Below are 54590 nucleotides of genomic sequence, written 5' to 3'. Positions count from 1 at the left end.
CCGCGGCCTCGGGCCTCGGCCTGCGCGTGTCACAGCGCCGCTGGCAGGTACTGGCGGTCTCGGTGCTGCTCACCGGCCTGGCGGTTTCCGTGGCAGGCCCGGTGGGGCTGGTAGGCCTGATCGGCCCGGAAATCGCCCGTTCGCTCTCCTCGCCACGCGGGGTGCCGGTCATGGCCTCGGCGCTGGCGGGGGCGCTGGTGATGGTGCTGGCCGACCTGGCGGGAAGGGTGCTGCTCTCGCCCATCGAGATCCCGGTGGGCATCGTCACCGCCGTGGTCGGCGGCCCCTGGCTGCTGTGGATACTGCTGCGACCGGCCTCGAGGAATCTGGCATGACCCGACATGAACTCGCCACCCGCGACCTGACACTGCGCTACGGCCGTACCACCATCATCGACGCGCTGGCACTGTCGCTGCCGGCGGGCCGGGTCACCGCCATCGTCGGCCCCAACGGCTGCGGCAAGTCGACCCTGCTGGCCGGCCTGGCACGCTTGCACGCGCCCAGCCAGGGCGCGGTGGTGCTCGACGGTCAGGACATCCAGCAGCTCCCGGCCAGGGAACTGGCCCGGCGCCTGGCGCTGCTGCCCCAGGAAGCCACCGCCCCGGAGGGGCTGACCGTGGCCGAACTGGTGCGCTTCGGCCGCCAGCCGCACCAGGGCTGGCTGCGCCAGTGGTCGGCGGAGGATCAGCAAGTGGTACACGAGGCGCTGGCCGCGGCCGATGTGGACGAACTGGCGGATCGACCCCTCGATACCCTCTCCGGCGGCCAGCGCCAGCGCGCCTGGATCGCCATGACCATCGCCCAGCAGACCCCGCTGCTGCTGCTCGACGAGCCCACCTCGGCGCTCGATCTCGGCCACCAGATCGAGGTCTTCGAGCTGGTACGCCGGCTGGCCGCCCACGGCCGTACCGTGGTCATGGTGTTGCACGACCTCGCCAGTGCCTGCCGCTACGCCGACCACCTTCTCGCCCTGCGCCATGGCCAGCTGGTGGCCGCCGGCCCGCCAGGCGAAGTGGTCACCACCGAGCTGGTACGCCAGCTCTACGACATCGACTGCACCCTGATCCCCGACCCCGCCACCGGCAGCCTGCTGCTGGCCAACGTGCGGCGGGCGCCGCGATTCAATATTCACCCATCCTGAAAAACCACGACGCCAGCGCTCGAAAAGAGCGCTGGCGTCGTGGTGCGAACCGTCGCCCCCGCCCGGCGAGCCGGCGGGTGGGGGCGCGGGGCTAGCCGATCAAGACTCGATCGGGGCGCGCCAGTCGTCGGAACCGGAGGTGCCGGCGACGGTGTGTTCCCAGTCGATCTTGCGGTAGGCCAGGGACACGTCCATCAGCTGAGTGAACTCAGACTTGGTGGAGTCCTGGGCGTGCGGCATGCGCAGGTTGATGTCGACGATGGTGGCGTCGGTCAGGGTGGTGGTGAAGAAGTGCTCCTGCTTGCCCTCGACGGAGGTGCGGTACCACTTCAGCTCCACGTTCGGCAGCATTTCGCCGGAAGCCAGGGCGTTGTACATCAGCGGCACGGCCTTGTTCAGGGCCACGGTGAAGACGAACGGCTTGTGCGCGCGCTGGCCGGAGGGCTGGCCGGACTGCGGGTCGGTGGGCACGGTCACGACGTGCTTGAACTCCTGGACCAGCATCTCGTCTTCGTGGCCTTCCACGTAGATGTTACCCACGGAATCCGGAGTGAAGGCACCGGCGGTGATGTTGCCCTGGGTCTGGCCCTGGATGCTGATATAGCAGGGAGTCGGCATGGTCTGCTCCTTGACGATGTGAATGAAATGTCCCGATGGACAGCCTGATATACGCAGTATGTGTGCCAGTACCTTTAAATTCTTTTAAATACATATGGTTATAGTTTTTCGGTGCAAGCGATTCTAATTTTACTTAGGCAACTTCTTGCCCGGGTCGGGCAAGAAGTTGCCCAGCGGGCAAGAAATTGCCTGGAATTCGAGGACTGGATCACAAGCCGTCTTGGCGTAGAGGGCTTGCCATGGGAAATAGTATTGTTATGTTATAACGTATATTTCAGAAGAGGATGCCCATGTCGGCCTATCCCGAGGTGCAGCGACTGCTGGCCATGCCCGAAGAGGCATACATGAACGATGAGCAGCTGGCGTTTTTCCGGCGCCGGCTGGCTGCCGAGCGGGCCGAAGTGGAGGCGCACCTTGAGGAGGTGCGCAGCGCCATCGCCGACAACGAGCGCAGCGGCGACGAGCTCGATCGTGCCGCCGTGGAGGAGGAGTTGCGGCTGTTGTTACGCCAGGCCGATCGCGAGACACGGCTGCTGCGCAAGATTCATCAGGCACTGCGGCGTATCGAAGAGGGCGACTACGGCTATTGCGCCGAAACCGGTCAGCCCATCGGCTTGCCCCGACTGTTGCTCAGGCCGACCGCCGAACTGTGCCTGGAGGCCAAGGAGCGGCAGGAGAAACGCGAACACCACTACAGCAAGCAGCGAGGAGACGCGTGATGTCCCACAAGCCCCTGCCGGTTACCGTGCTTTCCGGCTTTCTTGGAGCGGGAAAGACCACCCTGCTCAACCATATCCTGGCCAATCGCGATGGGCGCCGCGTGGCGGTGATCGTCAATGACATGAGCGAGGTCAACATCGATGCCGCCCTGGTGCGAGGCGCTCCGGGCAGTGGCGATGACGAGGTGACGCTCAACCGGGCCGAGGAGCGGCTGGTCGAGATGAGCAATGGCTGCATCTGCTGCACGCTGCGTGAGGACCTGCTGGTGGAGGTGAGCCGGCTGGCGTGGGAAGGCCGCTTCGATCATCTGGTGATCGAGTCCACCGGAATCTCCGAGCCGCTACCGGTGGCGGAGACCTTCACCTTCGAGGACGAGCAGGGCCAGAGTCTCTCCAGCATCGCTCGACTCGACACCCTGGTGACGGTGGTCGACGGTGCCAATTTCCTGGCTCAGTACCGGGAGGCGAAATCCCTCGCCGAGGCGGGCGAGAGCCTGGACGAGGAGGACGAGCGCAACGTCGCCGACCTGCTGATGGACCAGATCGAGTTCTGCGACGTGTTGCTGATCAGCAAGACCGACCTGATCGACGAGGCGCAACTGGCGGAGTTGAAGGCGGTGCTGCGCTCGCTCAATCCCGACGCCGAGCTGGTACCCATGGCCCACGGCCAGGTGCCGCTCGACAAGGTGCTCGATACCGGCCGCTTCAGCTTCGAACGGGCCAGGCTCGCCCCGGGCTGGCTCAAGGAGCTGCGCGGTGAGCACGTGCCCGAAACCCAGGAGTACGGCATCTCGAGCTTCGTCTATCGCGCCCGGCGGCCTTTCCATCCCGAGAAGTTTCACGCCCTGTTGCATGGCGATTGGTTCGGCGGCAAGCTGCTGCGTTCGAAGGGCTTCTTCTGGCTCGCTACGCGACCCCAGTACGCCGGCCAGTGGAGTCAGGCGGGCGGCATCGCCCATTATGGCTTTGCCGGCATGTTCTGGAAGGCCGTGCCCGAGTCGCGCTGGCCCAAGGATCCGGAGTCGCGTGGCTACATCATGGAGCAGTGGGAAGAGCCGTTCGGCGACATGCGTCAGGAACTGGTATTCATCGGCCAGAACCTCGACGAAGCGCGTATCCGTCAGGCCCTGGACGAGTGCCTGCTGAGCGACGCCGTATTGGCAGACGGTCATCGGGCGTGGGCCGGCTTGCCCGACCCTTTCCCCGCATGGGAGTAGCGGGTCTGCAACGCAGGGGTAACGGGCTGTTATTCCAGTTGATTAATAAACGGAAGTTTGATGGAAGCAGCCGGTATATATGCAAAAAAACTCGCTATTCCGGCTGTTAAGCGCTTCGTTATGCGGCCATACTGAGCCAAGGTCCGCTTTAGAAACGGACCACGGGGAATCAAAAGGGAACCAGAGGTGTTCGTCATGCGCTCCTACAACCGACCTTACCTCGGTGTGGCCATTTTCTTTTTTCTTTTTCTTCAGTTGTTGACGATCGGCTCGGCGCAGGCCAACCCCCGCTATGCGGCCATCGTGATCGATGTCGAGAGCGGCGACGTACTGCATCAGGCCAACGCCGATGCGACGCGCTATCCCGCCTCGCTGACCAAGATGATGACGCTCTACATGCTGTTCGAGGCCCTCGAGAACGGCACCATGCGCTTGAACCAGCCGTTACCGGTATCGGCCCATGCCGCTTCGATGCCCGCTTCCAAGCTGTGGCTCGCGGCGGGTAGCACGATCACGGTGGAAGAGGCCATCAAGGCGCTGGTGGTGCGCTCGGCCAACGACGTTGCCGTGGTGGTCGCCGAGGCGCTGGGCAATACCGAGTCCGGTTTCGCCCGTATGATGACCCAGCGCGCCAACGAGCTGGGCATGACCAGCACCGTGTTCCGTAACGCTTCCGGGCTGCCCGACAATGCTCAGGTCACCACGGCCCGCGACATGGCCACGCTGTCGATCCGCGTGATGCAGGACTTCCCCCAGTACTACCACTACTTCTCCACCCAGAGTTTCACCTACCGCGGCACCACCCATACCAGCCACAACCGGCTGCTGCGCAATTATGCCGGCGCCGATGGCCTCAAGACCGGCTTCATTCGTGCCTCCGGGTTCAATGTGGCGACTTCGGCGATCCGTAACGACCGGCGTATCGTCTCCGTGGTGATGGGCGGTTTCACCGCCGCCTCGCGCGACACGCACATGGCCGACCTGCTCGATCGCGGCTTTGCCAGGCTCTCCATGCTGCAGCGCGGCGACTGGATTGCCCAGGCCGATGTGTTGGGCGATCGCATGGACCTGCCGGAGAGTCCATCCGCTTCCGCCCAGCAGCTGGCTGCCGCACCCGAGGCCGTCGAGCCCGCCTCGAGCGGCGAGCGTCAGTTCTCCTTCCAGTCGGAGATGGGGGTCGAGATGGGCTCCGCCGACGACCCGATTCGTGCCCTGATCGCCCAGGCCGACACACCGCGTACCACCTATCAGACCGACATGCCGCGTGCCAGCAGTGGAGGCAACTGGGCGGTCCAGGTCGGTGCCTTCAACGACCCGGATCAGGCCCGCCACCTGGCGACCCGAGCCGCCGACCAGCTTTCCGACTTCATGCGCGACGTGCGGGTGTCGGTAGCGGAGTCGGAGGGCGAGCGGCGGGTGTTCCGCGCACGCCTGGTCGACCTGCAGGAGAGCGATGCCCACTCCGCCTGCAACAGCCTGCGCGCACAGGGGATGGACTGCATGGTGGTGGCGCACTACTGACGCCTGCCACCCCGCTCCCTGCATCTCTGTTCCCACATCGCCCCGCTCATGCGGGGCGATGTCGTTGGGTACCCGTTCAGACAAGCACCGGGGCCGGATAGAGTGCCTGCCCGGCCGCGCTCACCTGCTCGTCACCGAGGACGATGCGGCGGTCGCAGATATGCTCGATCAACACCGGGTCGTGGCTCACCAGCATTACGCCGCAGCGGCGTTCGCGGGCCAGCTCCACCAGCAGCGCCAGGGTCCGGCGCTGGGTGATGGGATCGAGGCGCGAGGTCGGCTCGTCGGCAAACAGGAAGCACGGCTCCAGCAGCAGCACCCGCAGGATGGCGAAGCGCTGCAGCTCGCCGCCGGAGATCTCGCCGGGGCGGCGCTCCAGCAGGTGCTCGTCGAGCCCAAGGCGCGCCATCAGCGGGGGGATGGCGCTGCGTTCCAGGCGGTGGCGGCGCATCAGGTCGTCGAGCAGGCGTGAGAGTTGCCAGTGGGGCGAGAAGGCCGCCGGTGGGTCCTGATAGAGCTTCTGGAAACCGAGTGGATGCCCTGGTGCGCGCAGGATCCCGCCGCCGTCGGCGCGTGTCACGCCGAGCAGCATGTCGCCCAGCGTACTCTTGCCGCAGCCGGAAGGACCGACCACGCCGACGATCTCACCGGGGCGCACCGTGAGGGAGAGTTCGCGGAACAGCTCGCGCCCGCCGCGGGTCTTGGCCAGGTCGGTGGCGGTCACCACCGGCGGCTGGGTCGTTTCGCCGAGCGGTGCCGGGCGTGGCCAGCGGCTGGGCTCGGCGTTCAGCAACTCCTGGCCGTACTCGCTTTGGGGGTGAGTAAGCACTTGCTGGGCCGGTCCGCGCTCGACCACTTGTCCCTGGCGCAGAATCACCACTTCGCCGCCCAGGCGGCGGGCGACGTCGATGTCGTGGGTGATGGTGAGCAGCACACCGCCGCCCTCGGGCGTACGCGCCAGCAGCTCGACCACGGCATCGCGGCGCGGCGCATCGAGCCCCTTGGTCGGCTCGTCGGCGATGACGATGGGCGCGCCGCCGGCACTGGCGGCGGCAAAGGCCACCCGCTGCGCCATGCCGCCGGAGAGTTCGCCGGGCAGCTTGCCGCCGGCCTCGGCCAGACCCAGCTCGGCCAGATCGGCCCAGGCCGCTTGTTGAGCATGGCGTCGATCACGCCCGGCCACGTGGCGGTGGCTTTCGGCCACCTGCGATACGGCTCGCATGGTCGGGTCCAGCGCGTGCCAAGGCTCCTGGGGCAGCAGCGCCAGGCGTCGGCCCCACAGGGCGCGGCGCGACTTGTCATCGGCGGCATCGAAGGTCTCGCCGTCGATGACGAGTCGCCCCCGCGCGCTCAGGCCGCGGGGCAGCGTGCCCATGATGGCCTGAGCGAGCAGACTCTTGCCCGAGCCGGTCTCGCCGAGCAGGGTCAGCCGGCTACCGGCTTCGAGCGCACAGGAGAAGGGCGCGATGGTGACGCCCTCGCCCTGGATCGTGACGTCTTCCGCCTGAAGTAAGTACGCACTCATCGTGGATCCCTTCCCGCCAGCAGGTTGAGACTCAGCACCAGAACGAACAGCACCAGGATCGGCTGGGCCATGGCCCAGGGCGCCTCGTGGTAGTAGGGCAGCAGCTCGATCATCATCAGCCCCAGCTCGGCGGTGGGCGGACGCAGCCCGACGCTGACGAAACCCAGCGCGGCCATGGCGAGGATGGCACTGGCGGCGCCGAAGGCGGCCAGGGTCAGCACCTGCGGCGCCAGCTCGGGCCACAGGTGGCGACGGAACAGGTAGAACGGGCCGAAGCCGAGCAGGCGGCTTGCCTCGAGCTGGGGCGAGGCGACCAGGATTCGGGTGCGGGCGCGCACGACGCGGAAGTACTCGATCCACAGCACCAGCGAGATACCGACGTAGAGCGCCCAGAAGTTGCCCGGGGCGATGGCCACCAGCAGCAGCACCAGCAGCAGACCGGGCAGCGCCAGGCAGGCATCGGCCAGGGTGCCCAGCACGCGGTCGAGCCAGCCGCCGCGCCAGCCGGCGATCACGCCGAGTATCACGCCCGGCACGGCGGCGCTGGTCACGCTGAGCAGGGCCATGCCCAGCGACAGGCGTACGGCGCTGGCCAGTCGCGCCAGCAGGCTGCGTCCCAGGTGGTCGGTGCCGAGCGGCTCGGCCAGCGTCGGCAGTTGCAGGATACGGGTGAGCTGCTGGCGCGCCGGGTCGGCCTCGAACAGCCAGGGCACCAGCCAGGCGAAGGCGAGCAGCAGCGCCAGCAGCGTGGCTCCGAGACGCTGGCGGCCGTTCAGCGTCGGCAGGACAAGGCGGCGGGAAGGCGTCAGGGTAGAGCCGTTCATGCGCTGCGCCTCCTGGGGTCGAGCCAGTAGCAGAGCAGGTCCACCACGGTATTGAGGGCAACGAACATCAGCCCCATCACCAGCGCGGTGCCCTGGATCATCGGCACGTCGCGGGCGACGATGGCGTGCACCAGGGCGTGGCCGATGCCAGGCCAGGCGAACAGGGTCTCTACCACCACCACGCCCTCGATCAGGTAGACGAACTGCACGCCGAGGTAGGCCACCACCGGCACCGCGGCGTTGCGCAGGCCGTGGCGCAGGAAGCTCAGGCGCTCGCCCAGCCCCTTGGTGCGCGAGAAGGCGTAGTAGGCCGACTGCGAAACGTCGGCCATGGCGTTGCGTGCCACCCGGCTGGAAATCGCGGCCAGTGCCAACGCCAGGGTCAGTGCCGGCAGCACGCCGTGTGCGCTGCGGCCATGGCCGGCGGCAGGCAGCCAGCCGAGGGTGACCGAGAAGATCAGGATCAGGATCAGGCCCACGGCGAAGGGCGGCAGGGCGCGCAGCACGCTGGCCGCCACTTCGCTTACGCGATCGAGCATGCCGTTGGGCTTGAGCCCGGCGAGCAGGCCCAGCGGTGGACCCAGCAGCAGCGAGAGCAGAACGGCCAGGGCGGCCAGGCCGAGCGAGTGACCGAGCTGATGCCACAGTTCGGCCACCACCGGCTCGCCGCTGACCAGTGAGCGACCCAGGTCGAGTTGAATCAGATCCCACAGCCAGCCGAAGTAGGCGCCGAGCGCCGGCTGGTCCAGTGCCAGCTCGGCACGCACCGCCTCGGCGGCAGTGGTGTTGACCATGTCGTGCCCGTAGCGTCCGGCGGCGATGCGGTAGGCCATGTCGCCGGGCAGCGAACGGGTCAGCACGAAGGTCAGGGTGCCGACCATCCATGCCACCAGCCCGGCCTGGAACAGGCGCTGCAGCAGCAGGCCACCAAGGCCTGTCGTCCGGTGAGAGGTCCAGCGGGAAGCCCGGCGCGACGTCGCGCGCGCAGCCTGGTTTTCGCTCATTCTCCCCACCTCAGTTCGTCGATGCGATAGCTGAGCTCCAACGGATCGATGGAGAAGCCCTCCAGCTCGGCGTTCACCGCGGCCGTTTGCTGATACCAGGCCACGGGCACGACCGGCATCGCCTCGTTCAGCCGGCGTGCCACCTGCCCGGCCAGTTCGGCGCGAGCATCCATGTCGGCCTCCTGGCGCAGGGTGTCGAGCCAGGCCGCCACGTCCGCGTCGCGCCAGCCCATGGCGCCCCAGTCGCCGCCCATCGTTTCCGGGTCGGTGCCGAAGTCGTCGAGCAGGGTGCCGAGCGGGTCGGGCACCAGGCCGTAGTTGCGCGCCATCAGGCCCAGCTCCAGGCTGCCGTCGCGGTGCCCGGAAGGGATCTCGCTGGCGTTGCCCACGGCGACCTCCAGTGCCACGCCGATTTCGCGCCACTGATCCTGCAGCGCCGTCGCCACCAGCGGCAGCTCGGGGCGGTCGGAGAAGGTGCGCAGGGTCAGCTGGAAGGGCTGGCCGTCGCGCTCCAGCATGCCGCGACCGTTGGCTTCCCAGCCCAGTTGGGTGAGCAGCTCGCGGGCCCGCTCCACGTCCTGGGCTTCGTCCGCAGCGAGGCCCAGATGCCAGGGGCCGAGACTGGCCGGGAACAGTTCGGCCGCGGCGGCTTCGGGATGGCGCAGCAGACCGGCGGCTATGCCGACCCGGTCGACGGCCAGGCTCAGTGCCTGGCGGGCGCGCTCGTCCTCGAGGAAGGGGTGTTCGGCATTGAGCTTGAACACGATGGTGCGCGGCAGCGGCTCGGCATGCAGTGCCAGACGATCATGGCGTGCCAGCCGTGCGCGGCTGGCCGGGTCCAGGGTGAACACCACGTCGGCGTCGCCGCTCTCGGCCATCAGCGCGCGGGTTTCGCCGCGCCCCACCGCCAGATAGCTGGCGCTGCCGATGGCAGGGGTCTCGCCCCAATAGCCATCGAAGCGCTCCACCGTCAGGCGCTGAGGCGGTGCGACCGATGCGACGCGATAGGGACCGGTGCCGATCATCTGGGTGGCCCGCCCCTCGTCGTCGAAGGCGTCCACGGCCAGGATCAGCGTGGTGGAGTGGGCCAGCAGGGCCGGCAGCGGCGCGAAGGGGCTGTCGAGATGCACCACGACGTCGGCGTCTTCGGCTTCGATGGCGACGATGGGCGCCGAGTCGAGTATGCCCGGCTTGGCCAGGGCATGCTCGAGACTCAACGCTGCGGCTTGTGCCGTCAGCGGGCTGTCGTCGTGGAAGGTCACACCCTCACGCAGGGTGAAACGCCAGGTCAGGCCGTCATCGGAGACCTGCCAGCCGCTGGCCAGCCCAGGGGCCGGCTGACCGTCGGCATCGGTATCGATCAGGGTCTCGGCAACGCGCATGCGGGCGAAGACATAGCCCGAGGTCGAGGGATCGAGGCCGGTGATTTCCCAGGGGGCCACGACCGCCAGCGGGCGGTCGGCCTGTGCTGCCAGGGGCATCAGCACCAGGCCGAACAGGAGGGGGCGAAGGCATGGAGTCATTGCCGGGCTTCCTCAGGTGGAAAGAACGGATTGCTCAGGTGGAAAGAACGGATTGCTCAGGTGGAAAGAACAGGTTGCGTAACGGCGGAGCGGTGTCAGCCCGGGTCCAGCGCCAGCAGCAGGCGACGTTCGCCCGCAGCCGGCTGCGGGCTGCGGTGGACCAGGCCGCGCTCCTCGTTACTGACCCAGCCACAGCCCTTGAGCAGGGCCAGATCGCCCACGGCGAGCTGTCGAATGGCATCGGGATCGGCGACGATATCGGGCTTGTCGGGATGGGGAGCGCCCAGTCCGGCGCGGTTGACGGCGTGCTCAGGCAGCCATTCGCTGGCTGGGCCGGCATAGGTGGTCACGAGACGCACCGGCAGGTTGTCGACGTGGAAGCGCGGGCACATGGCGCCCTCCAGCGTGCGCAGACGAATGCCGATGGCTTCGGTGGAGAAGAGGTAGGCCATGGCCTCGGCGATATGACCGACGTCCTCCACCAGCGCAGCGCCGGCCTCGGGGGCGGGGAGCCGACGCTCGAGGTCCTCCTTCATTGCCTGGCCGGGGGCGCCGCGCCAGTGCCAGTCGAGAGAGCGGGTGCTGTTGAGCTGAGCGCGCACGGCCAGGGCAAGGGCCGGGTCGAGCCGTCGCTGCATGACGGCCAGGGTGATGTCGTCGTCAAAAATGCGCGGCAACACCTCGATCTCCTGGCCGAACGCCCAGTGCGCCGGAGTATCGAGGGAGGGACGGGGCTGCATGGCACCTCCTTATGAAACCCTATAACATATCATTCATGCTGCGAGACCCGCCCGGCGCGAAGCCTCGGGAGCCGGCTCAAGGCGCTCGCCTACGCCAAGCGCTCGAACGCTGAGAATGAATTGTTATAACATAACGATTATAGCGTGACCATGCCCCACAGACCTCGCGTCATTCTGGGTTCGACCTCCGCCCTACCCAATGCGCCATCTTGGGGCATGGCACTTGCCGCCATGCGTCCCACCCGTTAGGTTGTTAACCAACAAGCCCCGCCGTCCATCCCGGTCGGCGGGGTGGTTTTTTCCTGTCGGGGGAGGGGCCATGTCGCCGTCATTGAAGGGCATTCTGTTCATGTGTGCCGGCGTACTCTGCCTGGCCATCGGCGATGCCATTGCCAAGTGGCTGGGCGAGGTGCACTCGCCGCTGCAGATCATCTTCTTCCGTACCCTGGTCTCGCTGCCGTTGATCGCCGTGCTGGCGCACTACGGCGGCGGCTTGACCAAGCTACGCACTCGTCGCCCCGGGGTCCACCTGGTGCGCGGCTTGATCTATACCGGCACCATGGGCTTCTTCGTGCTGGGGTTGACCATGCTGCCGCTGGCCGAAGCGACGGCCATTGCCTTTGCTGCACCGCTGTTCGTCACTCTGCTGTCGGTGCCGCTGCTCGGTGAACGGGTCGACTACCAGGTCGTGGCGGCTTCGCTGTTGGGCTTTATCGGTGTGATGGTGGTGGTGCGGCCGGGGGGCGAGGGGTTCCATCCCGGTGCGTTGATCATGCTGGCCGCGGCGGTTTTCTATGCGCTGCTGATGATCACCTCGCGCCGCTACGGGGCCACCGAGCACCTTTGGGCCATGGTGTTTTACATCACCCTGGTGCCGCTGGTGCTGAGCGCCGCGACTCTGCCCTGGGTATGGCAGGATCCGCACCCCTGGCATTGGCTGGGGTTCCTCGGCGCCGGCGTGATAGGGGTGGGAGCGACGGCCTGCATCACCATGGCCTTTCGCTTCGCTCCGGCGGCCATTGCCGCCCCCTTCGATTACACCGCCATGCTGTGGGCGGTGCTGCTGGGATGGTGGTTCTGGGGGGAAATGCCCGACCTCTGGGTCTTCCTGGGTAGCACGCTGATCATCGGCAGTGGCCTGGCGATCGCCTATCATGATCGCCGGACCACGCTCAAACGCCGCCCCACCTCCTAATTCCGATTTAGCTAAACCCGATTCAGGCGCCAGCGCCGCCACTGGCGCGCCACCAGGCCGTGCTTGGGGGCCGCCAGCAGGGCGACGAGGAACAGGCCGGAAGCCACCAGTACGATGGCGCCGCCCGAGGCGACGTCCAGCGACACTGAAAGCACCAGCCCCACCACGGCGGAGATGACGCCGACGGCGACCGAGATCGCCAGCATCAGCGGGAAGCGGTCGGTCAGCAGGTGGGCCGTGGCGCCCGGGGTGATCAGCATCGCCACCACCAGGATGATGCCCACGGTCTCCAGGCTGGCGACGATGGTCAGGGTCAGCAGCAGGATCAGGCCGTAGTGGATGAAGCTGGTATTGAAGCCCAGCGCCTGGGCCTGCTGCGGATCGAAGGTGTAGAGCAGCAGCGGGCGATAGGCGAGCCAGATGGTCAGCACGGTCACCAGGCTTGCCGCCAGCGTCAGCATCAGCGCGGTGGTCTGCACGCCCAGCACGTTGCCGAACAGAATGTGCATCAGGTGGGTGCTGGTGGCGATCTTGCTGATGATCACGATGCCCAAGGCAAAGGCAGCGGTGAACATCAGGCCCATGGCCGCATCCGCCTTGATCCGGGTATGGCGCTCCAGCGCGCCGATGCCCAGCGAGGTCAGCGCGCCGGTGACGAAGGCGCCGATGAAGAACGGCCAACCCAGCAGGTAGGCGATGGCCACCCCGGGCAGCACCGCATGGGAGATGGCATCGCCCAGCAGCGACCAGCGCTTGAGCACCACGTAGCAGGAGAGCAGGCCGCAGATCGCTCCCACCAGCACCGAGGTGAGCAGGGCGCGCTGCATGAAACGGTACTCGAAGGGCGCGGCCAGCGGCTCGGGCAGCAGGTTCACCACCAGCATCAGCAGGGCGATCAGGCCATCGATCACCTGGGCCAACGTCTCAAGCTGCGGCACGTGCACCCCCGTAGGCAGAGCCGGAGGCCGCTCCTACCGCCAAGCGGGCCAGCATGGCGTCGCTGAGCATCTCTTCCGGTGTACCCATGCCGACGACCTGACGATTGATCAGCAGCACGCGGTCGGCATGGCGACGTGCGCTGGGCATGTCATGGGTGACCATGATGACGGTGCGGCCCGCGTCGCGCTGACGCTCCAGAGTGGCGAGAATCAGCGCCTCGCTGGGCGGATCGACCCCGGCCAGCGGCTCGTCGAGCAGCAGGATGCTGGCCTGCTGTGCCAGCGCGCGGGCCAGCAGCACGCGCTTCTTCTGGCCGCCGGACAGCTCGCCGATGGGGCGCTCGGCATGCTCGGCCATGTCGACGGCATCCAGCGCGGCTTCCACGGCCTGGCGGTGGCTGGGGTTGGCCCAGTGGCGCGGCAGCAGGCGCTGCCACAGTGGGTCCTGGCGCATCAGGCCGTAGCGGCCGGTCAGCACCGTCTCGCGTACCGAAATGGGAAACTCCCACTCCATGTGCTCCTGCTGCGCCATGTAGGCGATATGGCCGGCCCTGCGCTGCACCGCTGGGCTCTCGCCAAGGATACGCAGCTCGCCGCGCAGCGGCGTGAGGCCGCCGATCACCAGCTTGAGCAGGCTCGACTTGCCCGCCCCGTTGGGCCCCACGATGGCGGTCCACTCGCCCTGCGGCAGTGCCAGGGTGACGTCTTCCAGCACGGGGTGCTGGTGATAGGCCGCGCTGAGGCGGCGTGCCTCGAGCGCCGGTGCCGTGTCACTCATGAGTGCCTCCCAGGGCCTCGCGCAGCAGCCCGACGTTGTGGCGCAGCATGCCGGCGTAGTTGGGTGCTGCGCCGTCCGGCTCGCTGAGGGAATCGACGTAGAGTGGGCCGGCGATTTCTACCTCGGTCTCGTCGGCCACGCTGCGCACGTGGCGGTCGGAAATGGTGCTCTCCCAAAAGATGGCGGCTGGCCGCTTCTCCTCGATCAGATCGACGATGCGCATGATCTGGCGCGGCGAGCCCTCTTCCTCGGCGTTGGTGCCCCAGATGCCGTCGTGCTCGAAGCCGAAGGCATCGGCGAAGTAGACGAAGGCCGCTTCGCTGGTGATCAGCAGGCGCCGTTCCTCGGGAATGTCTGCCAGCGTCTCCAGCAGCTCCTCGTGCAACGCATGCAGCGACTCCTGCAGGGCCTCGGCGCGCGCCTGGAAGGCGTCGGCGGCGTCGGGTCGGGCCTCGGCAAGCGTATCGGCGATCACGCCCACGTATGCCGCCGCGGCGCGTGGGTCCATCCACATGTGCGGGTCGACCTCGCCGGCGTATTCGCCGGTGGCGATCGGCTGAGTGGTATAGCCGCTCTCCTCGGCCAAGGCGACCACCGGCACGCCGCTGCCGACCGTGGCGTTGATCTGAGAGAGCCACTGCTCCAGGCCGTAACCGTTGTAGAACACCACCTCGGCCTCTTCGAGCGCGATGAAGTTGCTCGGAATCAGCTCCCACTCGTGGACCTCCGCCCCTACCGGTGTGAGCACCGTGACATCGGCGTCGTCACCCGCCACGTCGCGCACCAGGTCGCCGATCACGGAAAAAGTAGCCGCCACCTTCAGGGGCGGCTCTTCGGCCTGGGCCGAGGTCGACATGGCGAAGGCAAACGCAAACGCGCTGAGCAGCAGGAAGCCCTTGGGGGTCGGCATCGGTCACTCTCCTCTGTGGCCAGGCGTTGAAAGGCAGTTGTTACGTTCTGGTGAATTTGTAAGCGCATAGACAGTATTTTAGCCAAGGTTAACTTGTAGAGTAGTAGGAAATCTCTATCGAGGTCTTGTTGCTGCCCTATGAGCACTTTGGCTATATTGGCGCGATGACCGACTCGCCGAACGACGTGACCCCGGATCGCCTGTGCAAGGCGGATGCCCTGCCGCCCAGCGACCAGCATGCGCAGCAGTACGCCGCCGTGCGCAACGCCCACGAAACCGAACTTCTCGAAGACTACGTGGAATTGATCGCCGATCTGCTCGAGCATCAGGGCGAGGCGCGCTCGACGGATATCGCCGCTCGCATGGGGGTCAGTCAGGCCACGGTGTCGAAGACCGTCACCCGGCTCAAGTCGTTGGGACTGGTATCCAGCAAGCCCTACCGTTCGCTGTTCCTGACCGAGAAGGGCGAGGCGATGGCGGCCATGTCGCATCAGCGCCATGCCATCGTGCTGCAGTTCCTGCGCGCCCTCGGCGTCAGCGACCGCACCGCGCGCATCGATGCCGAAGGTATGGAGCATCACGTCAGCCAGGAAACCCTGGAGATCATGCAGCGTTACACCCGCGAACAGGGGCGCCGTGACGCCTGAGGCTCACTCGCCTCAGGCTGCCACTTGCTGTTTTCCTCGCACGCTTTTCTCTAGGCTTTGGCGAAGAACGCCCTGGCGGCGGCCTCGGCGTCCGGTTGTCCGCAGATTGCCGATACCACCGCCGGCCCTTTGGCTCCCGCGGCACGCACCGCGGCGGCATGCTTCGCCTTGAGGCCGCCGATGGCCACGGCCGGCAGCGGGCTTGCCGCCACCAGGGCGGCCAGGCCGTCGAAGCCGAGCGGGGTGGCGTGGTTGCGCTTGGTCGAGGTGGCGAACACCGGGCCGAAGCCGAGGTAGTCGAGGGCGGCCGGGTCGAGGCGCGAAAGCTGCTCATGGTTCTGCACCGAGAGCCCGAGGATGGCGTGCTCACCCAGCGCGGCGCGGGCTGCCGCCACGTCGCCATCGTCCTGACCCATGTGCAGGCCATCGGCCCCGCTTTCCAGCGCCACCCTCAGCCGGTCGTTGACGATCAGCGGCACGCCGCTGCCGGCCAGGGCCGCCTTGAGACGGCGCGCCTGATCGATCATCTCGTCGTCGGAGGCGTGCTTGTCGCGCAGCTGTACCACGGTGACGCCGCCACGCACCGCAGCCACCACGGTCTCCACCAGCCCGTGGCGGGCGCAGAGCTCGGGGTCGGTTACCAGATAGAGGGAAAGATCGAGCGGCATGGCATCACCAATGCGATTGGAAAGCTACTCATCTTACCAGAGCGATGAGGCTACGCTTTGTCTGAAAACTGTCTGCGCTCGGTCATACGGCGTTAAAACTCGGCTCAAAGTACTCATTTACACCGCGTAAACTCCGTCTTTTCACCGATTTTTGCCTTGTCTGACCGTCGCTCGACGACTTTTCGGACAAAGCTTAGGGGGCTGGGCCGGCGGCACCCAGAAACCGTTGCTGCCAGTAGTCGATGTGCAACGGCACGCTGGTGACCTCGCGCCCGCTGCCCGGGGCGTGAATCATCTGGCCGTTGCCGCGGTAGATGCCCACATGAGTTGCCTTGCGGCGGTCGCCGAAGAACAGCAGGTCGCCTGGCTGGGCCTGACGCACCGCCGGCAGGGCACGAAACTGCTCGTCGGCGGTGCGCGGCACCTGAATGCCTGCCGCCCGGTAGGCCATCTCCACCAGGCCCGAGCAGTCGAGGCCTTCAGGGGTATTGCCACCGAAGCGATAAGGGGTGCCCAGCGCATTCTTGGCCGTGGCCAGGATCAGCGCCCGCTCGATGGAGAGAGCGTCCGGGCCGCGGCTCGGATCGTGAGTGGCGATATCGCGGCTGGCGCAGCCGGCCAGCAGGGTCAGTGCCAGCAGCCAGGTCAGATGGCGCAGCAAATGCCCGACGGCACTGTGAAAGGCCCCTGGCGCTACCTGTTCTAGCCTGGATGAGGTCGGCATGGGCGGTCGCTCTTCATGGCGGTGCTTTTCCTACTTTAGCGCGATCCGAAGGGCATGACAGCTGCCGACGGCTGGAAAAACGTCGTAACGATCCGCATCATCCTGATGACGAGCAAGATGACAGCGACACCAAAGGAGAAACGCATGAGCTTCAAGGGAGAGCAGCACCCCGGTGTGCAGACACCGACGGCCGATTCGCAGGGCTTTCGTCTCAATCACACCATGCTGCGGGTGAAAGACCCGGAAAAGGCGCTGGCCTTCTACACGCGGGTGTTCGGCATGCGAGTCATGCGCCGGCTCGACTTCGAGGAGATGAGCTTCTCGCTCTACTTCCTGGCCAGGCTGGATGACGGCGAGCAGGTGCCGGAGGACCAGGGCGAGCGCACGGTCTGGACCTTCAGCCAGACGGGGCTGCTGGAGCTGACCCACAACTGGGGCACCGAGAGCCAGGACGACTTCGCCTATCACGACGGCAATGCCCAGCCCCAGGGCTTCGGCCACATCTGCTTTTCGGTGCCCGATCTCGATGCCGCCGAGGCGTGGTTCGATGCCAACGACGTCACTTTCGTCAAGCGCTCGGACCAGGGCAAGATGAAGGACGTCATCTTCGTCAAGGACGTGGACGGCTACTGGATCGAGGTGATCCAGGCCGACCGCCTGGGTGCGCTGGGCGACTGAACTCGCCACCCAAGTCTCCTGTCCATGCCAACCGCCCATGCAAACAGCGACGCCGCCCCGTAGGGCGGCGTCGGCGTTCGAGCGGCCCTGTCACGACAGGGCCATGGCGAGGATCACTCTTCGCCGGGCAGGCCGCCGAGCTCTTCGATCAGCGCCTGGTAGCCTTCCACCTGATCGCGCAGGGTCTGGGTGACCTCGTCTTCCGCAATGTAGGTCACCGGCATCAGGATGCGCTCCTCGGTGATCTCGATGAAGCGCGGATCCTGGGTGGCTGCTTCCAGCGCCTCGGCCAGACGCTCGACGTGGGCGTCGGGGGTGTTCTTCGGCACCATGGCCACGCGGATCTCGGCGGCATTGATGTCGTAGCCGGCTTCCGGCAGGGTCGGCGCATCCGGGAACGCCACCAGACGATCTTCGGCCAGGCTCAGCAGCACCGGCATCTCGCCGGTCTCGGCGTAGCCGGAGTGGGTGCCGCCGCTGTAGGCGAAGTCGACGTCGCCGGAGAGGATCAGCGGTGCCATGCCGGCGCCGCCGGAGGTGGGTACGATGCGCAGCTCGAGACCTTCCTGCTGGGCGATGTACTCGATGATCATGCGATCCAGCGCGGTCTGGGTGGCATAGCTCATGCCCGGGTTCTCGCGGGCGTACTCCACCAGCTCTTCCCAGCTGTCGCCGAAGGGGCGATCCTCGCCGGTAACGATGGCCGACTGGCCGAGGGTCACGCCGGCCACGTAGCGGAAGTCGTCCAGCTCGTAGGTGGTTTCGCTGGAGAGCGGGCCGAAGGTGATGGTCATCGAGGTGCCGAAGACAAAGGTGTAGCCCTCGTCACGGCTGTTGGCCAGGCGGGCCAGGGCCACGCCGCCGCCGGCGCCCGGCTGGTTGACCACGTTGACCGGCTGACCGAGCTCCTCGGAGAGGATGTCGGCCAGCACGCGGCCCTGGATGTCGGTGCTGCCGCCGGCACCCCAGCCGATCACCATGGTCACCGGCTTGGTCGGGAAGTCGTCGGCCTGGGCCATGCCGGCTGCGCCGAAGGCCATGGCGGAAGAGAGGATGGCAGTACCCAGCAGTTTCATTTTCATGAGTTGGAACCTCGTGGTTGCGCTTGTTGTGTTGTGGTGTGGTGATGCCGGTCGCTGCCGGCTGTGGTTCAGTTACCCGACGCCTTGAGGCGCTTCTGGCGCCACTGGCGATAACCGCTCCAGCCCAGGTGCAGCGCCATCAGCGCGGTGAAGACGACGAAGGCCAGAGCGATGGGGCGGTTGAGCAGGATGGCGATGTCGCCGCCGGAGAGAATCACCGCCTGGCGCAGGTTCATCTCCAGCATCGGCGTGACGATGAAGGCCACCAGGAAGGTCACGAAGGAGTAGTCGAACTTTTTGAGGAAGTAGCCGAAGATGGCGAAGGCGAACACCGTGACCAGGCCGAAGGTGCCGTAGCCCTGCACCTGGATGCCCGCCAGGCACAGGAAGATCACCACCGGGATCACGATGTGCGGCGGCACGCTGGTGACCTTGGCGAAGATGCGCAGGCCGTACCAGCCCACCGCCAGCATCAACAGGCTCGCCACGATCATCCCCGAGAACAGCGTGAACAGCATCTCGGGATGGTCGCGCAGCATCAGCGGCCCCACCTGGATGCCGTGGATCATGAACGCCCCCACCAGCAGCGCGGCGGAGACGCTGCCCGGAATGCCCAGGCCGAACAGCGGAATGTAGCTGGCCGGGATCACCGCATTGTCCGCCGCCTCGGCGGCCGCGATACCGTTGGGATTGCCCTTGCCGAAACTGTCCGGATCCTTGGCGCTGCGCTTGGCCAGGCCATAGGCCATGAATGCCCCCACCGACGGCCCTAGCCCCGGCAGTGCCCCCACGAACGCCCCTATCCCGGTGCTCTTGAACACCGTCGGTAGCGTGGCCTTGAACTCCTTGAACGACAGATCGTCCGCCTTGTCATGGCTCAGCTTGATCACGCTGGCGCCCTTGTTGCGGCGATACTCATCCAACTGCACGAACATCTCGGCTAGCGCCAGCGTGCCGATCACCAGCGGCAGGATCGGCACCCCCTCCATCAGCTCGGCATAACCGAAGGTCAAGCGCGCCGCCCCGGTCTCCGGATCGAGCCCCACGGTGCCCAGGATCACTCCCATGCCGCCGGCCGCCAGCCCCTTGAGGAACGAGCCCCCCGCCATGCCGGCGATGAACACCAAGGCAAAGATCAGAATCGCCGCCAGCTCGTACGGGCCGAACTTCAGCGCCACCGAAGCAAACGGAATCGCCACCGCAATCAACAGCAGTGTCGCCAGCAGATCGCCCACCACCGACGCCAGCAAGCCCACCTTCAGCGCCTTGCGCGGCTTGCCCGCCCGCGCCATGGGAAAACCGTCCAGACAGGTCGCCGCCGACGACGGCTCCCCCGGTGTATTGAGCAGAATCGCCGACACCGCACTGCCCGCTGCGGTGCCCTTGGACAACCCGATCAGAAAGGCGATGGCCGCATAGGCCGACATGTAGAACGTCAGCGGAATGGCGATGGCGATCGCCACCGCCCGGTTCAGCCCCGGGATCACCCCCACGATATAGCCCAGCAGCACCCCGCCGAGAATGATCGCGATCGACTCATAGTGCAGCGCCGCGGCGAAGGACGACAGAATGGCATCGAACCCGATCATCTCACACCACCCCGATGCGCATCAGATGCGCCGTCAGCCCATACAGCCCGATAGCGGGAATCACCGCCGTCAGCAGCACCACGTGCCAGCGGCGCTCGCCCAGCAACAGCAGCAGCGACCCGATCATGAACGGTGCCACCCAGGTCAGCGGGAAGCGATCCACCAGCACGATGAAACCCAGCACGAAGAGAAACGGCCAGGTCTGATGCCATAGATGCCCGAGCTCGGGCAGGCGAAAGAACGGCTGGCGCCGGCGGATCAGCGCAATGGCGCTGAGCAGCGCCAGGGCCAGGGCACAGGCCAGCATGACCCAGGCGCCGAGGGTGGCCAGGGTACGGGGATGCATGCCGACGGCGAAGCCGCGGCCGCCGTAGGTGGGCACGACCCAGGTGAGCAGCAGCAGCGCGAGGGCGGCGACGCCCAGGGCGGACCAGAAGTTCATGCGTAACGATATGGGATTCTCGGACATATTGTTGTTAAGGCGCCGATTCGGTAACGGGAGGTTGAGTAGCCGTAAAAGCCATGTAGAGATTTCAACGAGTGTCGATTGAAACAACTGTGAGCTGTGGTGGGATTTGGCGCTGCGTTGCACTCTAGTGCACTTTCTGCGAAAGTAAGTGCGCCAGAGTGCATCACCCTGCCTGGCGCACCGGGAGCCCCCATGCACGACGACTTCGTCGCCAACCTTCGGCTGTTGTGCAGCTATTACCCTTCCATTGCCGAGGTATGCCGTCGGCTGGAGATCAATCGCGCCCAGTTCAACCGCTATCTGAGCGGACGCTACCGCCCCCGACATGCCGCCATGCGGCGTCTGTGTGCATTCTTCGGCGTGGAAGAGCACGAACTCTACCTGCCGCACGAGAACTTCGTCTCACTGGTGCAGGCGGGGCGGCTGCCGGTCGAGTCGTCACGTCAGGGGGGAGTCGAGTGGCCGGACGCCCTGCTGCAGCGCGGCCGTGAGGACATGGCTCGCTACCTGGGGCGCTATTTCGAGTACTACCACTCGATGGCCCAGCCCGGGCACATCATTCGCACGCTGGTGTGTCTGGAGGAGCGGGAGAGCGGCATCGTCTATCAGCGCACCGAACGCATGCAGGGAGCGAATCAGGTTCGGCCCTGTCACAACCGCTATACAGGGGTTGCGGTCAAGCTCGCCGACCGCATCTTCCTGACCGACTACGAAACCCTGAACGGCTACGAAGTGACCCATACCATCCTGTTTCCGACCTTCCAGAGCCAGGTGACCCGGCTGACCGGGCTCCGGCTCGGCGTGGCGGACAATAGCGAGCGCATGCCCTGCTGCGTGCGGGTGCTGTTCGAGCGGATCGACGAGCAGGTGGGGCTGCGTCGGGCCCTGTCGCAGTGCGGCCTGCTCGCCCTCGACGACCCCAGTCTGGACGCCGCGCTGCTGGCCGCGGTACGCAACGACGTGGCGCCCGGCGAGCCGCATTTCCGGGCCCGCCACCAGCGGGAGTTCTAGGCGAAGGCGTAGACATCCATGGCCAGCACTCCGTGCTCCACGCTGTGGTGCAGCCGGCTGGCCTCGCCGCCCGCGCCCAGCGCTACCAGCAGCGGCTGGAAGTGCTCCGGCGTGGGGTGATTGCGACGCGCCTGGGGGGCGGTTTCCCACGCCAGCAGGGCTTCGCGCTCACCGTTCGTCAATCTCTCGTGCACCCAGTCGGCGAACTCGCCAACCCAGGCCGGCGTCGGTGCGCCCTGCACCTGCATCTCGCTGAGGTTATGGGTCAGGCTGCCCGAGCCGACTACCAGCACGCCCTCTTCACGCAGCGCCGCCAGCTTCTCGCCCAGCGCCATCAGGGCCTGGTTCGACCAGGTCACCGGCAGCGACAGCGATACCACCGGCACCTCGGCGGCGGGAAACATCAGCGACAGCGGCACCCAGGCGCCGTGATCCAGGCCCCGCTCCACCGGCACGGCGTTGAGCGTGCGGGCCAGGCGCAGTGCCAGCTCGGGGTCGCCCGGCACCGGGTACTGGCACTCGTAGAGCGCGCGGGGAAAGCCGCCGAAGTCGTGGATGGTCTCGGGTCGCTGGCTGACGCTCACCAGCAGGCGCTCGCTGGCCCAGTGGGCCGAAACCACCACGATGGCCTTGGGCGAAAGCCCGGCGCCGAGCTCGCGCAGGAAGTCGTGGGCCGGCCCCGGGGTGAGGGCCAGCATGGGCGAGCCGTGGGAAATGAACAGGCTGGGCAACATGGCATAGCTCCTTGAAAAAGCTCCTTGAAAAAGCTCGTTGGCAAAGCGCCTCGATGCCTGGCGCCGCGGGGCGGCGCCAGGCAGTGGGCCAGTTCAGGCAGAGAGGTCAGGCGAAGCGGCGGCTGACGACGAAGCTGCCGCTGCCGAGGCCGGCCTGGACCAGCAGGGCGATGGCCCAGAATACCGGGTACTCCCAGCCGCCGCCCGGGTTGGAGAATACCCAGCCGTTGCCGGCATGCGCCCAGGCGGCGCCGAGCAGGATGGGCACCAGGGCCAGGCTCACCCAGCGAGTGTAGATGCCGAGCACCAGCGCCAGGCCGCCGCCGACTTCGGCCAGAATGGTCAGGTAGGCGATGAAGGGGGGCAGGCCGAGCGACTCGAAGAAGCCTACGGTGCCGGGCACGGTGAAGACGAACACCTTGAGCAGGCCGTGGGCCAGGGCCATGATGCCGAGCGACACACGCAGCAGGGCGGTGGCATGGGCCTGGTTTTGAGCCTGGATCTGAGCTTGAGCAGGTGCAGCGGCAAGCGGGGTAGCGGTGGTTTGCATGGGAAAGAACTCCGTTGTTGTCAGGGATGCCTTCACTCTACGCCGCACTTGACTCGGGATAATCCTCTCCAGGTGAACAACTTTATTGCGCAATGGGCGACAAACCCATCTCGCGCTCCCACTCGGGGGGATCGCCCCAGGCCTCGGCGAGGTAGTCGAGCAGCCGCTCGACCTTGGCCGGCAGGTGGCGTCGCGCCGGGTAGACGCCGTAGATCCCCAGGGTGATCGGCTCCTCGTTTTGCAGCAGCGGTACCAGGCGCCCCTGGCAAATGCTCTCGGTGATCAGAAAGCTCGGCTGATGGGCGATGCCCAGCCCGGCTTCGGCGGCATGGGTCAGCACATCGCCGTTGTTGCTCTCCAGCGGCCCGTGAACCGTGAGGCGCTGCCCGCCGAACTGCCACTCGCTGCCGCCGGTGGTGCGATAGCGCAGGCAGCGGTGCTCGGTCAGCTCCGCCAGGCTGCGCGGCTCGCCGTAGCGGGCCAGGTACTCGGGCGAGGCGCACGCTATCATGCGGCAGCGCGCCAGCCGCTGTGCCACCAGAGTGGAGTCGGGCAGGCTGCCGATGCGGATGGCCAGGTCGTAGCCCTCTTCCAGCAGATCCACCCGGCGGTCGTTGAGGTCGAGGCGTACCTCCAGCGCAGGATGCTCGACCATGAAGCGCGTGATCAGCGGCGAGAGAAAGCGCATGCCGAAGGACATCGGGCCGTTGACCCGCAGCCGGCCGCACACCTCGGTGCTGCCGGCGCCCAGCTCGGCCTCGGCCTCTTCCAGCGCCTGCAGGATGCCCTGGGCGCTGGCCAGGTAGCTCTCGCCGGCCTCGGTGAGGTGTAGGCGCCGGGTGGTTCGCTGCAACAGGCGCACGCCCAGGTGGCTCTCGAGTTCCATGATCAGGCGCGAGATGCGCGTGCGCGACAGGTCCAGCGTTTCCGCAGCGCGGGTGTAGCTGCCGAGTTCGGCGACTCGCACGAAGGCTGTCATGGCATCCAGCAGGTTCATGGGATCTCCTCGCGCAGCCTCAATAGCCGGTCATTTCCAGATAGCCGATACCCAGATTGTCGCCGCTCTCGGCGTCGCGGGCGATCATCTCGCCCTCCCAGTAGGCCACGCTGGTGTCCATCCAGCGCTCGGCGTGAGGCGCCTCTACGATCATATCCAGCCCGGCGCGGGGAATCTCCAGGCGCCAGCGGGTCGGCACCTCGCGCCCTGCCACGCGCTGGGTGGCCAGCGGTGTCATGCCGATCTCGTCCGGGGCCAGCGCGGTGGGCTCGCCTTCGGGGTCGATCCAGGTACCCGAGCGGTAGTCGCCGCCGTCGGCGCCGCCACCGCGCAGTTGGAAGGCCATCAGCTTGTGGCCGCTCTCCAGGTGCAGCGAGAACCAGTCCCAGCCCTGCTGCTCGGGGCCCAGCAGTTGGCTGCTCCACTCGCGGTCGAGCCAGCCGCGCCCGCTCACCGCGCGGGTTTCGCCGTCCAGGGTGACCTCGCCTTCCACGCGCCAGAACGGCTGGCTGTAGTACATGGAACCAGAGGACATGGAACCTTGGCCGTCAGCGGATTTCTGGCTGAAGCCCCCCACGCCGTGCAGCACCAGCGGCCCCTCGGCGGCCAGAGCCAGGTCATAGCCGAAGCCGCCGTACTCGTCGTCCTGCCGGGCTGTCAGCTGTAGCTCGGTGAAGGTGTCGCCCGGCTCGTCTGAGGTATCGACGCGAGTGGCCAGCTGCCAGTGATCGATCCAGGCGCGGAAGGGCTCGGCCACCGCGCCCGCCTGGCCGTCGTCCTGCCCGGAATGGCTGCGGGCGAAGCGCTCCGCCACCCGGTGGGTCTCACCGCGGGAGACCGCCATGTGTGCCATCCACAGTTGGTCGGCGGCCCAGGGAGCGGGTTCGGGGCGTTCGTCCGGAGGAGTGAGCGCCTGGCGGAACAGGGTCCACTGCAGGCCCAGCGGCTCGCCGCGTTCGTCCTCGAGGTTGGCGGTGAGGTACCACCACTCGATGCGGTAGTCCGGGTGGGCGGCGTGGTCCTCGGGGAAACTCAGGCGAATGCCCTCGTGGGCCTGGGCGAACTCGCCGGCTTCCTGGCCCAGCCCGGCGAAGCCGGCGGTCTCGCCGGGTGGCGCTTCCTCGGCGCAGCCCGCCAGCCAGAGCGCCGCCAGCAGCGCGGCCAAGATGGCGATACGCATCATGTGGCCTCCTCCGCCAGCAGGGCGCGGGGCGGCGCGCGCCACAGCTTCGTTGCCGGCAGCGCGGCGGCAGCCAGCGCCACGCCTACCGCGGTGGCCAGCGTGAGGGCCATCTCACCGGGGAATACATGCAACGGCAGGCGCCAGCCGAAGGCCGCCACGTTGATCACCGCCACCAGCCCCAGCGCCAGCAGCGTGCCCAGCGGCAGCGCCAGGGCGCCGACCACGAAGGCCGCGCCGCCGAGCTGGGCCAGCTGCACCGTCACCAGCCGCTGGCGCGGTACCCCCAGCGCCCACAGCGGCGCCAGCTGAAGGCGGCGTTCGCGGGCCTGGGCCAGCAGGCTCGCCAGCAGCGCCAGGGCGGCCACTGCCAGCGTCAGCGCGGAGAGTGCCCGGGTGATGGTGAAGGTGCGCTCGAAGATGCCGGTGGCGATCCGCTTCACCTCGCGCTGATCCACCAGCTCGTCGCCGCCGATGGCGAAGTGTTGGCGCAAGCCCGTTCTCAGCGCGGCCCCGTCGCCGCCCGGCGCCAGCACGATGCCGATGGAGCCCGGCGGGGCGGCGAAGCGGCGGGCGAGCTCCGGCGTGGCCAGCAGCACCTCGCCGCGGGTGTTGCCGTAGTCGGGGTAGACGGCGGCAATTGGCAGAACCGTTTCTCCGCCCGGCGCCGTCAGGCCAATGCGGTCGCCCGGGGCGAGCCCCTCGGCGATGGCGAGCTGCTCGTTGATGAAGGCCGCTTCACCCGCGGCGAAGGCCTGCCAGGCTTCGTCGCGGCCGGCCCGGGTCGCCAGCAGCGGCCAGCTCGGCAACAGCGCCGTGCCGGGGGTGATGCCATAGACGCCCACCGGCAGGGCCAGTTCGCGCGTGTCAGTGTCGCGCTCCACGGCAACCAAGGTGCCCTCGCTGCGGCGGGTGGGCAGCAGCTCGGCGACCTCGTCGTGCTCGGCCAGCCAGGCGTGGATGTCGTCGTGCTGCTCGACGGGCGGGCGCAGGTAGAAGTCCGCCACCAGGCGCTGGTCGAGCCAGTCGAGAAAGGTCAGGCGAAAGCCGCCGACCATGCTACTCACGCCCAGGTTGGCGGAGAGCGCGATCAGCAGCGCCATCATCGCCAGGGCCAGTCGCGGCAGCTGCAGCTGCAGATCGGCCAGCGCCCACTGGGCCAAGGGGCGTCGGCGCAGCAGGCGGCCGAGCCCGGCCAGCAGCAGGGCGATCAGGGGCGGCAGCCACAGCGCGCTGGCCAGCAGCAGCGCGGCGACCAGGCCGAAGCCGGCCAGCAGTCCCTCGCCCGGCGGCTGCCAGGCGAGCCACAGCCACAGGGCCAGACCGCCCAGGGCCACGGCGGCGCCCGCCGCACTCATCAGCTTGAGCTGACGCTGAAAGCCGCTGCGCCAGGCCTGGGCCTGGCCCAGCCCCAGTACGCTCAAGCGGGCCGCCCGCCACAGTACGCCGCTGCCGGCCAGCAGCAGCCCGCCCAGGGTCACGGCGAGCCCGCCTAGCCAGTAGTGCCAAGGGAGATTGAGCGTGACCGCCACGTCGGCGCCGTAGAGGCTGCCCAGGGTGGCCGCCACGTCGGGCTGCAGCACCCGGGCCAGCCACACGCCGCTGACGATGCCGGCCAGGGCACCGATGATACCCAGCAGCAACAGCTCCAGGGCGAGCAGCCCGACCAACCCGCGCCCCGACACACCCAGCGCCCGTAGCGTTCGCAAGAGCCCCAGGCGCTGCTCCAGGGCCAAGCCCAGCGCCGCCTGCACGATGAACAGCCCCACTGCCAGGGCCAGCAGCGCCATGGCGGTGAGATTGAGATGGAAGCTCTCGGTCAACTGGCCGGGCGATACCAGCGTGGCCGCCCGGGTCAGTACCAGCCCTTCCGGGGCCTGTTCGAGCGCGTCGGGGGCGGTGACCAGGCGGGTGATGCGCTCGCCGCTGTCGAGCAGCGTCGCGGCGGCGGCGATGTCCATCACCAGGGTGTCGGGCGGCAGCCTGGGGGCCAGGATCAGCGGTGGCAGCCGGGCCTCAGCCAGGCGCGGCTCGGCGCCGGGGGCCTCGCGGTGGCTCATGCCCAGCGCCGGCAGGGTATCCGGGGCGACGCGGGTCTGCCACGGCGGAGTGAGAAACGCAGTGAGCTCTCCGGCTGTGCCCGCCGCGGCGAAGTCGCTGTCGCCGGGCAGGGTGAAGGGCTCGATGCCGATCACCGTCAGTTGGGTGCCATCGGGGGCTTCGATGCTGCCCTCCAGCAGCGGCGAGACGGGCAGGCCGGCGCGGCGCAGGCGCAGATAGTCGTCGCGGGTCAGCGGCTCGCCGTCGCGGCGCTCCAGGCGGTCGAGTCCGGTGGTGAACAGCGCCTCGGCGCGGGCGTAGCTGTCGCGGGCCGAGGCGTTGATCGCCTGCACGCCGCTCCACAGCGCGCTGGCCACCCACAGCCCCAGCAGCAGCATGGCGAGCTGGCCGGGGTGGCGCTTGTAGTGGGAGAGCAGGGTGGCGAAGGCGGTCAGCATCAGCGGCGGCTCGGCTCCGGTTGTGTGAGCCCTGGTTCCATGAGCCCCGATTCCGTGAGAGCGCCCAGCCGGCCGTGGGTGAGGCGCAGGCAGCGGTCCAGCGGTGCCGCCACCTGGGCGCTGTGGGTCACCATCAGCAGGGCGCTGCCGGCCTCGCGTACCAGTTCCAGCAGCAGGGCCAGCACCTCGCCGGCGGTAGTCTCGTCGAGGTTGCCGGTGGGCTCGTCGGCCAGCAGCAGGGCGGGGCGGGGCGCCAACGCCCGGCCGATGGCCAGGCGCTGCTGCTGGCCGCCGGAGAGCTGCTCGGGGTAGCGCCGTTCCAGGCCGGCAAGGCCCAGTCGCTGCATCAGATGCGTCGACCACTCGGCATTGTCGCGCCCGGCCAGCCGTGCCTGCAGGCGCAGGTTGTCGAGCACGTTCAGGCTCGGCACCAGGTGGAACTGCTGGAACACCAGGCCCAGGGTGTCGCGGCGCAGGCGGGCGCGGGCCGGTTCGTCCAGCGCGGAGATCGAGCGGTCGGCAAGGAGCACCTCGCCGCTGTCCGGCAGGTCGAGCCCCGCCGCCAGGTGCAGCAGGGTCGACTTGCCGCTGCCGGACTCGCCCATCAGCGCCAGACTCTCGCCGCCGCGCAGCTCGAGGTCGACGCCCTCCAGCACCGCAAGCGGACCCTGGGGCGTGGCGTAGGTCTTGTAAACCTGGCGAAATTCGAGCATGGCGGCTCCCGTCGACGTTGCGGCGATGAAGCCATGGTTGCAGAGTATCCAACCAAGGCAGCGAGTAACTTACCATGAGCTCGCAACCCGATGTCGCCAGGCCGAAGCAGGAGGGAGGCGAGCGTGACCGTCACGGTATCCATGCATTTCGTCAACGAGCTGTTCCGCGGGGTGCCCGAAAGCGAGGCGGACCGCGAGGGCTATCTAGTTCGCGCGGGCATCTCGCCGTTCCTGCTCAGCGCGCCCCACGGGCGGGTGACGGTGGAGCAGTTCGCCACGCTCTACCGGCTGCTGGTCAATGCGTGCGACGACGAGACGCCTGGCTTCTTCGCCCGGCCGCTGCGCAGCGGCACGCTCAAGCTGCTGTGCCTGAGCGTGCTGGAGGCGCCCACGCTGAAGGTGGCGCTGCATCGCTACACGCTGTTCTTCCGCATCGTGCTGGACGACTTCGGGTATGAGTATCGCGTCGAGGACGGGTTGGCGCGGGTGGCGCTGGTGGAGCATCGGCCGCCGGCGGGCAGCCGTATCCTGGTGCACGAGCTGATGCTCAAGCTATTCCACGGCATCTGTTCGTGGCTGATTGCAAGCAAGATCCCGCCGGTGATGATGGAGTGCGCCTACGCCCAGCCGCCGCACAGCGCCGACTATCTCTACTTCTATCCGGGCAAGGTGAGCTTCGAGCGCGAGCAGACCGCCATCTACTTCGACGCCGCCCTGCTCGAGCAGCCAATCCGCCAGACCAAGAAGCACCTGGGCGCCTTCCTGCGCCGGGCGCCGGCCGACTGGTTCTACGTCTCCTTCGAGGACCGAGTGGTGTCGCATCGGGTGCGTGAGCACCTGGCGCGTCATCTGGCCACCTCGGGCTCGGTGCATGACGTGGCCCGGGCGCTGCACATGTCGGTGCGCACGCTGTCGCGGCGGCTGGCCGCCGAGGGCACTCACTTCCAGGCAGTGAAGGACGAGTTTCGGCGCGACTTCGCCATCCAGGCTCTGACGCGTAGCGAGCGGCCGCTGCTGGCCATCGCCGACGAGCTGGGCTTTCAGGATCTGGCCTGCTTCAGCCGTGCCTTCAAGGGTTGGACGGGCAACTCGCCCGCCGCCTACCGGCGGGCGAGTACGATGCTGCCCCAGAGCGCCTGAATCCGCGCCGTCAGGCCGGTTCGACCTTGGCCTGATCGCGTGCCAGCTCCTCATGCCGGGTCATGCGGCGGTAGAAGAGCGTGGCAATGGTGGAGTTGATGACGATGAACAGCGAGTACATCACCGGCATCAGCAGGATCAGCTGCTGGGTTTCGTCGGCGAAGGTCATGATCACGATCAGCGCCGCCAGCGGGCCGTTCTGGATGCCGGTTTCCAGCGACACCGTCCTGGCCTTCTGCGGGTTCAGCCGCAGCGCGCGGGAGAACAGGTAGCCGAAGGCGAAGCCGATCAGGCCCACCAGAATGACCGCGGCATAGACCTCCCAGCCGGTCTCCACCAGCAGACGCCAGTTCCTGGGCACCCAGGTGACCACCAGGAAGAGGATGACGATGGCGCCGAGGATGCCCCCCATCAGCTCGATGACGGCGCCGACGTTGGAGTTCCGGCGCCGCAGCCACATGCCGATGAGGGTGGGAATCAGCAGCACGAAGAGCAGTCGGGCGATCTGATCCGGCGGAATGCGGAAGGCGTCGTCGATGCCCTGGGTGTAGAGCTCCATCAGCAGCGGCACCATGATGAAACCGGCCAGGGTGGAGCAGATGGTCATCATGATGCTCAGGCTGAGCAGGCTTTTCGAGAAGTAGGCGAAGATGTTCGAGGTGGTGCCGCCCGGCATGCAGCCCACCAGCACCAGGCCCACCGTCTGCTCGGGGGTCAGGTTCAGCACCCGCGACAGCGTGAAGGCGATCAACGGCATCAGCATGTACTGGGAGGCGAACCCCACACCGACGGCCTGCGGGTGGCGCAGGGCCAGCCTGAAGTCCTTGAAGGTCAGCGACGACCCCATGCCGAACATGATGATCACCATCATGAGGGAGAGCAGGGTCTCTTCCAATGGGCTCAGCATTCGTTATGCTCCAGCGTCTCGTTGTTATTGAATGGTCATTGAGTCGTTGTTGTCGAAACCGCTACGCGACCGATGAGGGGCTACCGCCTGTGGCTGCGGCTCGCACTTCCTTGCGCAGTACCTTGCCGACGGGGGTCTTGGGCAGCTCGTCCCAGAACACCACCTTTTTCGGCACCTTGTAGCCGGCCAGTTCCTGCTTGCAGTGGGCGATGACATCCTTCTCGCTGATGCCTTCTTCGCGCAGCACCACATAGGCATGCACGGCTTCTCCGGTCTGGGCGTCGGCGACTCCGATCACCGCCGACTCCTGCACCTGAGGGATACGCGCGATGCAGTCTTCGACCTCGTTGGGGTAGACGTTGAAGCCACTGACCAGAATCATGTCCTTCTTGCGGTCGACGATGCGGAAGTGGCCGTCCTCGCTCATCACGGCGATGTCACCGGTGTAGAACCAGCCATCCTCGAGGGCGTTGGCGGTCTCCTCGGGGCGGTTCCAGTAGCCCTTCATCACCTGCGGCCCGCGCACGATGATCTCGCCCGGCTCACCCACCGCTACCGGCTGGCCCTGCTCATCGACGATGCGCACGTCGGTTTCCGGCGCGGGGATGCCGATGGAGTCGGTACGCTCCTTGCCGATGGGGTTGAAACAGATCACGGGGGAGGTTTCCGTCAGGCCGTAGCCCTCGGTAATGGGGCTGCCCACCACGTTGCGCCAACGCTCGGCCACCGACTTGTGCAGTGAGGTACCGCCGGCCAATGCCACCTTCATGGAGCGGGGCGGGTAGACGGTGAACCACTCCTCGTTGAGCAGGGCGTTGTAGAGCGTGTTGACCCCCGAGATCCAGGAGATGTCGTAGTTGTCGAAGGCGCGCTGGCAGTTCTGGATCGGCCGCGGGCTGGGCACCAATACGTTGTGGGCGCCCTTGTGGTAGAAGGCCAGCAGGTTAACGGTGAAGGCGAAGATGTGGTAGATCGGCAGCGCCGTCAGGATGCACTCCTTGCCCGGCTCGATGTGGTCGCCGGCCACCGAATCGACCTGTTCCAGGTTGCTGATCAGGTTGCCGTGGGTCAGCTCGGCGCCCTTGCTGACCCCGGTGGTGCCGCCCGTGTACTGCAGCAGGGCGGTATCCGTGCGGGTCAGGTGCTGCCAGTACTGGCGCGTGTCGATACCGTTAGCGGCCTTCGCCTGCCGCCCTTTCGCCAGGGTCTGGTCGATGGTGTGGACGTCCAGCCGGTGCTTGGGAATCACCCGATTCCAGTACTTGAGCACCAGTTGCAGAACCCCCTTCACCACAGGCGGGAACCACTGGGCAACGGAGGTGACCACCACCTGCTTGATCCCCGTCCGGTCGATGATCGCCTCGAGCTTGTCGACGAACATGTCGACGATCACCAGCACCTGGGCGCCGCTGTCGTTGAACTGGTGCTCCATTTCCCGCTTGGTGTAGAGCGGGTTGACGTTCACCAGGATGCAGCCGGCCTTGAGAATGCCGAAGGCCACCACCGGTAGCGTCAGGCAGTTGGGCATCTGCACGGCCACACGGGCGCCGGCTTCCAACTGGAGAGATTCGCGCAGGTAGACGGCGAAGGCATCCGACATCTCTTCCACTTCGGCATAGGTCAGGCGGCCGTTCATGCCGTTGGGCATGCAGGTGGTGAAGGCGAGCTGCTGGCTGTAGGTCTGCCCGGCCGCCTGGATCAGCGCCGGCAGGCTGTCGTGAAGGTGGTGGCTGGCGGTGGCTTCACCGGTTGCAGGTCGGACGGCAAGGTAATGGCTCATCCAGGGTTTGTTATCGTAATACTGAACGTTCGACATGAATGGCCTCTCGTGAGCGGCCTGGCTGCTGCGCAAGCGTTACGCCGGTGCAGCGAGCCAGGCCCTTTCTTATTACTTTCTTTGCAATCTACTTTCTTTGCAGTCTACTTTCTTACAGTCTAGTTGCTGACAGTAACCAGCTCTGCTGTTGAACGACAGTATTCACACCTCCTGACGAATGCGCTTCTTGTCGAGCTTGCCCACGCTGGTCTTGGGAATCTCATCGACGAAGCGAACGAACGACGGAATCGCCCAACGGTTGAGGCGGCCCTCGTCGACGAAGCGCTGCAGGAAGGCCTGGACCTCCTCCGCCTGGGGTGGGCTGTTGGGATCGCTGGGTACTGCCAGCGCTGCGGGGCGCTCGCCCCACTTCTCGTCGGGTACGCCGATCACCGCCACCTCAGTGATACCCGGGCACTGGCCGATCAGGTTCTCCAGCTCCAGCGAGGAAATCCACTCACCGCCGGTCTTGATCACGTCCTTGATGCGGTCGCAGATCTGCAGGAAACCGCGCTCGTCGAGTACCGCCACATCGCCGGTATGCAGCCAGCCGTCGCGCCACAGCTCCTCGCTGCGGGTCTCCTCCTTGTAGTAGCCCTGGGTCAGCCAGGGGGCGCGCACGCGCACCTCGCCCACGCTCTCGCCATCGTGGGGCAGTGGGGTGCCGCTCTCGTCGACCACCTGGAGATGCACCAAGGGTACGGGCACGCCGGCCTTGCAGCGCCACGGCAGTTGGGTGGCGAAATCGGCCTCGTTGATGTCCCGGGGCAGGATGTCGGCGGTGAGCAGCGGACAGGTTTCGGACATGCCATAGGCGCTGCGAGTATCGATGCCCAGCTCCCAGGCTTTCTGCGCCAGCGGCTGAGTCAGGGCGCTGCCGCCCACCAGTACCTTCCAGCCGGAGAGATCGACCTTGCCCGAAGCGATCGCCTCGGCGCCGACCACCATGTTGAGCAGGGTCGGCACGCAGTGGGAGAAGTCGACCTTCTCGCCCACCAGCAGCTTGACCAGCATTTCCGGCTCGTAGCGCCCGGGGTAGACCTGGGTGGCACCCATCAGCGTGGCGGTGTAGGGCACGCCCCACGCATGCACGTGGAACATCGGCGTGATCGGCATGTACACCTTGTCGCGGTTGAGCAGCTCGAAGCCCGGGGTCTGGAAGGCGTTGGCCTCGCCCAGGGTGTGCAGGACCAACTGGCGATGAGTGAAGAACACCCCCTTCGGGTTGCCGGTGGTGCCGGTGGTGTAGAACAGCGTGGCCACCGCGTTCTCGTCGAAGGTGGGGAAATCGTAATGGCTAGGCTGTGTGGCCAGCAGCGCCTCGTATTCGCCCACCAGGTTCAACGAACTCTGCACCTCGGCTGGCGCGTCCTGGCACAGCAGGTAGCCGCGGATTCGCGGCAGACGCGTTGCCAAGGGCTCGAGCAGCGGCACGAAGTCCTCATGCACCAGTACGAAATCGTCCTCGGCGTGCTCCATGGTGTAGAGAATCTGCTCCGGCGACAGACGCACGTTCACGGTGTGCAGCACTGCACCCAGCATGGGGATGGCGAAGAACGCCTCCAGGTAGCGATGGCTGTCCCAGTCGAGCACCGCTACTACGTCACCGGCCTTGATGCCCTGGGCGCTGAGCGTGTGGGCGAGCTGATGGACCCGCTCGCGGAAGCGTCGGTAGTCGTGGCGGCTCAGGTCGCGGTAGACGATCTGGTTGTCGCCGGCCATGCGCACGCCAGAGTCGAGCAGCTCGCCGATCAGCAGCGGCGGATTGGTGGCGGAGGGCGTGGCAGGCAGAATCTTCGGCGTGACGGTGTTCATCTACGTCTCCTTGTATTTGTTTTCACTCTGCGGCAGGTTGCGCCTCGATCAGGCGCAGCGTTCGATGAGCAGCGCGGTGCCCTGGCCGCCGCCGATGCACAGCGTGATCAGCCCGTAGCGGCCGCCGATGCGCTCCAGTTCGGCCAGCGCCTTGATGGTCAGAATGGCGCCTGTGGCGCCGACCGGGTGCCCCAGCCCCACGGCACCGCCGTTGGGGTTGAGTCGCTCGGCGGGGAAGTCGAGTTCCTGCGCCACCGCCATGGCCTGGGCGGCGAAGGCCTCGTTGGACTCGATCACATCGATATCGGCGATGGTGAGGCCCGCCTCGTCGAGGCAGCGGCGCACGGCAGGAATCGGCCCCAGGCCCATCAGGCCGGGTTCGACCCCGGCGGTGCTGGCACAGATCAGCCGCGCACGCGGCGCAAGACCGCGCCTGCTGGCCTCGTCGGCATGGGCCAGCACCAGGCTGGCGGCACCGTCGTTGATGCCCGAGGCGTTGCCGGCGGTGACCACCCCCCCCTTGGCGAAGGCGGGCTTGAGCCGGGCGAGATCCTCGAGCGTGACGCCGTCGCGCACGTGCTCGTCACGCGCGAACTGGCGCTCGTTCTTACCCTCGCGCACCGTGACCGGCACGATCTGCTCCTCGAAGCGGCCCTCGGCGATGGCACGGGCGGCCTTGTGGTGACTCTCCAGGGCGAAGCGGTCGATGGCCTCGCGCTCGAGCCCGCAGCGCTTGGCGATGTTCTCGGCGGTCACGCCCATGTGGCCGCTGCCGAAGGGGTCGCTGAGCACGCCCAGGGTCAGGTCGGTGACGCTGGCGTGGCCCATGCGCAGGCCGTTGCGTGCTTGGGGCGGCAGCAGGTAGGCGCCGCGGCTCATCGACTCGGCGCCGCCGGCCAGTGCCAGGCGGCTGTCGCCGAGCACGATCTGCTGGGCAGCGGAGAGAATCGCCTGCACGCCGGAGCCGCACAGACGATTGACGTTGAACGCCGCCGCGCCCTCGGGCACGCCGGCATCTAGGGCGATGTGGCGCGCCAGGTAGGCGTCCTGGGGCCCGGTGGTGATGATGTGGCCGTAGACGGCATGGTCGATGGCCCCGGCTTCGACGCCGGCGCGGGCCAGCGCCTCACGGGCGGTGACGGTGCCCAGCTCATGGGGAGCGAGCCCGGCCAGGCTGCCGCCGAAGCTGCCGATGGCGGTGCGGGCGCTGCCGAGAATGACGACGGAATCGAGCCGCATGAGATTCTCCTGTCTTGGATCTTGTGAGCGATCAGGCCGCGTCGCTCTTGCCGAGCAGCGAACGGGCGATCACTTCCTTCATGATTTCCGAGGTACCGGCGTAGAGGGTCTGCACGCGGGCATCCAGGTAGAAGCGTGAAATCGGGTACTCCCGGGTATAACCGTAGCCGCCGAACAGCTGCAGGCAGGCATCGATGGTGCGGCACTGCATCTCGCTGAGCTGGAGCTTGAGGATGGCGGCGTCGGTGCCGTTCATCTCTCCCTGGCGGTACTTGGCCACGCACTGCTCGAAGTAGGCGCGGCCCATGTCGATCTGGGCGCGCACCTCGGCCAGGGTGAAGCGGGTGTTCTGGAACTCGCCCACGGCGCGACCGAAGGCGCGGCGCTCGCGCACGTAGTCGAGGGTCAGCGCCAGCGCCCCCTCCATGGCGCCCAAGGCCTGAGCCGCCACGCCGAGGCGCTCGCGGGGCAGCTCCTGCATCAGATAGGCGAAGCCGGCGCCCGCCTCGCCGAGCAGGGCCTCTTCCGGCAGACGCAGGTCGTCGAAGAACAGCTCGGCGGTGTCGCTGGCGTGCTGGCCGATCTTCTTGATCGGCTGGCCGCGGGAGAAGCCGGCAAGCGTAGTGTCGACCAGGAACAGCGAGACGCCGCGGGCGCCGGCGGATGGATCGGTCTTGGCGCAGACGATCACCAGGTCGGCCAGCTGGCCGTTGGTGATGAACAGCTTGCTGCCGTCGAGCCGCCAGCCCGATTCGGTGCGGCTGGCGCGGGTCTTCATCGCCGCCAGATCGCTGCCCGCCCCGGGCTCGGTCATGGCGATGGCACCGATGGTCTCGCCGCTGGCCATGGCCGGCAGCCAGCGCTCGCGCTGGGCCGGCGTGCCGATGTGCAGCAGGTAGGGCATGACGATGTTGGCGTGGATGTTATAGGCGCTGGCCAGCCCGCCGAAGCCCTGCCGCGAGATCTCCTCCAGCGCCAGCTGAACGATGGCGAAGTCGGCGCCGCTGCCGCCCAGCGCCTCCGGCAGGTCGATGCCCAGCAGGCCGGCTTCGCCGAGCTGCTGCCACAGCGAGCGCGGCATCTCGCCGGCTTCTTCCCACGCTTCGTAGTGGGGCGCCACTTCCTGCTCGAGGAAGCGGCGGATGGTGTCGTGGAACAATGGCGTCAGGTCGTCTTGCGGTGCGCTCATGGGTCAGCCGAGCTCCTTGCGCAGGTGGCGTTTGAGAATCTTGCCGGCGGTGCTCTTGGGCAGGGCCTCGGCAAAGAGGATGCGCTTGGGCACCTTGTAGGGCGCCATGTGGGCCTTGGCGTGGGCGATCAGCTCCTCTTCGCTGACCGCCATGCCCTCCTTGGGCACCACCACGGCAGTGATCGCCTCGATCCACTTGGCGTCGGGCAGGCCGATCACGGCGACCTCGGAGACGGCAGGGTGCTTGAACAGCCCCTCTTCCACCTCGCGGCTGGCCACCACCACGCCGCCGGTGTTGATCACGTCCTTAATGCGGTCGACGACGTAGAGGTAGCCCGCCTCGTCGAAGTAGCCCACGTCGCCGGAGTGGAACCAGCCACCGGCGAAGGCTTCCTCGCTCATCTCGGGCTTGTCCCAGTAGCCGGTGAGCAACTGCGGCGAGCGATGCACGATCTCGCCGTGCTCCCCGGGTGGCACGTCGTTCATCTCCAGGTCGACCACGCGCGTTTCCACGGTGAGGATGGGGCGGCCCGCGGATGCCGGGCGCTCGGCGTGCTCCTCGGGGCGAAGCACGGTGGCCAGCGGGGCGATCTCGCTCTGGCCGTAACAGTTGTAGAGCCCTACTCCGGGCAGGCGCTGCTGCAACTCCTCGAGCACCGGCACCGGCATGATCGAGGCGCCGTAGTAGGCCTTCTTCAGCGTCGTGAGATCGAATTTGTCGAAGCCGGGATGACGCAGCAGGCTGATCCACACTGTAGGCGGGGCGAAGAACGAAGCGATGCCTTCGCCGGCGATCTGCGCCAGGCAGTCGTCGGGCAGCGGCGCCATGCGCAGGTGCACCGGGGCGCCGAGCAGCAGCGCCGGCATCAGGAACACGTGCATCTGCGCCGAGTGATAGAGCGGCAGGGCGGCCAGCATCGGCTCGTCGCCCTTGATGTCGAGCTCCACCATGCAGGCCATGTACTCGGCGAGCAGCGCCTGGTGAGTCATCATCGCCGCCTTGGGTGCCGCCGTGGTGCCCGAGGTGTAGAGCAGTTGGGCCAGGCTGGCGCTGTCGATCGCGACATCCGGCTCGCTAGCGTCGCCGCTCTCCTTGTCGAGGGCTACCTGCAGCACGTCGAAGCCCGTCTCGCCCTCGGCGTGCAGGGTACCGGAAAGCGAAAGGCCGAGCCCTTCGCTCGCCCTGGCCACGTTGTCGGCCAGGCTCAGGTCGCTGAGCAGCGCACTCGCGCCGGATTGCTCGAGAATGTAGCGCAGCTCATCGGCGCTCAGCGCGAAGTTGATCGGCACGTGCACCAGGCCGGCGCGGGTGGCGGCCAGCCAGGCGATCACGTAGGCATCGGAGTTCTTGCCGTAGGCGGCCAGGCGGTCGCCCGGCGCCAGGCCCGATGCCAGCAGGCGGTTGGCGACCCGGTTCACCGCCCGATTCAGCTCGGCGTAACTCCAGCGCCGGCTCTCGAAGGCCAGCGCCAGCTTGTCGCCGTGCTTGCGTGCGCTGCGACTCAGCGCGGCGCCGATGGTGTTCTGCTGAATTCTGCTGGGTGTGGATGCTGTCTGGTTCATCATTACCTGGACCTCTCAGTCATTGTTGGCCGCAATGCCACGCTGTCGCTGGCGTGTCGCCCCCGCCGTGACGATGGGGGCATGGCCGCGCTTCCCTGCTAGGCGGCGGGTGCTTGCCTCGCGGCCCGTCTGCCTGTCTGCAGATTCAGCCGCAGGCAGGCCCGGCTCGTCGGGGCAGAGCACCCACAGCAAAGAGGCATTGACCGTTGCCGGTGCGGTGGGGGGCACATGGTTCATGGCATGGTCCTCCTGGCTCAGGCACCGTTGGCGACCAGTCGGCACTGGCTCTCCGATAGCGGACGGAAAGCCTCTTCGGCCGGAATGGTGCGCACCACGCGGAACAGGTCGTCCTCGTTCTGGGACTCTTCCGGTGTCTTCACTTCCACCAGATACATGTCATGCACCATACGCCCGTCCTCGCGGATGTAACCGCCGGTGGCGAAGATGTCGTTGATTGGCGTATCCGCCATCTGTTGGCGAACGGCCTGAGCCTCGTCGGTGCCGATGGCGTCGATGGCCTGCAGGTAGTGCAGCGTGCTGGAGTAGAGCCCCGCGTGAACCATGGTCGGCATGCTGCCGGTACGCTCGCGGAAACGCTCGGCCCAGGCGCGGGTTTCGTCGTTGAGGTCGTAATACCAGGCCTTGGTGAACTGCAGCCCCTGGGCGGCATCGAGGCCGATGCTGCGCACGTCGGTGCTGAACAGCACCATGCCTGCCAGCACCTGACCTGCCTGGGTGATGCCGAATTCGCCAGCCGTGGTGATGGCGTTGATGGTGTCGGAACCGGCGTTGTTGAGGGCGATCACGTCGGCACCGGAGGCCTGGGCCTGCAGCAGGAACGAGGAGAAATCGTTGCTGGGGAAGGGGTGGCGCGCCTTGCCCACGATGGTGCCGCCATTCTCCAGCACCACTCGCTCGACGTCGCCTTCCAGCGCGTGGCCGAAGGAATAATCGGCGCTGAGCAGGTACCAGTTGTGGTGGCCTTCCTGAGTGATCGCCTTGGCGGTGCCGTTGGACATGGCCCAGGTGTCGTAGACCCAGTGGATGTGGTTGGGCGAACAGCTCTCGTTGGTGACGCCGGAAGAGACGGCGCCGTTGACCAGGCCCAGGCGATTCTCTTCCTCCAGCAGCCGAACGGCGGCCAGGGTGACGGAAGAGGCCACCAGGCCGGTGACCATGTCGACGTTGCGCTCGTCGATCCACTCGCGAACGATGCTCGAGCCCACGTCGGGACTGTTACGGTCGTCGGCGCTGAAGACCACGATGTTGGCGCCGGCAACGCTGCCGCCGACATCCTCAATGGCCATCTGGATGGCATCCAGCCCCAAGGGGCCGATGGGGTCGCGATAGGGGCCCGACATGTCGGCCAGGTAGCCGATGCGGATCTCGTTGTCGGTAATCTCGGCGTGTGCTGTCTGGCCGGCGAGCATGATGGAGGCGGCAAGCGCTCCCAGGGTGAAGCGGCGTGTCGTTGTCATTGTCTGCCCTTGTGGTTGTTGTGAGAGGCGTTGGGTCGTTACGACGGGTTGTGGATAAGCCTGTGCATAATTTGGTGAACCTTTGTGCAAAGGGTGTGAGTTGGCTCAAAAGCGGTTACTCGCTCCCAGGCACGCTGGATCATGGTAGGAGGAAAGTGATTCGCTGGGTTTACGCATCGAGCCACACTTTTTGCAATTCGTGCCATCTGTGTGAGGTAAATGAGAGGATTAAGACTTTGGTCTAGGGGTGAGGAGACAGAACGTGCCAATCGGGTGTCTTGCGGTACTGGATCGAATGAAAGCCAGAGAGGTGTGAAGGAAGGCGGGAGCGAGAGACGAAAAAAGGGGCGCCGTCGGCGCCCCCCTGTGGACAGTACTGGGGTTTACCTCAGTGGCTATGGTCGTGGCCGTTATCGCCATGGTCATGGCTGTGCCCGTGGTCATGACCGTGATCGTCGTGACCCGGCTCGGCCAGGGCGTCGTGCAGCACCTGGGCGTTGTGACGCATCATGCCCAGATAGGTGCTGGCCTCGCCTTCTGCTGCCAGCGCATCGGCATAGAGCGTGCCGGCAATGGGCAGGCCGGTTTCCTCGGCGAGCTGATTGATCACCGCCGGGCTGGTCATGTTCTCGTGGAACAGAGCGCGCACGTCCTGCTCGCGAATCACGTCGATCAGTCTGGCCATGTCGGCGGCGCTGGGCTCGGCCTCGGTGGAGAGCCCCACCGGCGAGAGGAAGCGAATGCCGTAAGCGTTTGAGAAGTAGCCGAAGGAGTCATGCCCGGTGATCACGCTGGTGGAAGATGGAATCTCGCCCAGCAGCTCGCGGATTTCGGCGTCGGTGGCCGCCAGCTCGTTGATGTAACGCTCGGCATTCTCGCGATAGGCGGCTTCGTTGTCCGGGTCCGCCTCGATCAGGCCGTCGCGGATGTTGCCCACGTACACCTTGCCCATGGCCAGATCCTGCCAGGCGTGCGGGTCGTAATCGCCATGCGCATGATCGTGCCCGTGGCCATGGTCATCATGGCCGTGGTCGTCATGATCGTGGTCGTGGTCGTGGTCGTGGCCATGGTCATCATGGCCGTGGTCATCATGCTCGTGCTCGTGGCCATTGTCATGATCGTGGTCATGGCCATGCGCTTCCTCATGGTCATGACCGTGATAGTCCAGCCTGTCGATGCCGTCGGTGGTGGTCACCAGCGGGCCGCTGTAGTCGCTGGAGTCGATCAGCCGCTCCATCCAGCCTTCGAACAGCAGGCCGTTGAACACCACCAGATCGGCATCGGCCAGGGCACGGGCGTCGCGCGGCGTGGGGGAGTAGACATGGGCGTCGCTGTCGGGGCCGACCAGCGAAATGACCTCCACATGCTCGCCGCCCACGTTCTGCACCATGTCGGCCAGAATACTGAAGCTGGTGACGACCTGAATACGTTCGGCGGCGATGGCGGCCGGCAGCGCCAGCATGGCCGAAGTGCCCAGGATCAGGGCCGCAGGTGTGGCGTGTCGCATGGTAAGCCTCCTCGTAGCTTGGTGTTTTTCGTCTAGGGTCAGTGCGGCTCGGGTGAGCCGAGTGGCGTGGCGTGCCGGCGCAGCTTGGCCAGCAGGCTGTGATGACGGCCGAACAGAGCCGAGAGTGCATAGCCCACCCCGGCCAGCAGAATGATCGCCGGACCGGAAGGAATACTGAGGTGATACGACAGCAGCAGTCCGCCGGTGCTGGCCACCAAGGCCAACAGCACGGCGATACCGATCAGCCCTTCCAGGCGCTTGCTCCAGAAGCGCGCAGTGGTGGCCGGCAGCATCATCAGACCCACCGCCATCAGCGTGCCCAGGGTCTGGAAGCCGGCGGTGAGGTTGAGCACCACCAGACCGAGGAAGACGCCATGTACCAGCCCGCCCTGCATGCCCTGGCCGCGCAGGAACAGCGGATCGAGACACTCCACCACCAGGGCACGGAAGATCAGCGCCAGGGTCAAGACGATCACGCTGCTGATTGCCGCGATCAGCAGCAGCGCGGTGGTGTTCACCGCCAGAATCGAGCCGAACAGCACGTGGGTGAGATCGACGCTGCTACCCCCCAGCGAGACCAGCATCACCCCCGCCGCCAGCGAGATCAGAAAGAAGCTGGCCATGGCCGAGTCTTCCCGATGGCCGGTCATCTGCGACACGCTGCCCGCCAGCATCGCCACCAGCAGCCCCGAGAGCACGCCGCCCAGGCTCATGGCCGGCAGCGAGAAGCCGGCAAGCAGAAAGCCCAGCGCTACGCCGGGCAGAATGGCATGGGCCATGGCATCGCCGATCAGGCTCATGCCGCGCAGCATCAGGAACACGCCCATGGGCGGTGCCGCCAGCGAGAGGGCCAGGCCGGCCACCGCGGCGCGCCGCATGAAGCCGTAATCGAAGGGCGCAATCAGCCACTCGTGAAGCAGTTCGATCATGCCCCCACCCCCGGGATGCCAAGGGCGAGGCGCGCCGATTCGGCAGCGGTGGGGCGGCTGTGGACGATCTCCCGGGCCGTGGTCCACTGGGCGTGGCCGTGGTTCAGTACCACCACCTCGTCGGCCAGGCGTGCGAGCTGCTCCATGTCGTGCAGCACCACGATGATGGTGGCGCCATCGGCGGCCATCTGCTGCAGCACCGTCATCAGCACCTCGACGGTTTCCACATCGACGTTGGCGAACGGCTCGTCGAGCAGCAGCAGCTCCGCTTCCTGCATCAGGGTGCGCCCGATCAGTGCGCGCTGGCGCTGGCCACCGGAGAGCTCGCCCAAGGGGCGATGAGCCAGGTGCGAGATGCCCAGCCGCGCCATCACCTCACGCCCACGGCGATAGTGACGGGCACAGTAGCCGGTGAGGGCGCCGTGGCTCGGCCAGCTGCCGGTCATCACCAGCTCTTCCACGCTCATGGGAAAGGTGAGATCGAGTGCCAGCTGCTGGGGCAGCCAGGCGCGGCGCTCTTTGGGTACCGCGCACACCACCTTGCCCGCCACCGGACGCAGCATGCCCATGATGCCCTGGATCAACGTGCTCTTGCCCGCACCGTTGGCTCCCACCAGGGCAGTGATGGCGCCATCGCGGAAGCGGCCGTTCACGTGCTCGAGCACGGTACGGTTGGCCTGGGCCAGCTGCAGGTCGCGCAGCTCCAGACGTGAGCTCTGCTCCACTGGCATCAGCCCCACCACCCTGCCGCCCAGGAAACGGCCAGCCACAGCACGCCCAGCGGCGCGGCAGCCAGCAGCAGGCGGCGCGTGGCGGAAAGTGACATCAGCGAGAAATGACACGGCCCCTCGGGGCGATGGCGGTGCGTGCGGTGTACCATGCGGTGACCCTCGCGAAACAGATTAAGATATAACATAACAAAATGGTTGGTAAAGTGCAGTGCTGAATAACGCCATACCCCCATGTGGGGATGAACATTGGCCAGGCCAAGGGCGGCAGTATCCCGCATTCGTTGCAAAAGGGAACCGTCATTGTCGCAGTTTGGCATGGCCGGGTGCCACAGCAGACTTTGCCCGGACATAAGGCAGCAACAGCCCTCTATGGGTTCCCAGCAGCACGGAAGCGCCATAGCCCAGCCCCGCCAGCAGAATAATGGCGGGGCCGGAGGGCAATCCGGCGTGATAGGAAACGAGCAGCCCCACCACGCTGGAAATCAGCGCAAGCCCCACGGCGATGGCGATCATCCCCTCGAGGCGCTGGCTCCAGTAGCGTGCGGCGGCGGCAGGCAGCAGCATCAGGCCGGCTGCCATCAAGGTGCCCAGGGTCTGGAAGCTCACCACCAGGCTGAGCACCACCATCATCATGAACAGGGCATGGGTCCAGCCGGCGTGGCGCCCCTGGAGCGTCAGGAACTGCGGGTCCAGGCACTCCATCACCAGGGCACGAAAGGCGATGGCCACACCGAGCACTATCGCACTGCTGGCCACCGCCACCAGCATCAGCGTTCTGCTGTCCACCGTGAGTACGGTGCCGAACAGCACATGGCCCAGGTCCAGCGCGTTCCCCGACAAGCTGACGATCAGCACGCCCGCGGCCATGGCCACCAGGAACAGGCTGGCCATGGCCGCGTCCTCCTTGAGCCCGCTGAACTGCGTCACCCCGCCGGCCAGGGCCACGGTAACCAGCCCGGCCAGCACGCCGCCGGTCATCATCAGCGGCAGGGAGAAGCCGGCCAGCATGAAGGCAACGGCCACACCCGGCAGAATGGCATGGGACAGTGCCTCGCCCATCAGGCTCATGCCGCGCAAGGTGAGAAACACGCCGAGAATCGGTGCGCTGAGCGACAGCGCCAGGGCAGCCACCAGAGCACGGCGCATGAAGGCATAGTCGAAGGGTGACGTCAGCCACCAGAGCAGCGTATCGAGCATGGAACAGGCCAAGTGTCATTTTAGAGATGTTATATCATAACATAGCTGAGCCCAATAAGAGCCCAGACTCGGCAGCCTGGGCTCTTGGCTCTAACCAACACGTTTCATCAAGGGCTCAATAGCGCAGCGCCACCCCTAACTGATTGGGCATCAGCAGCAGAGCGTATTCGCCTTCCAGGTGCATGTCGCCGAACGAGACCCGCGCCGGCTGGAAGCGATTGATCGCCGCCGTGGCCTGGCGCGGCTGGGTCTGCAGTTGCAGCTCGCTGACCAGCATGCCGGTGGCGAAATTGATCGCCCCGTCGCGGCCGCGACCGTCGCCCACGCCGATCAGCAGGCCCGAGGCCGTATTCACCAGCAGCGAGCCGAGGCGTGCTTCCAGGCTGCGGCGCTGGCGCTCCTCCGCGGCCACCTCGTGCAGCAGCCGGCGCGCGCTCTCGATATCGCCATCTCCCTCGCGCAACTGTCGGCGGGCTGCCGGGTGCGGCTGACGGTCCATCAGCGTGCCGGCCAGCGCCAGGGCCGACTTCACCGCGCCCACCCTGGCGTCGTAGCGGGTGTCGCGGCTGTCCGACTCGCTGGCCTGATAGACGTTGACGGCCAGCGTGGAGGCGTACACCCCCGCCCAGCCGTACTGCCATACGTTGGCGTGGCGCTCGCCCCGGGCCAGGGCGTCCTCGTAGGCCTGGTACTCCTGGGTGGGCTGCTGGGCAAGGGCCAAGGGAGAGACAAACATCAGGAGGGCGCATGCAAATGACAGCAAGCGGCAGCGAGGCATGAGAGTTTCCTTTTGTAAGGCGTTGGGCTGTGCTTATAAAGTAGCATTCGCCTGGGCCTCGACCCACACTGGCGACACCGAGCCGCAAAGGAGTTGCGCATGACAGTCCCTTCCGTCGCCCCCCGTCACTCGTTGATGATCTTTCTCGGCTGGCTGTTGTTGGTCGCTCTTGTGGCCATGATTGGAGCTTTTACCTCGCCTGGCGGCTGGTATGCCGAGCTCGAAAAGCCGCCGCTCACACCACCCGGCTGGGTCTTCTCGGTGGTCTGGCCGATACTCTACCTGCTGATGGTGATCGCCGCCTGGCGGGTTACGCTACGCGTTCCCCCCGAGCAACGGGTCACGGTGCTGTGGCCCTTCGTCGCCCAGTTGGCAGTCAACGGGCTATGGTCGCTGCTGTTTTTCGGCATGAACCTGATGGTCGTCGCCCTGCTCGATCTCGTGCTGCTATGGGGACTGCTGCTGCTGACGATTCGTCGCTTTGCTCGCATTTCGTCACTGGCTGCCTGGCTACTGGTGCCTTACCTGGCCTGGGTCAGCTTTGCGGGCTACCTCAATGCAGGGATCGTCTGGCTGAATGGGTAACGCTTCGCACAACCGGTCGTGACCGGCCGGTAACGAGCGCGTAAAGTGAAACAAGCATACCGCGACCTGGAGAGCTTCATGCCTCGTCAGCCCCTCGACGACACCGCGCTGGACACCGTGTTTCGTAAAGCGCGCACCCACTACGGTTTTCGGCCGGAGCCCATCGAAGAGGCTACCCTGCGTGAGCTCTACGACCTGCTCAAGTGGGGCCCCACCTCGATGAACTGCCAGCCGGCGCGCTACGTCTTCGTAGTGAGCGACGAGGGCAAGTCGCGTCTGATCCCGGCGCTCTCCGAAGGCAACCGCGACAAGGCCCACGAAGCCCCGGTGACGGTGATCGTGGCCATCGACACCCGCTTCTACGAACACATGCCCACGCTGTTCCCCAGCTCCCCCAACGCCCGTGAGCGCTTCGCCGAGAACCCCGACAAGGCCAGCGACACCGCCTGCCGCAATGGCACCCTGCAGGGCGCCTACCTCATCGTGGCTGCCCGCATGCTGGGGCTCGACGTCGGCCCCATGAGCGGCTTCGACCACGACATGATCGACGAAGAGTTCTTCCCCGACGGCCGCTACAAGAGCAACTTTTTGGTCAACCTCGGCGTGGGGGAGCCACAAAGCCAGCGCCCAAGGGGGCCGAGGCTGGCGTTCGAGGAAGTGGCGGAGGTGGTTTGAGACAACGCATGACTTGGCTCAATCCATGGATAATTTCTTGTAGCGAAAAGTTACGATAGATGCTTGTCTAAAAGGACTAGAAAAATACGACAGGCAGGGAACGCATGTTTTATGCGCACTCCATTGAGGATGCCGACAGAGCTCATTGGCAGCCATTAGCAGGGCATCTGAACGCAGTGGGTCAACTGGCAGCTCAGCGAGCGAGCCGGTTTGGCGCCTCGCCATGGGGCGAGGCAATAGGCTTGCTGCACGACCTTGGCAAGTACACTGTGCCTTTCCAGCGGCGTCTGGAAGGTTCGCCGGAGCGCGTTGACCACTCCACGGCAGGCGCCCATGTCGCCATCGAGAAATATCCGCAGCTTGGCCATCTATTGGCCTATCTAATTGCTGGCCATCATGCTGGACTGGCCAATGGACGGGATAGCGGCGAACGTACGCCGCTGAAGAACCGCTTAGAAGCAGACTTGCCCCCTCTCGACCCGTTGTGGCAGCAAGAAATTACGCTCCCCGATACGTTACCTCTACCAGCGGATTTTACTTCCCTACGCGACCGCAAGTTTTTTCAGGCAGCCTTCCTTGCACGGATGCTCTTTTCCTGCCTAGTTGATGCCGATTTCATTGATACCGAGACCTTCTATGCTCAGCATGATAGCGGTTTGCCCCGCGAACGGGGTGGTGGTCCAGCCCTCAAGGCTTTGCGTGCGTCGCTGGATGAGCACCTAGAGACCCTGCAGGCGAGTAAGCCGGACAACTTCGTCAATCGCTTGCGAGGAGAAATCCTCTCCCATGTACGTTCCCAAGCCGAACTCACGCCAGGTAGATTCTCGCTGACAGTACCTACCGGTGGAGGCAAGACGCTGGCCTCGCTGGCTTTCGCTCTCGATCATGCCATCGCCCACGGCATGGATCGGGTGATCTATGTGATTCCCTTCACCAGTATCGTCGAGCAGAACGCTGCGGTGTTTCGTCATGCCTTGGGGCAGCATGGCGAGGCGGCAGTGTTGGAACACCATAGCGCCTTCGACACTGACAATCAGCGCGACCAGCGAAGTATCGACAAGTTGCGCCGCGACAGCGAAAACTGGGATGCACCGATCATCGTCACCACGGCGGTACAGTTCTTTGAAAGTCTCTTTGCTGCCAAGACTTCACGCTGTCGCAAACTGCACAACATTGCTAACAGCGTGGTGATCCTGGATGAAGCCCAAACCACGCCCTTGCCGCTGCTGCGGCCCAGCGTGACGGCACTGGACGAACTAGCGCTGAACTATCGCACCAGCGTCGTGCTGTGTACGGCGACTCAGCCGGCCCTGGTCGAAACCGACGATTCTGAAAGTAGTTTCAAAGGTGGTTTGCGAAACCTGAGGGAGCTTGCCCCAGAGCCTGAAAAGCTCTATCGGCAACTGGAGCGTGTCCAAGTGCGTCATGTTGGCCCCATGACGGATGAGGAGCTTCGCGATCAACTGCTCGCGACCGATCAGGTGCTATGCATCGTCAATAACCGTCGTCACGCCCGGGCTCTGTACGAGTCGATAGCCCAGCAGCCTGGTGCCTATCATCTCACCACCTCGGTGTGCGCTGTGCACCGTCGCCAGATACTGGCCGAGATACGCCAAGTTCTGGAACAGGGGAGGCCCTGCCGGGTAGTTTCGACATCTCTCATAGAAGCAGGGGTGGACGTCGACTTCCCGCGCGTCTTGCGTGCCGAGGCAGGACTGGACTCCATCGCCCAGGCGGCTGGGCGCTGTAATCGCGAAGGCAAGCGTGCCGTTGGCGACAGTGAGGTGTTGATCTTTTCTACCGTCAATGAAGAGTGGGAGCCTCCTCCTGAACTCAAGCAGTTCGCTCAAGCTACTGTCGAAGTGCTCAGGCATCACGGAGATGACCCTTTGTCGTTGGCAGCGATAGAGGCCTACTTCCGCCTACTGTATTGGCAGCAGGGGCCGCAGCGGCTAGACCGGCATGGTCTTTTGAAGTTGGTTGAGGATGGCCGTCTCGATGGACTTCCCTTCGAAACCCTCGAGCAGAAGTTTCGCATGATCGAGAACAACCAGCGTGCCGTGATCATTCCCTTCGACGATAAGGCCCGAGCCGCGCTGAGAGATCTAGAGCATGCCGAAGGAGTCGGTGGTATCGCTCGCAAGCTGCAACCCTACACCGTACAGGTTCCACGCCAAGGCTTCGCTGCGTTGGAGCGGGTTGGCGCCATCTCGGCTGTTAAGCCTGACAAGTTCGGGGAGCAATTCATGGTGCTGATAAACAAGGACCTCTATGACGAGCGCCTTGGGCTGAACTGGAGCGAGCCTACCTTCGTGAAGGCTGAAAATCTTACGTGGTAAGTACAACTGGATAGGAATTGGAAAATTTCGCGAACTGGGACTAGCCTTATCCTAAGCCACATTGAGCTGAGAGCAGGCCATGCCCCCCAACCATCAGCAGGATCCAAGAGAGTTCACTCTCCAGTGCAGGATTTGCCGGAGACGAATTTTACTGGAGGTGGAGTGGGGAGCAGCGGTCGCTAGGATCGAAGCGCCCACAAGATGGGCTTGGCTGCTGGTCTCCCTAGCAACGGTAGCACTACCCATTTGGTTGGGCTGGCTTATGTGAGGGAGTGGATAGAAACCTATCAGTTGTACTTACTGTTGTCGCCCCGACCTGCCGGGGCGCGGATCTGCCAAAGGATGCAATCATGACATTTGGAGTTCGTCTGCATATCTGGGGGGAGAGGGCCTGCTTTACTCGGCCTGAGATGAAAGTCGAGCGTTTCTCCTACGATGTGATCACGCCGTCCGCAGCGCGAGGCATCCTGGAAGCTATCCATTGGAAGCCGGCGATTCGCTGGTGCGTGGATCGCATCCATGTATTGAAACCGATCCGATTCGAATCGCTGCGCCGCAACGAAGTCGCGGGAAAGCTGCCTGCCTCGACCGTTACCAAGGCCATGAAGGCGGGGCGTGTCGACGACGTGGCTTATTTCGTTGACCAGAATCGGCAACAGCGTGCTGCCACCATTTTGCGCGATGTGGGCTATGTGATTGAGGCTCACTTCGAGTTCACTTCGCGTGCCGACGAGAGCGATACGCCCGGCAAGCATCTGGACATCTTCAATCGCCGTGCTCGCCAAGGACAGTGCTTCCACATGCCATGCCTGGGCACACGAGAGTTCCCAGCTGCATTTGAGTTGATCGAAGCTGAGGTTGACATGCCACAGGTCGATCCACAGCTAAATGGGGAGCGTGATCTCGGCTTCATGTTGCATGACATCGACTTCGCCAACGGCAAGATGCCACGTTACTTTCGCGCCAGGATGCAGGACGGCGTGATCGAGGTGCCGCCTTTCGAGGAGGCATTGGCATGATCCTGACCGCTCTGAACGATTACTATCAGCGACTGGCTGATGAAAATAAAGTGCCACTGCCTGGCTTCAGTAGTGAGAAAGTCAGCTTCTGCCTAGTATTTTCCCAGGATGGAAAGCCGCTACAGATCATCGATCTACGCGATACCACCGGCAAGAAGCCTCGACCCAGCCCTTGCCAGGTGCCTGTGGACAAACGTCGTACCTCGGGAATCCACGCCTATCCGCTGTGGGACAAGACTGCGTATGCCCTCGGTGTCTCTGCTGGTGAAGGTAAGCGACTGGTGGATGAGCATGACGCATTCAAGGAACGTCAGCGCGCGCTCTTCGGCGAGAGTGATGATCCCTATTTGATCGCCTTTCTTAGACTGCTCGATCAATGGATGCCAGAGCAACTCATCGGTCTTCCTGGCTACAGCGAAGAAGTATTGGATACCAATATTATATTTCGGCTCGATGGCCAGCGACAGTATTTGCATGAGAACCATGAAGCACGACGGCTATGGGGCGCTGCGCTGGAAAGTGGTGAAGGGGAGCTGGGACAATGCTTGATCACCGGTGAGATCGCCCCGTTGGGTACCGACCACCCTGCAATTCGAGGCGTCAGGGATGCACAGTCGTCTGGCGCATCGCTCGTCTCGTTTAACAGCGATGCTTATGAATCCTACGGCTACAGCAAGAATCAAAACGCCTCGATTTCCAAATCAGCCATCTTTGGCTACTCAACGGCGCTGAATTACTTGCTGAGAGGAGATACCGATAATCGTCAACGGCTCCAGATCGGCGATGCCACGGTGGTGTTCTGGGCCAGAGCCAGGGATGCGGCACATGCTGAGGCGGCCGAGGACTTTTTCGCCATGCTCAATGAGCCGCCCAGTGATGAGCAAGAGGCTGCCAAGCTGGGTACCTTGCTGACCGATATTTCTCAAGGACGTCCTTTGCAGGAGCTGGATCCGTTGTTGGAACCGGATACCCAGTTCTTCGTGCTCGGTCTTGCCCCTAACGCTGCTCGCTTATCGGTGCGCTTTTGGTATGTGGATAGTCTGGAGCGCCTGGCTCAGCACTATGCCCAACATCATAAAGATATGCTGCTGGAGCCTATCCCTTGGAAAGGTGTGATGCCGGGTGTGAGGCGGCTTGCTCTGCAGACAGCCCCCATTCGTGGCGACTGGCCAAAAGCTGAAGATGTGCTGCCACAACTAGCCGGCGAGATGATGCGCTCCGTCCTTACCGGGTGTCGCTATCCTCAGTCTCTGTTGAACAACATAGTGATGCGCTTTCGCAGCGATGGTGGCATTACTGGCCTGCGCGTGGCGCTTTGCAAGGCTGTACTTGCACGAGATGCACGACTCGTAGCGAACTCGAATTTCAACTATCAGGAGGTGCCCGTGAGTCTCGATCAACATTGCACCAATGCCAGTTACTTATTAGGAAGGCTGTTTGCTGAACTGGAGAATGCTCAGCGAGAAGCCCTAGGTAAAGAAGTCAATGCTACAATACGTGACCGTTATTATGGTGCGGCTTCAGCTACCCCGGCGAATGTGTTTCCAATGCTGACGCGAGGTGTTGTTCACCATTTCTCTAGGATACGAAAAGATAAGAGAGAAAATGTCGCCTATGCTATTGAGAAAAAAATGGGTGAGATAATGAAAAAGCTGCCAGCGGAATTTCCTAAGCATCTTTCTATTCAGGAGCAAGGAAAGTTTGCTATTGGTTATTATCAACAGAAATGGACTCGTCAACAAGAGAATGCTGATGAGGCTAGCCCGGGAGATATGGAATGACCGCCATCGCCAATCGTTACGAATTCGTGCTGCTGTTCGACGTCACCAACGGCAACCCCAACGGGGATCCGGATGCAGGCAACCTGCCCCGGCTCGACCCTGAGACGAACCAGGGGCTGGTGACAGACGTCTGCCTCAAGCGCAAGATCCGCAACTACGTCGCCTTGGAGAAGGAAGAAGAAGCCGGCTACGCCATCTATATGCAGGAGAAATCAGTACTCAACAACCAGCATAAGAAGGCCTATGATGCGCTCGACATTAAACCCGAGCCCAAGAAGCTGCCCAAAGAGGTGGAAAAGGCTCGGGCGCTGACGGAGTGGATGTGCCGGAATTTCTTCGATGTTCGCACCTTCGGTGCGGTAATGACCACCGAGGTCAACTCTGGCCAAGTGCGTGGCCCGGTGCAGATGGCTTTTGCCAGCTCTATCGACCCGGTCGTGCCGATGGAAGTCTCGATCACCCGAATGGCGGTTACCAATGAGCGCGATCTGGAGAAGGAGCGCACCATGGGCCGCAAACACATCATTCCCTATGGCCTCTATCGTGCCCACGGCTACATATCGGCCAAGCTCGCTGAGCGTACCGGCTTCTCGAACGATGATCTCGAGCTGCTGTGGCGCGCGTTGGTCAATATGTTCGAGCATGACCGCTCCGCTGCTCGTGGCGAAATGTCGGCGCGCAAGCTGATCGTCTTCAAGCACGATAACCCGATGGGTAATGCCCCGGCACACCTGCTGTTCGACAGCGTAAAAGTCGAGCGTGTCGAAGGTGAGGAGAACACGCCAGCCCGTCATTACAGCGATTATCGCGTCTCTGTCGATGCAGAGGCCTTGCCGGCCGGTGTCAGCGTCGACGAGAAGCTGTAGGCGAATGGGATGGAGGATGACGTTCGACCGATCCCGCTCTCGGCGCTGCAGCACATGTTGTTCTGCCCGCGCCAGTGTGCGCTGATTCACCTCGAACAGCAGTGGGAGGAGAACCGCTATACGGCTGAAGGGCGCATTCTCCATGAGCGGGCCGACCACCTGGGCCATGAGCGCCGGCGCGGCATTCATACCGCGATGGCGCTTCCGCTGGCCAGTGAGGTGCTGGGATTGACCGGAGTTGCCGATGTGGTTGAGTTCGACGAAACCCGGCAACCTCACGTGGTGAGGCCCATAGAATACAAACGTGGCCGGCCCAAGGCGCATCGAGCCGATGAAGTACAACTCTGTGCCCAGGCGCTGTGCCTGGAGGAGATGCTGAGCCTCAGAATCGAGGAGGGCGCGCTGTACTACGGCAAGACCCGGAGGAGAAAGACCGTCACGTTCGACGAAGAGCTTCGGACACTGACCTTGCGAATCATCGCAGAGACGCGTGCCCTCTTCGATAGCAACCGTACGCCATCCGCTACCTACGAGCCAAAGCGCTGCGACCACTGCTCGCTGATAGATGCCTGCCAACCTCAGGTCATGGGTAAGCAGAGATCGGCAGGCCGCTGGCTGGAGCGTCAAATTCAATCTCTGGATGAGTGAATCGTATGCGCCGCCAGCTCAATACACTCTACATCACTACTGAGGGGGCTTGGCTCAAGAAGGATGGAGCCAATGTGGTCATGGATGTCGAGGGCAAGGAGCGGGCACGACTTCCCATTCATATGCTCGAATCACTGGTCTGCTTCGGCAGGGTGCTGGTATCTCCACCATTGATGGGCTTTTGTGCCGAGCAAGGAGTCACCATTACCCACCTGACCCCCAACGGTAAGTTTCTTGCACGTATCGAGGGGCCGGTGTCAGGCAATGTGCTGCTGAGGCGTGCACAGTATCGCACCAGCGATGACGGGGTTGGTTGTGCGGATATCGTTCGCGGTCTGTTGATTGGTAAGGTGCATAACCAGCGTGCGGTAATCGCCAGAGGGCTTCGAGACTACGGTAGCAAGCTGGAGCCGCCTGAGCGAGAAGATTTGGAAAGGGCGCGCACCCGTCTAAGCCGAATCGCTCGGGATCTATTGCAAGAGCCCACGACGAATGGGTTACGTGGTCTGGAGGGTGAAGCCGCGCAGGTCTATTTCGGCGTCTTCGATAGTCTCGTTCGCCACGATGGTGAAGTCTTCCGCTTCACTGGCCGCAACCGTCGTCCGCCGCGTGATCGCCTCAATGCGCTGTTGTCATTCCTCTATACGTTATTGACCCACGACTGCCGTTCGGCGCTAGAAAGCGTAGGGTTGGACCCAGCGGTAGGATTCCTGCATCGGGATCGCCCTGGCCGGCCCAGCTTGGCACTCGATCTTGCCGAGGAGTTCAGGCCCCTGCTGGGGGATAGATTGGCGCTGTCTCTAGTCAATCGTCGCCAACTACGAGAAAAGGACTTCACGGTTGCTGAAAGCGGTGGTGTGGTATTGACCGACGATGCGCGCAAGACGGTACTGACCGCCTATCAGGAGAGGAAGCGTGAAGAACTTAATCACGCCTTTATCGGCGAGAAGGCTCCGATTGGCATGCTGCCGATATTGCAGGCTCAGTTGCTGGCACGCCATCTGCGTGGCGACCTGGATGCCTACCCGCCCTTCTTATGGAAGTGACTCGACTAGGAGAGTTCAGCGATGATGGTTCTGGTCAGCTATGACGTCAGCACGTCATCAGAGGGGGGCGAAGGAAGGTTGCGCCGGGTTGCCAAGGCTTGCCGTGATGTCGGGCAGCGAGTGCAATTCTCTGTGTTCGAGATAGAGGTCGATCCTGATCAATGGGTTCGCCTTCGACAGCGGCTAATCGATCTGATCGATGATGAAGTGGATAGCTTGCGCTTCTACTTCCTGGGAAAGAACTGGAAGAACCGTATTGAGCACATTGGCGCAAAGCCTGCCTTGGATATGAATGGTCCCCTCGTTTTCTAGTTTCCCACCTGTTCTGCGAACCATAAGTGTCATGGGTTTTCCTGGCAGGTTCGCGGCTCTTTAACAATTTGATTTTTCTACTTTTATTATGCCTGGCCATCAAAGCCAGGCAGTATTTCCTGCTGCAGCGTCCTATTTCGCAGAACTATAGGCATTTCACCTGCTCCATCAAAGCGTTATAAGGGAACAGTCGCGGCCCGCACGGGCCGCGCGGATAGAAACGAACCTAGGGGGCAGGGCGGAGAAAATACTAGATGTCGCGGCCCGCACGGGCCGCGCGGATAGAAACCTGCACATCCTGCATCCGCTGGAGCAAATAGCCCGGGTCGCGGCCCGCACGGGCCGCGCGGATAGAAACTACATCAAGCGACATGTGGGCATATCCGTGACCAGTCGCGGCCCGCACGGGCCGCGCGGATAGAAACCTCAATTGCCTTTATTTCACCAAGCAATTTCGCGTCGCGGCCCGCACGGGCCGCGCGGATAGAAACGCCATGTCAACTACCAAAACAGGACCACCATCATGTCGCGGCCCGCACGGGCCGCGCGGATAGAAACTTCGCCCGCTGCAGGGGCCGTCGCGGCGAGTTCTAGTCGCGGCCCGCACGGGCCGCGCGGATAGAAACTCGCAGACGTACAAACGAAAAACGCGCGGCCGCGTCGCGGCCCGCACGGGCCGCGCGGATAGAAACATCAGCCTGGCGGCCCTCGTCGTTCGCGTCCCCGGTCGCGGCCCGCACGGGCCGCGCGGATAGAAACGCCGTGTCGCGCGATAATATCGTCTAGTTTCTGGCGGTCGCGGCCCGCACGGGCCGCGCGGATAGAAACTAGGTCTTC

53 protein-coding genes and 1 CRISPR repeat array (1 of these 54 running past the window's edge) are annotated in these 54590 nt (G+C 65.1%); of the genes, 19 read left to right on the top strand and 34 right to left on the bottom strand.

The window, feature by feature from the left end; all coding sequences use genetic code 11:
- Positions 1-335: the end of a FecCD family ABC transporter permease gene (locus C4S71_RS15675; protein ID WP_103969752.1), read on the top strand. 796 nt of this gene lie to the left of the window's left edge; the window shows 335 of its 1131 coding nt (coding positions 797-1131); its start codon lies off the left edge, out of view; the stop codon is at positions 333-335.
- The gene (locus C4S71_RS15670; protein ID WP_103969751.1) at positions 332-1141 is read left to right on the top strand and encodes an ABC transporter ATP-binding protein; all 810 of its coding nucleotides are present in this window, start codon (positions 332-334) and stop codon (positions 1139-1141) included. Before C4S71_RS15675 ends, C4S71_RS15670 begins: the two co-directional genes overlap by 4 nt.
- A 99-nt stretch (positions 1142-1240) precedes the next feature.
- Here C4S71_RS15670 and C4S71_RS15665 read toward each other — a convergent pair whose 3' ends face one another.
- Positions 1241-1759 carry an Hcp family type VI secretion system effector gene (locus C4S71_RS15665; RefSeq protein WP_086509529.1) on the bottom strand — a complete coding sequence of 173 codons (519 nt, stop codon included), beginning with the start codon at positions 1757-1759 and terminating at the stop codon, positions 1241-1243.
- A 290-nt stretch (positions 1760-2049) separates the two neighbouring features.
- Here C4S71_RS15665 and dksA point away from each other — a divergent pair, with 290 nt between their 5' ends.
- The 3 genes from dksA to C4S71_RS15650 all read left to right on the top strand — a co-directional run bounded on the left by dksA (position 2050) and on the right by C4S71_RS15650 (position 5216).
- Positions 2050-2478 carry an RNA polymerase-binding protein DksA gene (gene dksA, locus C4S71_RS15660; protein WP_103969750.1) on the top strand — a complete coding sequence of 143 codons (429 nt, stop codon included), beginning with the start codon at positions 2050-2052 and terminating at the stop codon, positions 2476-2478.
- Positions 2478-3695, top strand: a complete 1218-nt coding sequence (zigA, locus tag C4S71_RS15655; RefSeq protein WP_200825306.1) for a zinc metallochaperone GTPase ZigA — start codon at positions 2478-2480, stop codon at positions 3693-3695. Before dksA ends, zigA begins: the two co-directional genes overlap by 1 nt.
- Positions 3696-3890: 195 nt before the next feature.
- Positions 3891-5216, top strand: a complete 1326-nt coding sequence (locus C4S71_RS15650) for a D-alanyl-D-alanine carboxypeptidase (RefSeq protein ID WP_422666854.1) — start codon at positions 3891-3893, stop codon at positions 5214-5216.
- A 76-nt stretch (positions 5217-5292) separates the two neighbouring features.
- On the opposite strand, the gene C4S71_RS15645 is transcribed toward C4S71_RS15650, so the two are convergent.
- The 5 genes from C4S71_RS15645 to C4S71_RS15625 form a co-directional block, all read right to left on the bottom strand.
- Positions 5293-6741 (bottom strand): ABC transporter ATP-binding protein, encoded by a 1449-nt coding sequence (locus C4S71_RS15645; RefSeq protein WP_103969747.1) that lies wholly within the window; start codon positions 6739-6741, stop codon positions 5293-5295.
- Positions 6738-7565 carry an ABC transporter permease gene (locus C4S71_RS15640; RefSeq protein WP_103969746.1) on the bottom strand — a complete coding sequence of 276 codons (828 nt, stop codon included), beginning with the start codon at positions 7563-7565 and terminating at the stop codon, positions 6738-6740. The genes C4S71_RS15645 and C4S71_RS15640 overlap by 4 nt, the downstream gene beginning before the upstream one ends.
- Complete coding sequence (locus tag C4S71_RS15635) at positions 7562-8569, bottom strand: ABC transporter permease (RefSeq protein ID WP_200825305.1); 1008 nt, start codon at positions 8567-8569, stop codon at positions 7562-7564. The genes C4S71_RS15640 and C4S71_RS15635 overlap by 4 nt, the downstream gene beginning before the upstream one ends.
- Positions 8566-10092, bottom strand: a complete 1527-nt coding sequence (locus C4S71_RS15630; RefSeq protein ID WP_103969745.1) for an ABC transporter substrate-binding protein — start codon at positions 10090-10092, stop codon at positions 8566-8568. The genes C4S71_RS15635 and C4S71_RS15630 overlap by 4 nt, the downstream gene beginning before the upstream one ends.
- A gap of 95 nt (positions 10093-10187) precedes the next feature.
- Positions 10188-10832 (bottom strand): DUF1826 domain-containing protein, encoded by a 645-nt coding sequence (locus tag C4S71_RS15625; protein WP_103969744.1) that lies wholly within the window; start codon positions 10830-10832, stop codon positions 10188-10190.
- 319 nt (positions 10833-11151) lie between these two features.
- Between C4S71_RS15625 and C4S71_RS15620 the strand changes: the two genes are divergently transcribed.
- Positions 11152-12027, top strand: coding sequence for a DMT family transporter (locus C4S71_RS15620; protein WP_086509521.1), 876 nt, complete (start codon positions 11152-11154; stop codon positions 12025-12027).
- An 11-nt stretch (positions 12028-12038) separates the two neighbouring features.
- Here C4S71_RS15620 and C4S71_RS15615 read toward each other — a convergent pair whose 3' ends face one another.
- From C4S71_RS15615 to C4S71_RS15605, 3 genes are read right to left on the bottom strand one after another with little or no spacing between them, the layout of a single operon-like run.
- The gene (locus tag C4S71_RS15615; RefSeq protein WP_176342820.1) at positions 12039-12911 is read right to left on the bottom strand and encodes a metal ABC transporter permease; all 873 of its coding nucleotides are present in this window, start codon (positions 12909-12911) and stop codon (positions 12039-12041) included.
- A 40-nt stretch (positions 12912-12951) separates the two neighbouring features.
- On the bottom strand, positions 12952-13743 hold the full coding sequence (locus C4S71_RS15610) for a metal ABC transporter ATP-binding protein (RefSeq protein ID WP_086509520.1): 792 nt from the start codon (positions 13741-13743) through the stop codon (positions 12952-12954).
- Positions 13736-14653, bottom strand: coding sequence for a metal ABC transporter solute-binding protein, Zn/Mn family (locus C4S71_RS15605; protein ID WP_103969743.1), 918 nt, complete (start codon positions 14651-14653; stop codon positions 13736-13738). The genes C4S71_RS15610 and C4S71_RS15605 overlap by 8 nt, the downstream gene beginning before the upstream one ends.
- 164 nt (positions 14654-14817) lie before the next feature.
- On the opposite strand from C4S71_RS15605, the gene mntR reads away from it, so the two are divergent.
- Complete coding sequence (gene mntR, locus C4S71_RS15600) at positions 14818-15300, top strand: manganese-binding transcriptional regulator MntR (RefSeq protein WP_086509558.1); 483 nt, start codon at positions 14818-14820, stop codon at positions 15298-15300.
- 50 nt (positions 15301-15350) lie between these two features.
- Here mntR and thiE read toward each other — a convergent pair whose 3' ends face one another.
- On the bottom strand, positions 15351-15968 hold the full coding sequence (thiE, locus tag C4S71_RS15595; RefSeq protein WP_086509518.1) for a thiamine phosphate synthase: 618 nt from the start codon (positions 15966-15968) through the stop codon (positions 15351-15353).
- Positions 15969-16161: 193 nt separating this feature from the next.
- Positions 16162-16692 carry a C40 family peptidase gene (locus tag C4S71_RS15590; RefSeq protein ID WP_086509517.1) on the bottom strand — a complete coding sequence of 177 codons (531 nt, stop codon included), beginning with the start codon at positions 16690-16692 and terminating at the stop codon, positions 16162-16164.
- 144 nt (positions 16693-16836) lie between these two features.
- Here C4S71_RS15590 and gloA point away from each other — a divergent pair, with 144 nt between their 5' ends.
- Complete coding sequence (gene gloA / locus C4S71_RS15585; RefSeq protein WP_103969742.1) at positions 16837-17370, top strand: lactoylglutathione lyase; 534 nt, start codon at positions 16837-16839, stop codon at positions 17368-17370.
- A 113-nt stretch (positions 17371-17483) separates the two neighbouring features.
- Here gloA and C4S71_RS15580 read toward each other — a convergent pair whose 3' ends face one another.
- The 3 genes from C4S71_RS15580 to C4S71_RS15570 form a co-directional block, all read right to left on the bottom strand.
- On the bottom strand, positions 17484-18452 hold the full coding sequence (locus C4S71_RS15580) for a tripartite tricarboxylate transporter substrate binding protein (protein ID WP_103969741.1): 969 nt from the start codon (positions 18450-18452) through the stop codon (positions 17484-17486).
- A 68-nt stretch (positions 18453-18520) separates the two neighbouring features.
- Positions 18521-20041, bottom strand: coding sequence for a tripartite tricarboxylate transporter permease (locus tag C4S71_RS15575; RefSeq protein WP_086509514.1), 1521 nt, complete (start codon positions 20039-20041; stop codon positions 18521-18523).
- 1 nt (position 20042) lies between these two features.
- Positions 20043-20483 (bottom strand): hypothetical protein, encoded by a 441-nt coding sequence (locus C4S71_RS15570; RefSeq protein ID WP_235014530.1) that lies wholly within the window; start codon positions 20481-20483, stop codon positions 20043-20045.
- Between the two features lie 219 nt (positions 20484-20702).
- On the opposite strand from C4S71_RS15570, the gene C4S71_RS15565 reads away from it, so the two are divergent.
- On the top strand, positions 20703-21521 hold the full coding sequence (locus C4S71_RS15565; protein ID WP_086509512.1) for a helix-turn-helix domain-containing protein: 819 nt from the start codon (positions 20703-20705) through the stop codon (positions 21519-21521).
- Here the strand turns inward: C4S71_RS15565 and C4S71_RS15560 are convergent.
- The 6 genes from C4S71_RS15560 to C4S71_RS15535 form a co-directional block, all read right to left on the bottom strand.
- Positions 21518-22255 carry a dioxygenase family protein gene (locus tag C4S71_RS15560; protein ID WP_086509511.1) on the bottom strand — a complete coding sequence of 246 codons (738 nt, stop codon included), beginning with the start codon at positions 22253-22255 and terminating at the stop codon, positions 21518-21520. The genes C4S71_RS15565 and C4S71_RS15560 overlap by 4 nt on opposite strands.
- A 106-nt stretch (positions 22256-22361) precedes the next feature.
- Positions 22362-22805, bottom strand: coding sequence for a DoxX family protein (locus C4S71_RS15555; RefSeq protein WP_103969739.1), 444 nt, complete (start codon positions 22803-22805; stop codon positions 22362-22364).
- Positions 22806-22887: 82 nt separating this feature from the next.
- Complete coding sequence (locus tag C4S71_RS15550) at positions 22888-23802, bottom strand: LysR family transcriptional regulator (RefSeq protein WP_103969738.1); 915 nt, start codon at positions 23800-23802, stop codon at positions 22888-22890.
- 19 nt (positions 23803-23821) lie between these two features.
- Entirely contained in the window at positions 23822-24985 is a 1164-nt protein-coding gene (locus C4S71_RS15545; RefSeq protein ID WP_307718945.1) for a lipocalin-like domain-containing protein, read from the bottom strand.
- A complete protein-coding gene (locus C4S71_RS15540) occupies positions 24982-27480 on the bottom strand; it encodes an ABC transporter permease (RefSeq protein ID WP_103969737.1) in 2499 nt (832 codons plus the stop codon). Before C4S71_RS15540 ends, C4S71_RS15545 begins: the two co-directional genes overlap by 4 nt.
- On the bottom strand, positions 27480-28193 hold the full coding sequence (locus tag C4S71_RS15535; protein ID WP_103969736.1) for an ABC transporter ATP-binding protein: 714 nt from the start codon (positions 28191-28193) through the stop codon (positions 27480-27482). Before C4S71_RS15535 ends, C4S71_RS15540 begins: the two co-directional genes overlap by 1 nt.
- Positions 28194-28316: 123 nt before the next feature.
- On the opposite strand from C4S71_RS15535, the gene C4S71_RS15530 reads away from it, so the two are divergent.
- Positions 28317-29333 carry an AraC family transcriptional regulator gene (locus C4S71_RS15530; protein WP_103969735.1) on the top strand — a complete coding sequence of 339 codons (1017 nt, stop codon included), beginning with the start codon at positions 28317-28319 and terminating at the stop codon, positions 29331-29333.
- Positions 29334-29343: 10 nt separating this feature from the next.
- On the opposite strand, the gene C4S71_RS15525 is transcribed toward C4S71_RS15530, so the two are convergent.
- The 14 genes from C4S71_RS15525 to C4S71_RS15470 all read right to left on the bottom strand — a co-directional run bounded on the left by C4S71_RS15525 (position 29344) and on the right by C4S71_RS15470 (position 44440).
- Positions 29344-30240: a bile acid:sodium symporter family protein gene (locus C4S71_RS15525; RefSeq protein WP_086509506.1), complete on the bottom strand. Its 897-nt coding sequence runs from the start codon at positions 30238-30240 to the stop codon at positions 29344-29346.
- A gap of 61 nt (positions 30241-30301) precedes the next feature.
- Complete coding sequence (locus C4S71_RS15520) at positions 30302-32056, bottom strand: AMP-binding protein (RefSeq protein ID WP_103969734.1); 1755 nt, start codon at positions 32054-32056, stop codon at positions 30302-30304.
- A gap of 162 nt (positions 32057-32218) precedes the next feature.
- Positions 32219-33871 carry a fatty acid--CoA ligase gene (locus tag C4S71_RS15515; RefSeq protein ID WP_103969733.1) on the bottom strand — a complete coding sequence of 551 codons (1653 nt, stop codon included), beginning with the start codon at positions 33869-33871 and terminating at the stop codon, positions 32219-32221.
- A gap of 48 nt (positions 33872-33919) precedes the next feature.
- Positions 33920-35110: a beta-ketothiolase BktB gene (gene bktB, locus C4S71_RS15510; protein WP_103969732.1), complete on the bottom strand. Its 1191-nt coding sequence runs from the start codon at positions 35108-35110 to the stop codon at positions 33920-33922.
- Between the two features lie 31 nt (positions 35111-35141).
- Complete coding sequence (locus tag C4S71_RS15505) at positions 35142-36299, bottom strand: acyl-CoA dehydrogenase family protein (RefSeq protein WP_103969731.1); 1158 nt, start codon at positions 36297-36299, stop codon at positions 35142-35144.
- Between the two features lie 3 nt (positions 36300-36302).
- On the bottom strand, positions 36303-37862 hold the full coding sequence (locus C4S71_RS15500; protein ID WP_103969764.1) for a fatty acyl-CoA synthetase: 1560 nt from the start codon (positions 37860-37862) through the stop codon (positions 36303-36305).
- 15 nt (positions 37863-37877) lie between these two features.
- Positions 37878-38099 carry a hypothetical protein gene (locus tag C4S71_RS22335; protein WP_146064613.1) on the bottom strand — a complete coding sequence of 74 codons (222 nt, stop codon included), beginning with the start codon at positions 38097-38099 and terminating at the stop codon, positions 37878-37880.
- A 17-nt stretch (positions 38100-38116) separates the two neighbouring features.
- Positions 38117-39340, bottom strand: coding sequence for an ABC transporter substrate-binding protein (locus C4S71_RS15495; RefSeq protein WP_086509500.1), 1224 nt, complete (start codon positions 39338-39340; stop codon positions 38117-38119).
- A gap of 388 nt (positions 39341-39728) precedes the next feature.
- Positions 39729-40847, bottom strand: a complete 1119-nt coding sequence (locus C4S71_RS15490; RefSeq protein WP_103969730.1) for a metal ABC transporter solute-binding protein, Zn/Mn family — start codon at positions 40845-40847, stop codon at positions 39729-39731.
- A gap of 38 nt (positions 40848-40885) precedes the next feature.
- Positions 40886-41776 (bottom strand): metal ABC transporter permease, encoded by an 891-nt coding sequence (locus C4S71_RS15485; protein ID WP_086509498.1) that lies wholly within the window; start codon positions 41774-41776, stop codon positions 40886-40888.
- Positions 41773-42507 carry a metal ABC transporter ATP-binding protein gene (locus C4S71_RS15480; RefSeq protein WP_086509497.1) on the bottom strand — a complete coding sequence of 245 codons (735 nt, stop codon included), beginning with the start codon at positions 42505-42507 and terminating at the stop codon, positions 41773-41775. Before C4S71_RS15480 ends, C4S71_RS15485 begins: the two co-directional genes overlap by 4 nt.
- On the bottom strand, positions 42507-42656 hold the full coding sequence (locus tag C4S71_RS22620) for a hypothetical protein (protein WP_176342816.1): 150 nt from the start codon (positions 42654-42656) through the stop codon (positions 42507-42509). Before C4S71_RS22620 ends, C4S71_RS15480 begins: the two co-directional genes overlap by 1 nt.
- A 148-nt stretch (positions 42657-42804) precedes the next feature.
- Entirely contained in the window at positions 42805-43704 is a 900-nt protein-coding gene (locus C4S71_RS15475; RefSeq protein WP_103969729.1) for a metal ABC transporter permease, read from the bottom strand.
- A 115-nt stretch (positions 43705-43819) separates the two neighbouring features.
- A complete protein-coding gene (locus tag C4S71_RS15470) occupies positions 43820-44440 on the bottom strand; it encodes a hypothetical protein (protein WP_234251920.1) in 621 nt (206 codons plus the stop codon).
- Positions 44441-44581: 141 nt separating this feature from the next.
- On the opposite strand from C4S71_RS15470, the gene C4S71_RS15465 reads away from it, so the two are divergent.
- The 9 genes from C4S71_RS15465 to cas2 all read left to right on the top strand — a co-directional run bounded on the left by C4S71_RS15465 (position 44582) and on the right by cas2 (position 53753).
- Positions 44582-45067 carry a TspO/MBR family protein gene (locus C4S71_RS15465; protein WP_103969727.1) on the top strand — a complete coding sequence of 162 codons (486 nt, stop codon included), beginning with the start codon at positions 44582-44584 and terminating at the stop codon, positions 45065-45067.
- 78 nt (positions 45068-45145) lie between these two features.
- Positions 45146-45742 (top strand): malonic semialdehyde reductase, encoded by a 597-nt coding sequence (locus C4S71_RS15460; protein ID WP_103969726.1) that lies wholly within the window; start codon positions 45146-45148, stop codon positions 45740-45742.
- Positions 45743-45846: 104 nt separating this feature from the next.
- Entirely contained in the window at positions 45847-48081 is a 2235-nt protein-coding gene (locus tag C4S71_RS15455; RefSeq protein WP_103969725.1) for a CRISPR-associated endonuclease Cas3'', read from the top strand.
- Between the two features lie 350 nt (positions 48082-48431).
- The gene (cas5c, locus tag C4S71_RS15450) at positions 48432-49100 is read left to right on the top strand and encodes a type I-C CRISPR-associated protein Cas5c (protein WP_103969724.1); all 669 of its coding nucleotides are present in this window, start codon (positions 48432-48434) and stop codon (positions 49098-49100) included.
- Positions 49097-50881, top strand: a complete 1785-nt coding sequence (cas8c, locus tag C4S71_RS15445; protein ID WP_010626368.1) for a type I-C CRISPR-associated protein Cas8c/Csd1 — start codon at positions 49097-49099, stop codon at positions 50879-50881. The genes cas5c and cas8c overlap by 4 nt, the downstream gene beginning before the upstream one ends.
- Positions 50878-51747 carry a type I-C CRISPR-associated protein Cas7/Csd2 gene (gene cas7c, locus C4S71_RS15440; RefSeq protein WP_103969723.1) on the top strand — a complete coding sequence of 290 codons (870 nt, stop codon included), beginning with the start codon at positions 50878-50880 and terminating at the stop codon, positions 51745-51747. Before cas8c ends, cas7c begins: the two co-directional genes overlap by 4 nt.
- A gap of 9 nt (positions 51748-51756) precedes the next feature.
- A complete protein-coding gene (cas4, locus tag C4S71_RS15435; protein WP_103969722.1) occupies positions 51757-52395 on the top strand; it encodes a CRISPR-associated protein Cas4 in 639 nt (212 codons plus the stop codon).
- Between the two features lie 5 nt (positions 52396-52400).
- Positions 52401-53441, top strand: coding sequence for a type I-C CRISPR-associated endonuclease Cas1c (cas1c, locus tag C4S71_RS15430; RefSeq protein ID WP_103969721.1), 1041 nt, complete (start codon positions 52401-52403; stop codon positions 53439-53441).
- A gap of 21 nt (positions 53442-53462) precedes the next feature.
- On the top strand, positions 53463-53753 hold the full coding sequence (gene cas2, locus C4S71_RS15425) for a CRISPR-associated endonuclease Cas2 (protein WP_010626372.1): 291 nt from the start codon (positions 53463-53465) through the stop codon (positions 53751-53753).
- Positions 53754-53942: 189 nt separating this feature from the next.
- Positions 53943-54581: direct repeats of the CRISPR family, unit length 33 nt; unit sequence GTCGCGGCCCGCACGGGCCGCGCGGATAGAAAC.
- Between the last annotated feature and the right edge of the window lie 9 nt (positions 54582-54590).

The organism is Billgrantia desiderata (assembly GCF_900108215.1).
Taxonomy (GTDB): Bacteria; Pseudomonadota; Gammaproteobacteria; order Pseudomonadales; family Halomonadaceae; genus Halomonas; species Halomonas desiderata.
This window is presented reverse-complemented; position numbering and strand designations above follow the sequence as displayed.

What these genes read in the sequence shown, in the direction of transcription:
- C4S71_RS15670 (WP_103969751.1), top strand. Translation starts at nt 332, where the DNA reads ATGACCCGACATGAACTCGCCACCCGCGACCTGACACTGCGCTACGGC.
- C4S71_RS15665 (WP_086509529.1), bottom strand. Translation starts at nt 1,759, where the DNA reads ATGCCGACTCCCTGCTATATCAGCATCCAGGGCCAGACCCAGGGCAAC.
- dksA (WP_103969750.1), top strand. Translation starts at nt 2,050, where the DNA reads ATGTCGGCCTATCCCGAGGTGCAGCGACTGCTGGCCATGCCCGAAGAG.
- zigA (WP_200825306.1), top strand. Translation starts at nt 2,478, where the DNA reads ATGTCCCACAAGCCCCTGCCGGTTACCGTGCTTTCCGGCTTTCTTGGA.
- C4S71_RS15650 (WP_422666854.1), top strand. Translation starts at nt 3,891, where the DNA reads ATGCGCTCCTACAACCGACCTTACCTCGGTGTGGCCATTTTCTTTTTT.
- C4S71_RS15645 (WP_103969747.1), bottom strand. Translation starts at nt 6,741, where the DNA reads ATGAGTGCGTACTTACTTCAGGCGGAAGACGTCACGATCCAGGGCGAG.
- C4S71_RS15640 (WP_103969746.1), bottom strand. Translation starts at nt 7,565, where the DNA reads ATGAACGGCTCTACCCTGACGCCTTCCCGCCGCCTTGTCCTGCCGACG.
- C4S71_RS15635 (WP_200825305.1), bottom strand. Translation starts at nt 8,569, where the DNA reads ATGAGCGAAAACCAGGCTGCGCGCGCGACGTCGCGCCGGGCTTCCCGC.
- C4S71_RS15630 (WP_103969745.1), bottom strand. Translation starts at nt 10,092, where the DNA reads ATGACTCCATGCCTTCGCCCCCTCCTGTTCGGCCTGGTGCTGATGCCC.
- C4S71_RS15625 (WP_103969744.1), bottom strand. Translation starts at nt 10,832, where the DNA reads ATGCAGCCCCGTCCCTCCCTCGATACTCCGGCGCACTGGGCGTTCGGC.
- C4S71_RS15620 (WP_086509521.1), top strand. Translation starts at nt 11,152, where the DNA reads ATGTCGCCGTCATTGAAGGGCATTCTGTTCATGTGTGCCGGCGTACTC.
- C4S71_RS15615 (WP_176342820.1), bottom strand. Translation starts at nt 12,911, where the DNA reads ATGCTGGTGGTGAACCTGCTGCCCGAGCCGCTGGCCGCGCCCTTCGAG.
- C4S71_RS15610 (WP_086509520.1), bottom strand. Translation starts at nt 13,743, where the DNA reads ATGAGTGACACGGCACCGGCGCTCGAGGCACGCCGCCTCAGCGCGGCC.
- C4S71_RS15605 (WP_103969743.1), bottom strand. Translation starts at nt 14,653, where the DNA reads ATGCCGACCCCCAAGGGCTTCCTGCTGCTCAGCGCGTTTGCGTTTGCC.
- mntR (WP_086509558.1), top strand. Translation starts at nt 14,818, where the DNA reads ATGACCGACTCGCCGAACGACGTGACCCCGGATCGCCTGTGCAAGGCG.
- thiE (WP_086509518.1), bottom strand. Translation starts at nt 15,968, where the DNA reads ATGCCGCTCGATCTTTCCCTCTATCTGGTAACCGACCCCGAGCTCTGC.
- C4S71_RS15590 (WP_086509517.1), bottom strand. Translation starts at nt 16,692, where the DNA reads ATGCCGACCTCATCCAGGCTAGAACAGGTAGCGCCAGGGGCCTTTCAC.
- gloA (WP_103969742.1), top strand. Translation starts at nt 16,837, where the DNA reads ATGAGCTTCAAGGGAGAGCAGCACCCCGGTGTGCAGACACCGACGGCC.
- C4S71_RS15580 (WP_103969741.1), bottom strand. Translation starts at nt 18,452, where the DNA reads ATGAAAATGAAACTGCTGGGTACTGCCATCCTCTCTTCCGCCATGGCC.
- C4S71_RS15575 (WP_086509514.1), bottom strand. Translation starts at nt 20,041, where the DNA reads ATGATCGGGTTCGATGCCATTCTGTCGTCCTTCGCCGCGGCGCTGCAC.
- C4S71_RS15570 (WP_235014530.1), bottom strand. Translation starts at nt 20,483, where the DNA reads ATGAACTTCTGGTCCGCCCTGGGCGTCGCCGCCCTCGCGCTGCTGCTG.
- C4S71_RS15565 (WP_086509512.1), top strand. Translation starts at nt 20,703, where the DNA reads ATGCACGACGACTTCGTCGCCAACCTTCGGCTGTTGTGCAGCTATTAC.
- C4S71_RS15560 (WP_086509511.1), bottom strand. Translation starts at nt 22,255, where the DNA reads ATGTTGCCCAGCCTGTTCATTTCCCACGGCTCGCCCATGCTGGCCCTC.
- C4S71_RS15555 (WP_103969739.1), bottom strand. Translation starts at nt 22,805, where the DNA reads ATGCAAACCACCGCTACCCCGCTTGCCGCTGCACCTGCTCAAGCTCAG.
- C4S71_RS15550 (WP_103969738.1), bottom strand. Translation starts at nt 23,802, where the DNA reads ATGAACCTGCTGGATGCCATGACAGCCTTCGTGCGAGTCGCCGAACTC.
- C4S71_RS15545 (WP_307718945.1), bottom strand. Translation starts at nt 24,985, where the DNA reads ATGATGCGTATCGCCATCTTGGCCGCGCTGCTGGCGGCGCTCTGGCTG.
- C4S71_RS15540 (WP_103969737.1), bottom strand. Translation starts at nt 27,480, where the DNA reads ATGCTGACCGCCTTCGCCACCCTGCTCTCCCACTACAAGCGCCACCCC.
- C4S71_RS15535 (WP_103969736.1), bottom strand. Translation starts at nt 28,193, where the DNA reads ATGCTCGAATTTCGCCAGGTTTACAAGACCTACGCCACGCCCCAGGGT.
- C4S71_RS15525 (WP_086509506.1), bottom strand. Translation starts at nt 30,240, where the DNA reads ATGCTGAGCCCATTGGAAGAGACCCTGCTCTCCCTCATGATGGTGATC.
- C4S71_RS15520 (WP_103969734.1), bottom strand. Translation starts at nt 32,056, where the DNA reads ATGTCGAACGTTCAGTATTACGATAACAAACCCTGGATGAGCCATTAC.
- C4S71_RS15515 (WP_103969733.1), bottom strand. Translation starts at nt 33,871, where the DNA reads ATGAACACCGTCACGCCGAAGATTCTGCCTGCCACGCCCTCCGCCACC.
- bktB (WP_103969732.1), bottom strand. Translation starts at nt 35,110, where the DNA reads ATGCGGCTCGATTCCGTCGTCATTCTCGGCAGCGCCCGCACCGCCATC.
- C4S71_RS15505 (WP_103969731.1), bottom strand. Translation starts at nt 36,299, where the DNA reads ATGAGCGCACCGCAAGACGACCTGACGCCATTGTTCCACGACACCATC.
- C4S71_RS15500 (WP_103969764.1), bottom strand. Translation starts at nt 37,862, where the DNA reads ATGAACCAGACAGCATCCACACCCAGCAGAATTCAGCAGAACACCATC.
- C4S71_RS22335 (WP_146064613.1), bottom strand. Translation starts at nt 38,099, where the DNA reads ATGAACCATGTGCCCCCCACCGCACCGGCAACGGTCAATGCCTCTTTG.
- C4S71_RS15495 (WP_086509500.1), bottom strand. Translation starts at nt 39,340, where the DNA reads ATGACAACGACACGCCGCTTCACCCTGGGAGCGCTTGCCGCCTCCATC.
- C4S71_RS15490 (WP_103969730.1), bottom strand. Translation starts at nt 40,847, where the DNA reads ATGCGACACGCCACACCTGCGGCCCTGATCCTGGGCACTTCGGCCATG.
- C4S71_RS15485 (WP_086509498.1), bottom strand. Translation starts at nt 41,776, where the DNA reads ATGATCGAACTGCTTCACGAGTGGCTGATTGCGCCCTTCGATTACGGC.
- C4S71_RS15480 (WP_086509497.1), bottom strand. Translation starts at nt 42,507, where the DNA reads ATGCCAGTGGAGCAGAGCTCACGTCTGGAGCTGCGCGACCTGCAGCTG.
- C4S71_RS22620 (WP_176342816.1), bottom strand. Translation starts at nt 42,656, where the DNA reads ATGGTACACCGCACGCACCGCCATCGCCCCGAGGGGCCGTGTCATTTC.
- C4S71_RS15475 (WP_103969729.1), bottom strand. Translation starts at nt 43,704, where the DNA reads ATGCTCGATACGCTGCTCTGGTGGCTGACGTCACCCTTCGACTATGCC.
- C4S71_RS15470 (WP_234251920.1), bottom strand. Translation starts at nt 44,440, where the DNA reads ATGTTTGTCTCTCCCTTGGCCCTTGCCCAGCAGCCCACCCAGGAGTAC.
- C4S71_RS15465 (WP_103969727.1), top strand. Translation starts at nt 44,582, where the DNA reads ATGACAGTCCCTTCCGTCGCCCCCCGTCACTCGTTGATGATCTTTCTC.
- C4S71_RS15460 (WP_103969726.1), top strand. Translation starts at nt 45,146, where the DNA reads ATGCCTCGTCAGCCCCTCGACGACACCGCGCTGGACACCGTGTTTCGT.
- C4S71_RS15455 (WP_103969725.1), top strand. Translation starts at nt 45,847, where the DNA reads ATGTTTTATGCGCACTCCATTGAGGATGCCGACAGAGCTCATTGGCAG.
- cas5c (WP_103969724.1), top strand. Translation starts at nt 48,432, where the DNA reads ATGACATTTGGAGTTCGTCTGCATATCTGGGGGGAGAGGGCCTGCTTT.
- cas8c (WP_010626368.1), top strand. Translation starts at nt 49,097, where the DNA reads ATGATCCTGACCGCTCTGAACGATTACTATCAGCGACTGGCTGATGAA.
- cas7c (WP_103969723.1), top strand. Translation starts at nt 50,878, where the DNA reads ATGACCGCCATCGCCAATCGTTACGAATTCGTGCTGCTGTTCGACGTC.
- cas4 (WP_103969722.1), top strand. Translation starts at nt 51,757, where the DNA reads ATGGAGGATGACGTTCGACCGATCCCGCTCTCGGCGCTGCAGCACATG.
- cas1c (WP_103969721.1), top strand. Translation starts at nt 52,401, where the DNA reads ATGCGCCGCCAGCTCAATACACTCTACATCACTACTGAGGGGGCTTGG.
- cas2 (WP_010626372.1), top strand. Translation starts at nt 53,463, where the DNA reads ATGATGGTTCTGGTCAGCTATGACGTCAGCACGTCATCAGAGGGGGGC.